Consider the following 43,948-nt stretch of genomic DNA (forward strand, 5'->3'; position numbering starts at 1 on the left):
CGGGATCGAGGTCATCGCAAAGCCGACCGACCGTCAGCCCACAACCGCCGCCGCCTGACCGGCCCCGGCCGTCACCAAAATTTGGCGATAGCTCTACTCCGGTCCTGATGCACTTGCGCGAGCAGCATTCGATTAGGCCAGTGCGTGTGTGTTGGCCGCAGGGCAGTGTTCAGGGCCCGCGTGCCGCCGTCTTTTGATCCGTCCGCCTTCTAGTACCGGTGAAGCAACGGAGGTAATCCGGAACATCGAATAGTCGTCAGCAGCATCGTCGGACTAAGCCGCACGCGATCACCGCACCGGTTGGCGCGCGGATGTCGGCAACTGCAATGCCGATCCCCCTCCATTGCCGAGGAGTGTTCGGCACTCCCAAGTCGATTTTGCGTCGATCGCTATAGCGCGACAATCTGGATGGGAATACGCACTTCCATCCTGATTGCCGCGCCGCAGATCGCTAAGCTTCTGTTCTCAAAGCTCGACCAGCCAAGCGCGCAGTCTCACGATTAACCGCATCTGCGAGCGCTGCCTCCCGCCGCCTTCGGAAGCGCAGCGGGTTGGGCGCCGGGACGCAGAGTGGTAGCCCAACGCCCTTTCGCGATCCTGCGCACCATTATAGGTCACCCAGGCTCCATCAAGAGGGCGCCCATGCCCGTGATTGTGGTGAGCAACTCCGTCGCACTCTGGATGATCTGGGGACCAGCAGAGTACCATCCCGCCGCCCGAATTAACACCTAAGCAGCGAGGCGGCTACATCGCACTCATCTGCGCAAACAGAATTGCCGCCTCAGACGGTTCGAGCCCGACGATGCCCACGAAGGCTGCCGGAGGCGTCGGAATGACCTCGCTGATCGGTCTGCAGAGATGCAGGCAATACCGGCTATTGTTGACATACTGCGAATGAGGAGGATGCAGCTGCATCACGCATTCCTCTTCATCCCAAAACAGATCCTTGACGAGGCACATCTCCTCCCAGTTTGGCGAACGCCGTGGCGTCGACACAGAGACATGCTCCCATCCTGGGCGGACGAAGCCGATGATCTTGAGTTGACAGCCACAAGGCCCCTGCACGAAGAAGACTCCGGAAGGACCAGATCCCGGTGCGGTGACGAATCGGCCATCGCGGACGCGTCCTGCCTCGAGCCTTTCTACAACTTGCTTCCTCACGCGTCCTCCTTCTTTTGGGCGATAGAGTCGAATCCGGCACCACTCGTGTCGCGCGACTCATGGATCGGACGGTTGCCACCCAGCCATCGGCGGTCCTGAACACTCCTGATCATTTGCACCTAATTTATCTTGAATGAGAACATCGAATTATCCACCCAAGAGGCCTTTCGACATCTAATTGTCAGTCGATTTTCTCGTCATGCGCGCCTTGGCTGCGAACTCGCCTCGTGCAGGCGATGCGCGCAGACATTTACGACGTTTGGCTTCGCAAGCCGCCCCAGAAGCGAGCTTGTGCTCACTTCTTCGGCGCAACGTTTCGGCTTGAGCTAACCGTGCTTGGCGCAAGATGCCAGGATCGACTAAAACGCCTCACAGCCAAAATGGCGGCGGAGGGCAATTTGCGTGGTATGATCTGGCGAACCGGCTACATTGTAACGCAAAGATACCTCGCAGACTTCAGCTCATGATCGAAAGCGACCACAGATTGTCGCCAGTTCGTCGAGCGAGAGGCTTGTAAATTCGCGTTCCGACGGTCTGACGGTGGGCTTGCATCTGGATCCATCTCATGTGTGGCGGTTAGCAGTTGCCGCCTGAGACACCGTCAATGCGTCATCTATGTGGCCGGTGAGGCCCGCCTCACGATGGATTCAGGGTCAGCGGCTCGGACGCGCAGACCGCAGAATCGAGCAGCCTCGTCCATTTGCCCTACCGCACGAGAGATTTTCGCAATTCAGCCCAGAGCCCCTTTGACGGTTCATGGAGACGCTTCAGCGCCGTGGTCGCAAGGCCTGCACCCTCGATGCAACGGTCCGCTCCGGTGGCAATCAGAACTGTCCGTCAACCTCATTTCTTTGCCGCTCCTCCGCGAGGCGAGCCAGCTTATCATATTCTTTAGCGATCTTGAAAAGCCTGCATCTGCACGCGTCGTCCTCGAGCGACTCCGCTTTTGTTCGCGTCGCTTCCGCACGGCCTCGCCAGTGTTTGGCGTCGGAGAATGGCTTCTTCTGCTTCATGCAGAGCAACATGCATTTTCTAGATCAAGAAAATGCGACACATGCCCTCCGTAAGATCCCGTAGGCTGCCTTCGCAATGCAACCCTATTTGCGGTTATCTGCGACTCGCATTGTCTGAGATCAGACAAGCTGCTCACAAACGGATGCAAGCGCGGCGAGCAAGCTTCACTGCGTCTCCTTCTCGGTTGAAACGCCGCTTTGGAAACCCCTTCACGCTAACGGAGCATGACCGGGGACATTGGGCTTCTCTGCTGGGTTCGCGTCCAATCCTGCGTGAACTGCACGACTCCCGACATAAGGGCTTGAATCGTACGTAGGGTAAGGTTGTAAGGTCTTCATGCCGCTGGCGACCTTGTCTGGCCGTACAACAGTTTCAGGAAAATTCGGAGTATGTGACCAGCTCAGATCCACCGCGACGCCTCCAAACGGCGCACTGGGGTCACGTCGGCGAATCACTGCAAGGTATCGCAAGCACGGAGCACCGAATCCTGGCGATTCGCCCAATTCAAGATGCTGCTCTCGGCGGCGTGGACGTCGGGAGGTCGGCCCCTCGCAGCTCAGAGAGGAATGACAATTGGAGCATAGACTCAACTTAGCTGGTCGTGATCAACCCGGTGAACCTGCAAATAGCCTACTCGCGCCGAAACGGGGCAGCTGTAGGCATACAAGCGGCCGTAGTGTTTGGGACGCATCCTCCCATCCCGAGGTTGTCGGCATGGAACGATGGAAAGCTAGTCGATCACGAGCTGCCTCACAGCTTGCTGAGCAATCCAGGAAGGTCGACGCCCTGAAAAATTACCAGCGCTTTCACAAGGTGCGGTTCGAGACTTCAAGGAGCCCGACTGCAAGTCCGCTTTGGCGCCGACGATCGGCTGTTGGAGCAGGTCACATGTCTTCAGCCAGCGTCTTACAAAAACAACAGGGCTTTGGGCGCCCGCTCCAAAGGACCGCAATGCAATGCGGGATCATCCCGAGCAAGCGCCGCAACAAACCGCCTTTGCAACCCGAGCGATCGTAGTGGGCGGCGGCTCGCAAGTTCGTTCAGCGAAACGGATTTGCGGTAGCGCCTTCAGCGGGCGGAGGAGAATGTCCGTAACACTTTCGTGCGGAGCGCCCGTGCTCGTGAGATCTTCGGCAGCCTGGCGGCGTATGACCATACGGATTGCCTGCGATCTGGATCCTCTGCAGGACGCCATTGCCGCTAGGTGGAGTGAGGACGGTCGGCTCTATGTCGAACGACAAATTGAGCCGCCAACCCTGTTCAGGTGCAGGTGCGCTAGAGACGACGTACCGCGCGAACTCTGAGGGAGTCACGATTGATGCTCTGTCCGAAATGTCACGCAGTTAATTGGTGCGAGGTCGTACTGCACGATCCTTGGACTGGGCGACCGGTGATCACCTGCAATTCTTGCGGTGAGTATGCCGAGTACGATTGCCTCCAGCGCAGAACTGCGCACGCGATCATCTCCGCTACTTTGGCCTGCGTGAGCCTAGAAGATCAGCGCGATCCGCGGGCGGTTGTTGATAGGATTTTGGATACGCTCGAGAATGCCGGCCTAACAATCGCCCGCACCTCAAGATGACTGGAAGACGCGCCCATGGGCGGCGCTACGAGATGCTGGCCGCTCGCCAGAGAGCATAGCTAAATGTGCGGTTCCCGCCCGATCTGTGTTGCACGCGACAGCAGCCACTCTTTTAGAGCGAACCAGAATTGGAGCAAGCACCGCAATCAGGACCCAAACCGCGATGCTGTCAACGGTACCCAGGGCGGAGCAACGGTTCGGCGCGGGATGCCTCCTTGTGGCACAGCGGCAGATGTTCCCGCAAGTACCGGACGCGCGATGATCGTCGACGTGTTCAATGTCGGGTGCCCTAACGCGACTTGGGCTCATTGACCAGAGTGACGCGCTGCCCATCGATCTCATTCCATATTCTGCCTGGCCACCACGGCACGAGGGAGCCACATCATATTGGTGACAACGGCGCGAGAACTCGGCCGATAGATCAAGGCAATCAGAGAGCGCATGCCAGAGACGGAGGATTGACTCCCGCGGCGAGGCATCTCCTATACAGTAGACGCCTCGAGTCGATTTGATGGCTCGCCTGCTCGCTTGGTACCAGCCACTGGGCAGCTTCACAACCGCGCGTAACTGTCCGCGCACACTCCTGCGGATCCACTTGCGCGCCGTTGCACAGACGACCAATACGACAGCAGCAGCTTCCGCGCCAGCTGCTCTGGAAAGGCCTGCCCTCCTCGCCTGCCTCCTAGGGAACAAGTGTAGTTTGGCATATTCACGTCAGGGCCCCACGGGGGTTGAACCGTACGTAGCGTCAGATTGTAGAGTGCAAGCTAGCTGGGCCAATCTTCGCGCGCTTCAGAATTCCCGTGGAGGAGAAGCGGGACACACCGATTGCGTCAGACGAGAGGTGCTCTGCCAAGTGGCTGAGGATCGCGCTAAGTGCGACGGATGCTGCTTATGTTCCGTTCACGCCGATAGCCGAGCCGCATGTCGACACCTCGCCTTCATGTACGAACGACAAATCCAACCTTAGAAGCTATCGAACAAGCTTGCAGCCACCTAGGGCCCAACGAGCCGCCGCGAGATCGACGCGGTCCGGAGCAATAACGTGAGAAGACCTGATGACTCCATTAGAGTTTTGCTGATCGATCAAAGTGAGGGCCAATGCCGGGCCTTGTTGCATTCAAGAATGGCGCTAGAACCGCGTTGATGTGCGGTGAACTTGTTGTGACGGGACCGCGGCAAGAGCTGTCATCATGGTGCGCTTGTCGTCGTTTCCGAATGCATGTCGTGCCATGGTCGGACGGACACAGCGCTGTTGAAGGACGGCAGACTAGATGAGACGAACGCGCGCGATCGGGTGGCGGTCATCGGGTAGCAAGAGAGAAGCTGGTACGTTCGTTGTGATTTGGCAGGTATCGCTTAGCTTGTGCACATGAGCACATCGGCCGCTCAGCTCCGGGCAGCCGTTCCTGCCTGATCACCAACATGATTGGACAGCAATCGGTTGATCACGATAAGCGCGCGCGACAGAACACGAATTTCAAGGCTTTGTTTGCGGCGCTGTTCGCGGGTTATACAGGATGAGACGCACCCGAACGATGGACACGGCAAACGCCTTCGCTCGGGATAAGCCCAACAATTCCGCCGGATTACAAACGTTCGTATACTTCTTCAAAACCCTTCGATGTGGAAGGTTTACCTGCTTACAGTTGTGCGTTCGATGCAATGCCTGTACACGGTCGATACTTCGGTGCTTCGAAAGCGAGAGCCTTCCGCATTCGAACAGGCCAGACGCGATTGAAGGTCATCGATCGCGGAAAGACATTCACCTGCCCAGAGAACTAATTTGTCAAACCAAAAGAGAAGAGGGCGGGTCGCTCTCATCACCGGCGTGACCGGCCAGGACGGCGCCTATCTCGCCGAATACCTGCTGTCGCTCGGCTATGTCGTGCACGGCATCAAGCGGCGCTCGTCCTCGTTCAACACCGCGCGGGTCGACCATCTGTACCAGGATCCGCATGTGGGGGACGTGCCGTTCCTGATGCACTACGGCGACATGACGGACTCGACCAATCTGATCCGTCTGGTGCAGCAGATTCGGCCGACCGAGATCTACAATCTCGCGGCGCAAAGCCATGTCGCCGTCAGCTTCGAGAGCCCCGAATACACCGCCAACGCGGACGCAATCGGTGTGCTGCGTCTCCTGGAAGCCATCCGCATCCTCGGCATGGAGAAGGAGACGCGGTTCTACCAGGCCTCGACCTCCGAACTCTATGGTCTGGTGCAGGAGATTCCGCAGAAGGAGACCACACCATTCTATCCGCGCTCGCCTTATGGCGTGGCAAAACTCTACGGCTACTGGATCACGGTGAACTATCGCGAAGCCTATGGCATGTTCGCGGCCAACGGCATCCTGTTCAACCATGAGAGCCCGATCCGCGGTGAGACGTTCGTCACCCGCAAGATCACCCGCGGGGTCGCCCGCATCGAGCTCGGTCTGGAGCAGACGCTCTATCTCGGCAATCTCTCGGCCAAGCGCGACTGGGGCCATGCCCGGGATTATGTCGAAGGCATGCACAAGATCCTGCAAGCGGACAAGCCCGACGACTTCGTGCTCGCCACCGGCGAGACGCGGTCGGTGCGCGAGATGGTCGAACTGTCGTTCGCGCAAGTGGGCCGCCGCATCGAATGGCGCGGCGGGGGGGTCGACGAGACCGGCGTCGACGCGAACAGCGGCAAGACCGTGGTGAAGATCGATCCCGCTTACTTCCGCCCGACCGAGGTCGATCTCCTGGTCGGTGATGCCAGCAAGGCGCGCGACGTGCTCGGCTGGAAGCCGAAGCGAACGTTTGCGGAACTCGTCGCGGAGATGATGGCGAGCGATCTGGCCGAAGCCAAACGGGACATCGCAAATGGCAAGCGCACCGTTTGAGCTGAAGGGCAAGAGCGTCTACGTCGCCGGCCATCGCGGTATGGTCGGTGCGGCGCTGGCGCGCCGGCTGGCGCGGGAGGACGTGAAGCTTGTCACGGTGGAGCGGCGCGAGGTCGATCTCTGCAACCAGGCTGCCGTGTTCGACTGGTTCGCGCGGGTGCGGCCGCAGGTGGTCTTCCTCGCCGCGGCAAAAGTCGGCGGCATCTTCGCCAACAACACGCTGCGCGCCGAGTTCATCTACGATAACATCGCGATCGCAGCCAATGTGATCCAGGCCGCGCATCAAAACGGGGCCGAGAAGCTGATGTTTCTGGGCTCGTCCTGCATCTATCCGAAGCTGGCGCCGCAGCCGCTGCGCGAGGACTCGGTCCTATCAGGCCCGCTGGAACCGACCAACGAGCCCTATGCGATCGCCAAGATCGCGGGCGTCAAGATGGCGGAGGCCTATCGCAGCCAATATGGCAGCGACTTCATCAACGTGATGCCGACCAATCTCTACGGTCCCGGCGACAATTATCACCCCGAACTGAGCCACGTCGTCGCGGCCCTGATCCGGCGCTTCCACGAGGCGAAGGTCGCGGGCGCCAACAGCGTCGTGGTGTGGGGCACCGGAACGCCCCGGCGCGAGTTCCTCTACGTTGACGACATGGCGGACGCCTGCGTGCACCTGATGAAGACTTATTCGAGCGCGGAGCTGGTCAACATCGGCACCGGCGAGGACATCACCATCGCCGAATTGGCCCGCGTCGTTGCCGGGGTCGTCGGTTACAGCGGCGAAATCAGTTTCGACACCTCCCGTCCCGACGGCACGCCGCGCAAGCTGCTCGACGTCAGCCGCCTGGCAAGGCTCGGCTGGCGTGCCACGACGTCATTTGCAGCTGGAATGCGGCTCAGTTACCGGGCCTTCTTGGCGGAATCAGCTACATCGGGCAAGAGGAGACAATCGGCGAGCTGACGACGCCTACTTGTCCGGTTTCCCGAAAGTTGTTCAAGATCGACGCTGTTTCGGGCAATCCGAAGGAGCTTTACTTGTAGTTGGAGCTCGAGCCGTGCCCCAGAAGAGAGCAAGCCGCTAGAATGGCGAATAGCTTTAGGTAGCGAATTCGCCGGGCGCGCCTTGCGGTCCAAAGATGGTCTGTTTTGAACTTCAGGTAAACCAATTAGCATGTGCGGAATTGTCGGTATCTTAGGGCGCGGTCCGGTCGCGGATCGCCTCATCGATTCACTTAAGCGACTGGAATATCGGGGCTATGACTCAGCAGGCATCGGAACGCTCAAAGGAAATCATATCGAGCTTCGGCGCGCGGAAGGCAAGCTGAAGAACCTTGAAACTCGCCTTCGCTGCTATCCGCTCGCTGGCGATATCGGGATTGGGCATACCCGCTGGGCTACTCATGGCAAGCCGACCGAGCACAATGCTCATCCGCATGCAACGGACAATGTTGCAGTGGTCCATAACGGCATCATCGAGAATTTCCGCGAGCTGCGTGCAGAGCTGAAACAGGGTGGCGCCCTTTTCGCCTCTGAAACAGATACGGAAGTGGTGGCGCATCTTCTCGACTTTTATCTGAAGAATGGCTGCTCCCCGGAGGACGCAGTAAAAGCGTCGCTGCCGCGGCTAGCGGGCGCGTTTTCGCTTGCAATCCTGTTCAAGGGCCAACACGACCTCATGATCGGGGCGCGCAAGGGCTCACCGCTTGCGATCGGGTATGGTGAAGGCGAAATGTATCTCGGATCGGATGCTATCGCGCTCGCCCCGCTTACCGATTTGATCACCTATCTCGAGGACGGCGATCTGGCTGTACTCAACCGCAACTTCAGCGTGGTCTACGACGTACAAGGCATCGTCGCTCACCGCGAGGTGGTGACATCCGGCGCGTCGTCACTTCTCGCTGACAAAGGAAACTACCGCCACTTCATGGCGAAGGAAATCCACGAACAACCAAATGTAATCGGGGAGACACTGGCGCATTACGTCGAGGTCGCCACCGCGAGCGTGGCACTGCCGCAGCAGGTTCCGTTCGATTTCAATGAGGTCGGGCATATCTCGATCACGGCTTGCGGTACGGCAGGCTATGCCGGCCATATCGCCAAATACTGGTTCGAGCGGCTGGCTCGTCTTCCGGTCGAGCTCGATGTTGCCTCCGAGTTTCGCTATCGTGAGGCACCGATGCGCAAGGGAGATCTTGGTATCTTCATTTCGCAATCAGGCGAGACGGCCGATACGCTGGCCGCGCTCCGCTACGCTAAATCGCAAGGCCTGCATACCCTCTCGATCGTGAACGTAATGGGTTCGACCATTGCGCGCGAAAGCGGGACAGTATTGAGGACACTCGCGGGACCCGAAATAGGCGTCGCCTCGACAAAGGCATTCACATGTCAGCTGGTCGTTCTGGCGGCACTTGCGGTCGCTGCGGGCAAGGCGCGCGGTGAATTATCCGAGAGGGACGAGGTCGAGCTCGTACGAGCGCTGATCGAAATCCCCCGGCTAGTTGCATCGGCGCTTGCCTGCGAGCCGCAGATCGAGAAGCTTGCACGCGACATCGCCAAATCGCGTGACGTGCTATATCTTGGTCGCGGCACGTCGTTTCCACTAGCGCTTGAAGGGGCATTGAAGCTGAAGGAGATCTCCTACATTCACGCAGCCGGCTATGCGGCCGGAGAGCTCAAGCACGGGCCCATCGCCTTGGTCGACGAGAGCGTTCCGGTAATCGTCATCGCTCCTTGGGACCGGGTGTTCGACAAAACCATGTCGAACATGCAGGAGGTCGCCGCACGCGGCGGCAAGATTATCTTGATCACGGACGCGAGGGGAGCTGCGGAGGTGTCCCTAGATTCACTCGCGACGATCGTGCTGCCGGAAATGGGAGCGACATTTACGCCCATTGTCTATGCCATTCCGGTGCAGCTCCTAGCCTACCACACGGCCACCCAGATGGGCACGGATGTCGACCAACCTCGAAATCTCGCGAAATCAGTTACCGTCGAATGAGCCAAGGCGACGGCACTTGGGATTGTGGTGGCTCAGAAACGGAAGCCGCACAAAGCCCCGGCCCTTCTCATCACGATCTGCCTCCCGGTTTCAGGCCCGACGCAATCGCATGGCGTGCTGGTTGTGCCGGTTCATGGTCTTCGTCTACGCAAGCTGGGACGGTGCGAAAACTCTAAGGCCAATCAGGTGGCAGCGCTGACGTAGCCTTGCCTCCGCCGAGCAAGGAGCTGACTGATGGCGGCGTTCCGATTGCTGGGACGGGCTCATAGTTCGTGACGAACTCCAAGTTTTTTGAGAGGGCGGCATATTGCAGCCAGATGGACCTGTTCGATTGACAACGAATGCCTGTCGTCGATGCACGGCGCATTTCTCTCTTCACTACTGGTTTCGACCGTATTTGGACCGTGGCGCCCTCGATGTCCAAGGCACATGCGCTTCGAACGGCGACGTGGCGCTTGCCGAGCACGGCGATCCCGCTGCGGACGGGCTTAAACAAGCAACACTCACCAAACCTCTCGTCAAACCTCGAGGCAACTCGGGGGGGTTGCCTTGCGAGCGAAACAACGTCGGAAAATCTGTACGACCTTGCTGCAATTGCCGAAAATATGCCGGAAACGTCAGGCGCTTACGGGTCGGTCGACAGTGCCGTGATGGCAGATTCGCGGCCATAACACTGCACTCGGCTGGCGTGAGAGTTTCTCCGGAGCCGGCCAATCCAAACCTGAGAGGAAACTCGCGATGTCACCAGCCTCCCTTGCGCAAGCGTCAAATGCCAAATCGCGCATTGGCGCCATCTTTCGTGCCACGAGCGGTAATTTCCTCGAACAGTTCGACTTCTTTTTGTTCGGGTTCTACGCCAGCGCCATCGGAAACGCATTCTTTCCAGCGGGAAGCGAAACCGCTTCTCTGCTCAACACCTTCGGTGTGTTCTGGCTGGGGGCGCTGATGCGACCTGTCGGCGCGATCGTGTTGGGAGCCTATATCGACCAGATTGGCCGTCGGCAAGGTCTGATCATCACGCTTTCGATCATGGCTATTGGCACAGTCATCATCGCGTTCTGTCCCGGTTATGCAACGATCGGCATCGCCGCACCCGTCATCGTGCTGTTCGGGCGACTTTTGCAGGGCTTTTCTGCCGGCGTTGAAGTTGGCGGCGTTTCCGTCTACCTCTCCGAAATTGCCACTGCGGGCAATCGCGGTTTTTACACGTCGTTTCAGTCATCGAGCCAGCAGGTCGCCATCTTTGTCGCGGCTCTTATCGGATATTTTTTAAGCGAAGCTCTTCCGGCCGAAATGGTTGCCGCCTGGGGCTGGCGGATCCCGTTCTTCCTTGGCTGCTTAATCGTTCCGCTTATCTTCTTCCTGCGCCGCACCCTGGAGGAAACTCCGGAGTTTCTCGTCATGAAGAGCCACCCAACGGCCCGCGAGGTGCTTGCCTCGACAGTTGCGAACTGGCGCATTGTCATTCTTGGCATGATGATCGCGATGCTGACGACGACGACCTTCTATTTCGCCACCGTGTACACGCCTACCTTCGGCAAGCACGTCTTGCAGCTCTCCTCGCAGAACACGCTCTTGGTGACGCTTTTGGTCGCCGTGACGAACTTCATCTGGAACCCAATCGGCGGCGCAATCTCTGACAGAATTGGCCGGAAGCCTGTCTTGCTGACCATTGCCGGCCTCGCCTTGGTGACTGTCTATCCGGCACTGTCTTGGCTTGTAACAAACCCAAGCTTCGGCAAGATGCTGGCAGTGGAGATGATGTTGTCGTTCTACTTTGGCACCTATAGCGGCGCCATGTTGGGCGCTCTGGTCGAGATCGTGCCGAAGCATGTTCGCACAACCTGCTTTTCTTTGGCCTTCGCACTTGCCGCGGCTCTGTTTGGTACGTTTACGCCGCTCGCGTCCACCTGGCTGATCGATCGGACCGATGACAAGGCCTCGCCCGGTTTCTGGCTGATGTTTGCAGCTTTCCTCGGCATCATCGCCGCACTCACGATCTATCCAGGAAACGCCAAGAGAGTTGCGAATACATCGCGGGCAGAGCGAACCAACCGGGCCGTAAAGGCGCAATTAAGCACGTATTAGCGGCGCTCGCACGGAGACGTTCACCGCGCAACCTGAACTGAGCCTGGCGCGTGACTGTCTTTGCGGTGATCTCACGGTGGTCCGCGTGCCGCTCTGCGGATCACTATCTCTGCGATTTGAGCAGTATCAGGGAGGTCCGGCGCCGATGTTGATGGCCGAGCATTGTCGCGACGCTCCACACCGTCCCGTGGCCGAACGGCGGGAGGGTCATCTTCGCACCTTCCAGTCACGCGAAAACGGCAGAACTCGCGCGGGGCGCATCCCTCGCGCGTGCTCCTGGATTGCGGCTGCCAAACAAGCTAAACGCCTTCTGACTTCAGGAATTCGCCAGCGAACTCGTCTATCACAAGTCAGCCTAACGAGATGTCTGTTATCTTGACTTGATACGAGCCTCTCGGTGCTCAACTACGCAAGTTGAAGGCATCCCCTTCCTTACCATATTTCGTAGTGATCAGCCGATAAGGTCGATGTTACCTGGTGCAACCGGGCGACGGGGCAATGCATGACCAAGGCCCAGTCCATCACTGGCTCTGCTCGATCAGCCGCGACTTCACCCGCCGCCAGCTTGCGCGGATGCCGTACCGCGCGCGAGCTGTGCGAGCTCCGCCTCGAGCGCAGGGTTGCGCTCGAACATGGCATTGATCAACGCTTGCGCCGGCTGCTCGGCCGCCTCCACCCACGTCGCCTTCTCCGCTCGCGCCGAGGGCGCGAAAACACGCTTGACGACGGTTGGCGACCCCCTCAGACCGCATTTGGCCATGTCATCCACGCCGGCATTTTGGGCGCTCCATTTTATGATTGAGGCACGGGCGGCACGCAAGGCATCAATCATTGCACCACGGCGAATTTGATTGGTTGCCTCTAACATGCTGACGAGACACGGCAGCTTAGAACGCAGCACCTGGACTCCTCCTTCGCAGCGCCGTTCCGCCTCGATCGTGCGTATCTTGAAGTCTAACGCCTTGATTGTAGAAACATAAGTTAGCTGCTGGACCCCGAGCCTTTTTGCAATGCCGGGGCCCACCTGTGCCGTGTCGCCGTCAATAGTCTGCTTGCCAGTAAATATGACGTCCGGTGGGCCATATTCCCTCCCAATACTGCGAATCGCGGAGGCCAGCGCGTAACTCGTCGCCAGCGTATCGGAGCCCGCGAAACTACGATCAGTGAGCAGGACAGCACGATCGGCTCCAAATGTCAGTGCCTTTCGAAGAGATTCTTCGGCCGACGGCGGCCCCATTGTGAGGACAGTGATTTCGCCGCCGAACTTATCTCGTAGCTCGAGCGCAGCTTCCAGTGCGAAGAGATCGTATGGGTTGATGATTGTCGGCACGCCCTGACGCATGATCGTATTCGTGACAGGATGCACGCGGATTTGTGCGGAGTCGGGGACCTGTTTGATGCAGACGATGCTGTGCATATGCTTCTCCTAAGATGTTGCGCAGGCTGCCCATGACCAGCAAGTGTCATACCATCCCAGGCAGTTAGCCGATGAGGAACGAATGCAATGACGGACGACCGAGGATGAAACGGTTCTGGCGACCGCGACCGGTTACGCAAAGCGGACTTCTCCCGGTAATCTGCGTCACGGCAGAAACGTTGCCGCCGCGACCCTGCATTGACTCGAAACGTGGCCATCTCTCATAGGGCGAATTCATTGCAAACAGGCGATGACGAGATCGGCCGACGCGAAGAGGCGTTACGCTTTCCGACACGCGCCCCAAGCAAAGCCCACAAGTTTCACGTCCGGGTCTTGCACCGGAGTAAGTAGCCGGCTCTTGCAGACACTCTTCTCACCGCAGCCGAGAGAGAGAGAGAGAGAGAGAGAGAGAGAGAAGCCAGCCCGATTCCTATTCAGAAGCGCTTGATCTCGATGCCCTGCCTTCTCAATGCATACCCAATCTGGCGCGGCGTCAGTCCAAGCAGGCGCGCCGCCTTGGCCTGTACCCACCCGGACCTTTCCATCGCAGCGATAAGGCGCTCGCGATCGATGACCTTCGCCGCGCCTATTACAGGTCGGCCGGGGGGCTCAAGCGGGGTCAGTTCGCCACTGACCGGCTGAACATGTGGCACAGCTTGTGTTGGCGGCATGCTCAGCCTCGCGGGCAGTGAGATTGTCGGGCTCGGCTGTCGGTCCAATTCCTCTGGTCCGCACTTCCATAGCTTGGCCGACAGGCATTCCCCATGGCAGCACGCAAAATCGTCTCTTACGATGGACGATCCTTGCGCTAGGGTCGCGGTCCGCCGCATGCAGTTCTCGAGCTCGCGGACATTACCGGGAAATGCGCAATTCACAAGCACGTCAATCGCACCTGGATCCAAGGTCAGAGCACGGCCGTTCTCTTTGTTAAAGTTCTCCAAGAATCGAGCGGCGAGAAGCGGAATATCAGTACGTCTTTCGCGCAGGGGCGGCAGCAGCAGAGGAACCACGTTGATGCGATAATACAGATCGGCGCGAAACTCGTTTCTTGCCACCGCCTCTTCAAGATTCTTGTTCGTGGCTGCAATCACGCGGACGTCCACTTTGATCGTCTGATTGCCGCCCACGCGCTCGAATTCCTGCTCCTGAAGCACGCGCAACAGTTTCGCCTGGAATGAGGCCGAAATCTCTCCAATTTCGTCCAAAAACAACGTTCCCTTGTCGGCTAGCTCGAAGCGGCCCTTGCGCGAGTTGAATGCGCTCGTAAACGCCCCCTTCTCATGACCGAACAATTCGGATTCCAGCACCGTCTCGGTGAGAGCTGCGCAATTGAGCTTGATGAACGGGCGCTTGGCGCGCGCCGAACGCGCGTGAATAGCCTTCGCGACCAGCTCTTTGCCGGTACCCGATTCGCCACGCAGCAGAACCGTGCTGTTTGATTTTGCGATCACCTCGACCTTCTCAAGCAAGGCGCATAGCGCAGGGCTGTCGCCTATGATTCCGTCCACTTCAACCTTCTTACGCTCCCGCCCATCAGGCTTGGGCTCCGACAGCCGCTTCTGCAGCCGAAGCTCCTCGTCCGTGAGCCGCCCGCGATCGCGCGCTGACACAGAATGCAGCTTTGCCGTCCGGCCCAGCAAGCTAGCGACCATGATCAGCAGGCCGAGGTCATCTTGAAGCTGCGCACGCGACCTATCGTCCGCGATTCGGTCGACGCTCAGCGTGCCAACAACTTTGTCGTCAATGTCTATGGGAACGCCGATGAACGCGACACGGGTCGTGCCGGCCGCGTCTAGCATGCCGAGGTCCGAAGGAGTGAAGGCCGAATGCAGCGCTACATCCTCCACGATAAGCGGCCGCCGCGTCGTCAAGATCTGATCAATTGCTCCTCGCGGCAAGCGTAGCCCACTGCGCTCATCGTGCGCCTCGCTCCCGTCGCCACCTACGAAGATCTCCGGCGTTCCGTCGTGATCGAAGAGACATACGATGCCGCGCCGCATCTGTAAAAGCGACCGCAGACACTCGATGACGCTCGCCATCTTGGCTTCTAGCCGGCAGAGGCCGGTGAGGGTGTGCGCTATTTCAAAGATCGTGTTTAGCGATTTCTGTTGCGACGGCACAATATAGTCGGAAGGGTCCGCCTCGGGGGTTGGGTTTGGATTTTCGCGTGGGGAAACGCCATCCAGCATAACGACTTCTCCGTTCCTTTCTTGATCCTCCCCATCAGCGCGATCGGATTTGTTGCAATCGCGTTGCATGCCAATCCTCGATCCGACATCCAGTCCTCCGGTCGGGCCGAGAGGTCACGCTCTTGGCACCGCCGGCAGCTCTTACAGAGATTCGATTTCCTGCTCTCTTTGCAGCTCGCCGCACCGATTCGCCCCCGCTAAATGGCCTTCATTGCTTAAGTCCAGACCGACTCGGCAGGAGCGGCCTCGGTCACAAGCGTTGTCCGCCATTGATCGGTACTTCGGCGCCAGAAGTGGGATCTTTGGCACAAGATGCGCTTCGGTGTCAGGCGACAATGTGTCCCTCTTGATTTCGCCGGGCGCGATGCCATGTGAAGTATAGTCGTGCGCCATTTCGCGCGTGAGACAAGCGAGTGCGGCTTTCGAAATTGCATGTGCCGTGCCTGCAAAGCGATTGAGGTCACATTGACGATCGCCCCTGAAGCTGCTTTTAGTTCGTCGAATAGACCTTCAGCGAGCAGGATCGGCGCCACCAGATTCAGGTGAAACACCATCATCCTGGTATCGACTGAGGTCGCCAGCGACGTCAGCCGAGTACCGTTCGGCGTCTTTGGTGAGTTTACGGCGTTGTTGATCAGTCCGTGCAACCGTGCCCCGGCAAGGCGCTCCTTGAACGGCAAGCACCCGCGGCAGGCTGCGATGCTCGCTCAGGTCGACGTTGATACAGCTGTCGCCGTCTGTGTCCCCATGGGCAGCGCACCGCATTGAATGGTTGGCGCGCGCAGGAAATGACGCGCCAACCGGCCTCCGAAAGCAATTTTCCGGTGGCGCGACCTATACCGCGCGATGCCCCCGTCAATACCAGCGTCTTCCGCTCACGCAGCGAACGGCCCGCTCGATCGGCGTGAACTGGACGGCCAGGGCCCGTTTCCGACGATTGAGCTGGGATCGCTTTGTCATCTGGTGGATCTAGACTCACGCGCGGCTCCCTCCCCCTCCCCTCGGCTGTGCACTTGGCGCAGGATACGGGCCAGAGCGATGCAGGGCACAAGGGGAGCACTTTACGACCCAAATGGCAGGTTCCGAACAGCTGGTGTTTGCTTTTCGACAGCAGCAACGCCGCAGAAACTTGTGTCGTCTAGCTGCCGGACGCGCCGCCCAATGCGTGCGCTACGTCTCGGAGCCGAGAGACTTAGTCCCAGGCAAGATGGCTGCGCCTCACTCCGCGGGTGGTACCGACCGGCCGCCGGCCGCGCTGTTCATCATGCCTCGGTCCGATAGAACTCTGCGAACGGCTCATGAATGACGCGGTCATCAAGCAAACGAGCTGACCGCAAAAGGATTGCCCAGCAAAGGCGAACCATTTACCGGACGCGCCTCCTTGCTGCTGAGACATTCTGACGCGACTGTCGGCTCCGTCAGATTTCCTTGGCGGCCCGGACGCTCCATGGCCCTGCTCTTCACCGTCTGGCCAGCTATGGCGATTTAGGCCCGATGATGACACGACCATGGCCTTTCCGCGCGGCCCGACTGACACATGACGGCCCGGAGCATTGCGAGGCAGGGCCGCCGGCGCTCTCCGGCATTGGCCTACGTTTCGCAAGCGTCCGCCCCGCCACCCGCACCGGATCCGTGATAGTGCGCCGGTCACCCGATAAAATCGATTCGTTACTTATTGCCGACCTGCTGCTCGCCATCCTTCCGGCGCTTAAATCGAGCTCGGCGAGAGGTCGATGCCGATAAGGTCCCCCTTGAGCAGCGCGACGCCGGCACTCTCCATCGCCACGTCGGTACCGTCGCCTGCGGAGGGAAGGTCCTGTCCGCCGCTTCTGTGAGCGCGAAACTCGATATTCGAGACCATCCGTATGCGGCTGATGATCTGGCCGACCATTGCTTAGGCTCGAGACGATTTGTGGCACGTCATGAAGCGGCGAAATGCTCGTATGGGTTATCGATCATCGTCAGGTGCTCCGGATTGCTCAAATCGAATTCAATTATGCGTGGCACGAGCAGACGGGCATAGCGCGTGAAGGCGCTGGTGGGCGGGAAGCGGATCACGGTCGCGCATCGCGCAAGAAGATACATGTCGATAAGAGCGGAAGCTCCGCCTTCAATTCCCATTTCCGCACTATGCAACGGCCCAGCCCGATCGGCCTGGAACCGTTTTGGCACGGCGAAGACATCGGGAAACAGACCCGACACGTGATCGAGCACCTGTGCACTATCCGTGCACAGGAAGACCTTTACCGGCTTTGGATATGGCAAGGCCTTGGCTTTGCGGATCGCCATACAGACCTGACGAAGCGCGAGCTCTGAATCGGCCCAGTACGGCGCATGCCCCATGATATCTTCGCCGTTGCCGTGCCGAACATGAACGCCGATGACGCTGTGGCCGCTAAAGTGGTCCTCATACAAAACCTCGATCCGCGTTTGAATCTCGGACCTGAGCTTGATGTTCCGAAAAATCAGTCGTTCAGCTTCCTCGCCACAACGCCACATCAGGCAAGCGTCACAGACAATTGTGTTGGCTTCGTTATCTTCTCGTGCCTGGAACAGCTCGGTCAGTTCGTCACGTTCTCGGAAGATCTGCTCGTCCGGACGATTGATGCAGTCGATTGATGGCCTATTCCACCAACTCGGGTAGAACGGTCCGGGGAACGAGAGCTGGTTGATCCGATCATCGCAAATCACCGGCACGCCAGCGATCTCCTCAACCGGCTCAAAGAACACCGGAAAGGCGTTGCTGAACGGCTGGTCGACATAGCACGAACCGCGCCAATCGATGACGAGCGTCCGCCCGGTCCGCTGCGCATACGACCAGGCTGACGCCAACGACCAGAGGCAATCACCAAATCCAGTACGCCTCCGAGAAATAACAAAGCGTTCGTTCGTCAAGTTGAGACACCCTTCTCGTTGCGCAACATCACTTTATGTGCCGCACCTACTCATCTGGGATTCCGATCGACGCCAATGGACGGCTGGTTCCCCAGACGCAAGGCGATCAACTCGCACGCCGACCCTCGCTAGCATCGCGATTGGCAGATCATGCAAGACGCGCTCATTGAGCCCTCCGTATGCTGATCTTTTTACAAACGCGCATTCCGTGATGGATGCAGCCGAATGCGGCGCTGATCCCAGAGCCCGCGCAGCTCCATCACGAGAGCCTCCCTCTTGGCCCCATCAGAGGTGACGCTGTCGAGAAGATCGCCTACAACAGCTTCCTTCTCAATTTGCATCAGCATTTCGAACAGATCACGCGAAACGCGCACGCTGTCACGCTTGGAGTGACCCATGCGGATCTCACACACTGTCTCCTGGCGTTCTCGATCCGCATGAGCGCGAACGCGGTAAAGAGATACGTGGGGCGGCAGTGACACAGCGAGCGCAGTCCAGCTTTCGAGCGTTGCCGCCCGCTTCTTGACGAGGAATGACCCGATGACAAGGCCATCCAGCTCAGTCGACAAAAACGCTGTAATCGCATCGGCAACGGAATCGACGATCGGCTCGGCATTGTTGTTGAAGGACGTATTAAGCAGAATCGGGACGCCTGTCCGGCTCTTGAACGCATTGATGAGTTCCCAATAGGCGGCATTGTTCGTGCGGGAAACCGTTTGCAGCCGAGCCGTACCATCGACATGCGTGATCGCCCCCAGCAATGGACGCATGGATTCTCGCACGCGAACGACGAAGTTCATGAAGGGGTATTCTGCGCGACTATCCGGCAGCTCGAAGAAGGCGCCCGCATCCTCCTCCAGAACTGACGGTGCAAATGGTCGATAGCTTTCGCGCTTCTTGACCATCGCGTTGATCCGATCCTTGTTTGCGGCGGGCCTCGGGTCCGCCAGAATGCTGCGGTTGCCGAGCGCACGCGGGCCGAACTCGGACCGGCCCTGTACCCACCCGATCACGGCGCCATCCGCGATCCACTCGGCCGCTCTGGCTGCAACGTCAGCGGCCCGGTCAATCTCCAGGTGTCCGGCCCATCCCTTCAGTTCCTGTTCAATGCTATCATCGCTGCCGACATCCGGCCCCCAATATACCGCTTGCAGTCGCTCGCGGGGCGCCGGCTGGCCGGCTTCGTTAGATACCATCAGTGCCGCGCCCAATGCGCATCCGGCATCGTGCGCGGCGGGCTGCACGAAGATGTCCTCGAACAGACCTGAATACAAAAGTTTTCCGTTGAGAGTGCAGTTGTGGGCCACCCCGCCGGCCAGGCACAACCGTTTCATTCCAGTCGACTCACGATAATGCCGAAGAATGTGAAACACGATCCGCTCCAGCGCCTCCTGCAACGATGCGCTCACATCTCGATGCTGTTGCGTGAACGGCATTCCTTTTCGCCGGACCTCGATATTGCGCAACAATGCCGGGCCGATCCGGTCGAGGTGAACGCGGTAGCCACCGTTTGCGGAGAGCTCATAGAATTTGGCAAACAGCTCGCGATAGCGAGCGGGATCTCCGTAGGGAGCCAGTCCCATGACCTTATACTCGTCGAACAGGCCGTAACCGAGGAGGTATCGGATCGTCTCCAGATAGAACAGTCCGAGAGAGTTATTCTCTGGAAATGTCGCAAGCTCGGTCATTTCGGTGCCCGACCCGACCGCCAAGAGACCCGACAGAAAGTCGCCACAGCCGTCGACCGCGAGAACCAGGCTTTCTTCAAAACCCGACATCGCCAGAGCGCTCACGGCATGGGCCTGATGGTGGCCCACGAATGACACCCGCGAGGGATCAATTTCGGTACCGAATTCCGCCGCTAAAAGGTGCCGCAACAGCAGATTGGCATCTGTGGGAATTGAAGTTTCCGGCTGTGATATCAAGAGCCGTTCAAGCATCGCGTTGCAATAGGCTTCACTGGCGTAGAACGCAATACGATCGACGTCGCGAAGCTCAACGCCCGCGGCTGCAAGACAGTATTCGATCGCACTGCTCGGGAGCTTGTTTGAGTGCTTGATCCGATTGAGCCGCTCCTCTTCGACGGCGGCGATCACGCGTCCGTCTTTGACAAGTACCGCAGCGCCGTCGTGCAGAAACGTATTCGGTAGCTCAAGCGGGTTTTCATAGACCCTGTCGAGCCCACCACTCAGTCCTAGACACAGCATCTTGTTCTCCATCATCCTGAGAGGCCTTCCGGCCTATTACTTATCGCTTCGTTTGCGAGTAGGCCGCACCTCGCCGCGGATAAAATTAGGCATCACCAGCACAAAGACGCGCACGAAACGCGTGGCGCGCGACCGAAACCTTTCGTTGCGTCCGACATCTGCTGTCGCGCACGCGGTGCTTCGCTTTTGGTCCTCGTGCCCATCACCGCATCAAGCGCCGCCGAAGCAGCACGGCCGCGACGACAAAGGGAACTGCCGCGTAAAGACACAGTGCGCCCATATGCATGCCGACGCTGTCGACCGACCGACCGAGCATTGCTGGACGAATGAGATCGACCGAATGCGTCAGCGGCAGGAAGGCCGCTATGCGTTGAAATGAACCTGGCAACTGGCTCACTGGGAAGATCGTTCCGCTCAAATACATCATGGGCGTGAGAATGAGTGATTGGTAGAAGATGAAATAGTCATGGCTCGGTGCAAGTGCTGCAACGACCATTGCGAGGCTCGCGAAAGTGAGGCCGGTCAGTGCGATGGCTGGTAACGCATAGGGAATGGATGACCACTCCGCATAACCGAGTGCGACGACAACAATCGTAATGGCCGTCCCGGCCAGCAAGGCCTTGCTCGCTGCCCATGCCAGTTCACCGAGAACAATGTCGCCGAGCGTAAGCGGTGTACAGAGCACGGCCTCCCACATGCAGTTCGTCTGCATGCGGGCGTAAGCTGCATAGATCGTTTCAAAGGTTGCGGCGACCATCGCGCTTATGGCGATCATGCCAGCCGCAAGGAATGAGATGTATGAGGTCCCGTCGACCCCACCTATGATCATTCCAAGGCCAAAACCAAGACCGAACAGAGAGCTCATCGGCTCGGCCAGATTGCCAAGAATCGACGCCAAGGCTACCTTCCGCCAAACCAGAAAATTTCTGCGCCATACGGCGATCCAGTTCCATGGATTAGCAGGGAGTGCAGGCGCAAAACGTTGCCGCATCGTTCAGTCCTTCATCTCTCGTCCGGTTAGCCGCAGGAAAACATCCTCCAGATTTGGGGGACGCTGCAGAAGGCGGAGATCGGTGCGGTTGGCGAGCCGGAGGCGCACCTGCTCTGGATTCGTGACATAGCAAAACAGAGTCTCACCGCTCACCTCAGCGCGCTGCACATGCGGGCTGACCAGCGGCAGCAGTTCATGCGGATCGCCACCGTAAATCTCGATCACCTGACAGCCGATCTGCTCCTGGATGAGCGCGTGAGGCTGGCCTTCGGCGATCTTACGGCCGTGCTCAAGCACGCACAGACGGTCGCACAGTCGCTCGGCCTCTTCCATGAAGTGGGTCGTGAGAAGAATCGTTTTTCCGAGCCCCAATAGCGAGCGCAAGCGTTCCCAAATCAGGTGCCGGCCGTGCGGATCGAGGCCGGTCGTCGGCTCGTCAAGCACCAAAAGCTGCGGGTCGTTAATCAGGGCACGGGCTAGCGTCAACCGCCGCTTCATGCCCCCGGACAGTTCGCCGACGCGAGCATCCGCCTTGTTTTCCAGGCGGGCGAATTCGAGCAGTGCCGGCGTGACCGCTTTGACCTCGGTCGCGCTCATAGCGAAGTAGCGCCCGAAAACGAGCAAGTTCTCGCGAACCGTGAGCTGAAGATCAAGGTTATCGAACTGTGGGACGACCCCGATGCCCCGGCGCGCTAAGCGCGCACGTGCAGGCACCGGCTCGCCGAGGACGCAGATCTTACCTGCGTCGGGCGATGCGACACCCAGGATCAGACGCGCAAGCGTGCTCTTGCCCGCGCCGTTCGGCCCGAGTAGACCGAAGCACTCTCCGGGCGAGACCGTAAACGAAAGATCGTCAACAACGATCTTGCCGTTGTAGGACTTGCTCACCTCGAAAAGATCGATTGCCGCGGTAGACATTTGCTTAGGCCATCGCGACGGACGTTGCTCGCGCCGATTCCTCGTCCGCGCGCTTTTTTGTCCAAAGCAAGCCGTCACACCAGACGTGATCGACGCGTCCCCACTGACACGCCGCTGCAGCATCTGGGAAAAAGCCGCGTCCATGTAGATTGGCGCTGGTATTGCACAGCAGCGGAATGGCTGTGAGCTTCTCGTATTCGATGAGAAGCTCTGCCACCTTGTGCTCAGAGGCTCTGGAAACCGTCTGCAGCCGAGCAGATCCATCGAGGTGTACGACGGCGGGAATTTTGTCCCGCCATTCCGGTCTCGTCTGGTGATCGAACAGCATGTATGGATCGGGTGTTCCTGGGCTAAAAATCTCTGGGGCACGATCCTCCAAGCATATCGGCGCTACCGGCCTGAAATGCTCACGGAGTTTGATGTCGTTGAGATGATTCTTCATTCCCTCCCAGCTGGCAGCTGCAAGAATACTTCTCCCACCTAAAGCTCGTGGTCCGAGCTCGGCGCGCCCGGTAAGGAAGACCACGGGCTTGTCGCTCGCGAGGATCGCCGCAAGTTCGCCCATAGTGCAGGGCGTGCCCTCCCACCCGGGCGGGACTTCGCTCCGACGAATGGCCGGTCCACTGTAGACCGACCATTCCAGGGCTTTAAAGCCTTGTTGTGCCGCAAGTGCGGCGCATGCAGCACCGATGGCTGAGCCGCTGTCGTTTGGAAAGGGCGGTACCCACACCGCATCAAACAGCCCGGTCGCTCGAAAAGCACTATTCCACTTAATGTTCAGGCCACAGCCGCCGGCAATGCAGAGGTTGCGCGCCCCCGCAAGATCCGAATGCCGCTCCACAACATCAGAAATCGTGCGAACCAGCAGACGCTCTAGAAAGACGTGAAATGACGCAAGGATGTCTTCGGCTTGCTTGGGCTTCAATCGCATTGCGCACGCATCGAAGAAGTCGTGCAGAGCTTCGAGTGGCGGTTGTGAGCTGTTGCCCTCTGCAAGCTCACGGCAAGCGCCCTCAGCATCCGCGGCAAAGTGCGCCTCGTAAAGTTGCTGAAACGTCTTAATAATGTCCTCGTCGGGCGATCCCAGCGCGATATATGCCATCAGCTTGCCGGCAATGCCGAGATCCCAGCTGGTCCGGTCTGCCCGGCTGTAAGGTCCAAAGTGATGTCCTGCCGTCGCATAGGCGTGACCTATCATCGGAAACAGGCACTCGATGAACCTGATGCCGTGGGGCTCGACATAGTAGAGGCGTGGAAACATGCAGCCGTCCCACACCAAGCAGAAAGCAGAATGTGCTGATTTGGCAAACGAGCTGGCGCAGTATGCGGATGCTACGTGCCCGGTGACATGGGGATAGCTTTGATAGGGATATAGCTTCCCAGCAAGCATGAGGCCGATGCGATCGCGGGACGTCAGGGGGCTATCGCCTTGCCGCTCGACATACGGCGCGCCCTTGAGCTTGATGGTCGTCGTTCCACTAAGGACTTCAAACTGCGATTCGGACTCTCCATCCCAGCCATCAATGACGAACTGATCGACATCGCTCGGATCCAGCCCGTGCTCCGCCAAGGCGCTAACAACGGCATCCAGGTTATCAATGGTTTGATAACGCGGATTGTTGTTCAGCTTCTCCTGTTCGACACAAAACACCACTCGGCCGTCCTCGATCAGAGCGACTGCCCCGTCATGCGTCAACTTGATACCGCAGATACGCATAGTGGCTCCTTTCAAACTCGGCCGTTGGGACGGACCGAAGATTGCTCCGGATTGTGAAAGCGGACCAACAAGCAGTCTTCGTCAGCTGACTGCCCCTGGCACTGCACGCGTTCGACCTCAATGAGCGCTTCAGTCAAAATCGTGATGACTGTTTCGGCGCCGGCGACATGCCCCCATCGCCTACAGGTGGCATCACGCGCAGATCCGAAGATCAGATGCCCACCTGGAGCAAGCATCTTCACCATCTTGTCGATTGCGGTACGCATCTGCGTCACGTCTTCGAGATAGTAGAGAACTTCGGCGACCACGATCAGATCGAACAGCTCTTCGGTCGAGAACTGCAGAATATCGGTCGCCGCCCAGCTGATATGCGACCACCTCTTGGTGCGCTGGACCGCTCGACCGATCGCTCGCGGCATAACATCGATGACCGTGAGCCGGTTGCAGTGAGGAGCAAGCTTCTCCGTGAATGCACCGGCCGCGCACCCGATCTCGAGGCCGGTTGAGACGGCACCGCTCGACAGCGATAGCCGCAGCAATTGGGTGTGACGCTCACGTTCAAACGGATTGTCGTCAAGCCGCCACGGATCGTCGTTAGCCAGCTCCCGTTCCAACGACTGATATGTGTTGTCTACGCTCACGAGTTAATACCCCTACAAAACTGCTCAGTCAGTCTCTGCCGCAATGCCATCCGGCGCGATCAGCTGCGAGGAAGAGCGCGAAAGGCCTGCCCTGCGAATTGAGCCAGGCCTTTCCGATGCCGGGTTAAGACTTGGTCCAGTTGTCGCGTCTTCGATCGAGACCTTCGATTCATCAACGTCTGATGATTTCGCCACTTTGCGCGAGAGCCAGTCGCTATTGCTCAAGGTACAGAGCGCATAGGCTTTCATCGGCAACAACAGGAAAATGTTGATCGGGGTGTGCAGCGAGAAGCTGAGAAATCGAAGCTCGCCGGCGCGAAGGGCCGCCACGCTGCATCGAACCATGGTCATCGCGACGATGGTCAGACCGGTCCACCAGGGCACGCTGCCCGTGAGCGCGAGCTGAGCGAGCGCGGCAATCGACGAGATGGCGAGCAGCAGCGGCCCGAGGTTCTGTCCGAGCACATCGAGCGTGAGATACCGATCGAGGCCGGGCAGCAGGTGCAAACCGAGCAGCGTGTCGCGGTAAGTGCTCCGCGCCCAGCGGAGCTGTTGGCGCAGATATGGCAAGAGCTTGTCCGGGACCACCGTGGCGGCGATGGCGTCCGGAACGTACTCGGTTCGAAATCCTGCCTTGAGCATGAGGATCGTCAGATGGCGGTCCTCACCGAAGTCGCTCGGCTTTCCCCGGAAAAATTGGGTCTCGTACTGGTCCAGCAGCAACATGAGCGCGGAACGGCGGTACATGGCACACGGCCCGCAGCAGCACATGACGGCACCAAAGCGCGTTTGCGCCGCGCGCTCCTCGTTGCAAGCCAACCAGTACTCCATGTCGATCAATCCGGTCAGCCAGCTGTCATTGCGGTTGCTGGCCGTCAATTGACCCATGGCCGCGCCGACGGCTGGATCCTGCATCTTGCGTACGAGCTTGCTGACCACGTCGGGCGCGATTTCCGTGTCGGAATCGACGTTGAGCACGAGATCGCCGAATGACCGGCGTATCGCGGCGATCTGCGCCTTGCGCTTTCCAACGTTACTTGGCAGCAGAATGACACTGACCCTCGGGTCATATGCGTAGCTCGCGTGCACGGGGGCCACTGCACCGACATTTGCAGAGCCGTCATCGACCACATAGACCTGCAATCGCCCTGGGTAGTCCTGGCTTGCGATGGACTTCAGGCAGGCCGCCAGCGTGCGCGGGTCCTCGTTGAAGCAGGGCACGATGACATCCACGCTGGGCAAAACACCGCTGTCCACCGGATCGTACGGCGGCAGCGAGGCGTCGGTTCGCAGCGCATAAAGCGCCTGCGCGCTCTTATGGACGCTGGAGAGCAACGCGTAGGAGGCAACAGCAACGGTGCTGATGGTGGCAAGCAGGGTCATGGGAATTGATCTATTCAGTGAGGTTGAGGAAGCGACCGGATTGCAAGTCCACGGTCATGCAGTGCTGGAATGAGCTGGGCGAGCGCCATCACAGTCTGGTCGCGCCGACCAGCATGAGGGCGGCGTCCCAACTCGTCGGGAGGGCATCCGTCGTGCAGGAGCACGATTGCCCCCGGCTGGACCGAGGCCAGCACTGCGGCAACAATCGCCTCGACGCCGGGACGAGACCAGTCTTGCGGGTCGACTGACCAGTGCAGGGCTGCCAGTTCGGCCTTCGCCGACGCGGCAAGGGCCTCCTTGGTCCATATCCCATACGGCGCGCGCATGTGCCGCACAGAGTATTGCGGGCAGGCCATTCCGATGACCTTGTTCGTCGTGAGGATCTCGTAGTCCACCTCATCCGGCATGCATTTGGATAATTCCGGGTGCGTCATTGTGTGGTTTGCGATCTCGTGTCCTTCTGCAACGATCCGCTGAATCAGCTGTGGCTGGCCCGCTGCATATGCGCCGATCACGCAGAAGGTCGCGGGGGCCCGATGCTGCGCCAGCACGTCCAGGATAGCCGGCGTGCAATGCGGGTTTGGACCATCATCAAAGGTCAGATAGACGCAGTTCTCTTCGCCGGCCTCGGCGCAGTCGCTCCGCGCTTCAGTCGCGTTGTTTGTTGACGTCACAGTTCTGGCCCGTTCCGTTCAATCATCTCACCGGCCGGCCATTCGCTCATTGGCCTGGCAATCGGCAGAACCAGGCCGACCACGTCCTCCACGCGCGTCGGAGGCACAGTGAGATAGATATCCGGCCGAGCGGACCGGACACGAAGCCCTGGCAGAACGGTCGCCAATCCCTGTCGCCCGAGAAGTCTCGTAATATGTTTCTGCAGGGCAGCCCGGACCGTGCCGAAGCCGAACGGTACGCCAAGATCTCGCAACACGGGATACATCACGCGGATGGAGTGGCTGATTCCGAGCCCCTCGAGGTCCGGGCGTACCCCGTACAGTCCGAGTTCAGCCACGAGCAGATCCACCTCACCAACTTTGATGAAGCGGCGCAGTGCGCCGATGTGAATCGCGACGCCTCGATCATCGTAGCCGATCGCCCGAATCTCAGGCCTTGCGCCGGCCCAGCTTCGATGACCTTCAAAGGGCTTTGCGTTGAATGCCCCGGTCGGACCATAGGTCTTGCGGAAGAAGTCGGACAATTCAATATGGTCAGCAAGCTGAAGCTCGTTCTCCCAGCACAGCCTCCAACGAACTGGAGGGCGCGCCGAAGCACCTCGTGTGGATTCGGGCGCGATCACGTTCATAGAGAGTAATTCCTATTCATTATCTGGCTCCTGATGCAGGCCAGCAGTTGGCTACGTTCGAAAGGCTTGCTCAAGAACTGGAGTCCAGCTTGCAGGACTCGCGTCACGTCATCTTCAAAATGGTCGGTGAGCAGAATCGTAGGAATCGCGCCTCCGGAGGCAACCAGATGATGGACAAGATCGAGTCCACTCATCGCGCTCGACTGCATCTCCGCGATCAGGCAGGACGTGATCAAACGGCGGCCCGATTTTAAGAACCCGTCGGCGCTCTCGAACGGTTCGGGCACGTAACCAGCAGAAAACACCATATTTGTCAGAGCTTCACGCACTGAGCGATCTGGATTGACAATCGCGACCACATCGAGCGTGTGCGCGACTCGCATTAGATTTCCCAAAGACGACTTCGCTTGCATGATCCGCTCGACTTCACCGCAGCAAGGAGACAATCCAATCGGAGGCGCCAACACTACGTTCTGCACTTGCAACCGACAGGGTCCGACTGGACGGATATCTACGACCAAGCTGAGCGTTCGCTCAATTCTACGGCAGTAGACCGCCGATATAGAATGGGTTGGCAACGGCATACGAACGTTTGTTCGCCGTATCCGCCCACGCAAGTTTGCGGAGCGCCATCGTCCTAGATATGGATATGGCTTGCGCAACGCGCGCGAAACTGCGAGCGCACGGTCCAGACGCGTTGATTGATCCTTGGCCCTGAGCTGAGAGGCCATCTCGAAGCCAGCGCAACGCTTCATAACCATTCTGATAGATCTGACTTCTCGCTAAACTATCGTTTGCTATCCTCATTCGGTACAAATGGTAAAATCGATTGTATCGATAGAACACATTCACAGCGTGGATCACTCAGCATTATGCGTTTCAAGGGCCTCGATCTGAATCTTCTCGTCGCGTTCGACGCCCTGGTGACGCAAGGCAACCTCACTGCGGCGGCAAGAAGCATCAACCTCAGTCAACCTGCAATGAGTGCCGCCGTCGCGCGGCTTCGCTCTTACTTTCGCGATGAGCTATTCACGATGAGGGGCCGAAAACTTGTTCCGACGCCGCGGGCTGAAGCACTCGCAGCCCCGGTTCGCGAGGCTCTCGCTCACATTCAGCTGTCCATCATCTCTCCGGACGACTTCAATCCGTCGCAATCGACTCGGCGATTCAAGATCATCCTGTCCGACTTCATGACTGTCGTGTTTTTTCGAAGAATCGTGGACCGCGTCGCGCTGGAAGCTCCAACAATCAATTTCGAGTTGCTGCCACCCGCTGAGGAACCCGACGAGCTTCTCCGGCGCGGTGAAGTTGATTTTCTCATGTATCCGGAGATGTTCATGTCGAGTGAGCATCCCAAGGCGGCACTGTTCGAGGACACCTTCGTCTGCGTGGGCTGCCCCATGAATAAGCAGCTAGCACCGCGACTCACCTTCGAGAAATACATGTCAATCGGGCACGTCGAAGCTCGGTTTGGGCGTTTCTTGAGGCCCTCCTTCCACGAATGGCTCTTGCTCGAGCATGGTTTCAAGATACGAACCGAGGTCGCCGTCCAGGGTTTTGGTATGATTCCGCCTATGTTATTGGGCACCAACCGTATCGCGAGCATGCCCTCAAGGCTCGTCAGCCATTTCGCAAAGACGATGCCCCTGCGGGTCATCGAACCTCCGCTGCGACTTCTCACATTCACTGAGGCCGTCCAATGGCCGGCGATTCATAACACTGATCCTGCAAGCATTTGGATGCGCAACATATTCTTGCAAGAAGCATCCATGATGCTCCCCCCGTCCGAGAGCGGCCAATATCACAGCTCGTTGTAGGATTGTTCGGGCCGGCTGCGACCTAACCAGATATACGCCAGGCTCGAAGCTCCGGTGTCCTCTGACTGACGTTGAGCATGGTCGAAATTGCCACGCTTGAGCGCAGTTTCATCGAGCCGCAGGCGCTATTGATCTCGCGCAGGCATGACGTCGTCATACAGCTCGTTCGGCGGCGTTCTCCCCACGATTTTTCGCTGATCCGGACCGGCTGCATCGCACCGGTCCATGTGAAGCCGAGTTAGAGCTCGCGGAATGATCCGGCGGGTGGGGTAAACAATATCCGGCCTCAGCACTAAAATTCCCTTGAATCGCACGCCGCGTCAGGTTGTAGACCAGCACCTGCGATCGAGGCTGCAACGTGGAGGTTCGTAGCGCACCCGCACCGCCCTTCGCCTGACGGTGGACATTCTCCTTACCGTCAACTGTCCCGACGATCGGAGTAATGCCAAAGGACTCCAGTAGCTAGACGTCTATGTGGCGGGCGACCTACAAGGGCGATGCCCGCTCGTTCGCGTCGAACCAACTTGTTCTGCCGAACGCCAACGCCGTCCACCGTCGCGCCCGCAAAGTCCAACGCGAGCTGACGTAAACTCGGGAGAACGGAACCTGCAAGTGAGAGGTATTGCGCAAGGCTGGAATGGAGGTTGGGACACGTCATCTCAACGGTGCTTATCTTACTCTTATTGTACTCGATCCGGCATGATCGAGCGCAACCGCAAAGTCGCTTGCCGCAGGCTCACCTGGATTCCGGGCCATGATCTCGCGGCATTGTCGCGCTGCGCGCGTGTTTAGGTGATGAGTGTTTATGATGAGAGGACGGCAACTGTGCCAATGTCCGCATACGGAACAGAATGGCTCGCCGCTCCCATTCGCCGAGCCCTGCTCCACCTCCAGCTCTTGATTATTTTGGCCGACATGTTCACCCAAGCCAGATCGGATCATGCGTGCGGAGGCCCTTCTTTCGGATCTCGCGACAGTCATGTTCTTTCGGAAGTGTCGTGGCGCGACGCGCGACGCCACCGCCGCCGGTCTCGAGTTGCTGCCCCTCAGCGCTGAGCCCCGATGGGCTCATTCGGCGCGGTAACATGATCTGCCTATCTTACCAGAAGTATCTATGTCCAGCGCGCACACGCCAAAGCGATACTGCGCGAGGATGGAATTGAGTGAGTGAGCAGCCGGACGAGCAAGCCAATACCGCGACGGGGGAACTTCGGTCCTTATGCTCGATAGGATACTTGCGGCGAATTCGCCAGACACTGGCCCCCTAGATTTGAGGGGTGGCGTCGGCTTGAGCATGGTCTTAAGAGCCGCATTAAGATCCTCGTGCAAGCTATAGCATCATCATCTTTTGCTAATGCGGAGCCGTATAGCGCGGCTGCCAGCAAGGCTCGCCAAGTTTTGTGCAAAGACAATACCGCTACGGATCCCTGCACTTGTAGTGCAATGCATCTGGCGAGGCCGTCCGATGTACTGCGCTCCGCGGCACTGATCGGCACAGGTCTGGATATGCGAGTTATTGCGTTAGGAGCCAAGGCACGTCGTCGTTTCGCCGCGCGTGGCCGCGCTGCGCCGGCGGCACCCATAGACCCGTTTCGAGCGCCTCTACGTCCACGGATGCCGGAGCGTTCCTTCGAGACTCGTTCCTCGATCGCGAGCAACGTTTCGCCAGCCGCGCGAGATGCGCTTGCGTTGAAATGCATGCCGGGAATGGTTTTGAGGCGCGCTTTCGCTCATCCTCCCGACGCTTCGCGGCCGCGGAGTTGCGCCAATAATGAGCAGCCATCATCTTGTGGCATTCCAACAACAGATGCATGCGCGAGCAACGCCTTCGCGCCCACAATGCCATCTCAACAGGACTAGCAGAGTGTTGAAAACGCTCTTAGGTGCCGAGCCGGCGGTCGCGCCACGACGTGGTGGTAGAACTGATCTGCGATGACTGACCAATCAACGCCCGGCTCAACGATAGACACCACAGCGAGGATTGCGATCGAAAGAGGCCCATCAGATCAGGACTGTGTCTGGGTCCGCTATTTCGTGACGCAGTATCTTAAGATCAAGCGGAGCTGCATGCACCTGCGCTCGCTTTTCGTGCCGATCAGACACCAGATGGCTACCGCGGCGGCAGCATCCAGGAGACATTGCACAGTTTCCGGTTAGCGCAGTCTTGGACAAAAGTAAGCACACGCCGTGTTGCACAACGGCATCACGCGGCCCCTCCCTGTCGCATTCTTTTCCGCACGTCGCCAGTCCGTCTCGTTTCTGCCCCACCACGGCCAAACGGCTTCGTCACGTGCGGCGCGAGTGCGACAATGAAAGGAGCCTACTCTTGGATGAGTCGAGTGGAGTCTACGATCCGGAGGATCTCGCGATGTTGGGACACCTTTTTGATCAAGCAATCACATGTTTACCGACATGCATGCGAACCAGCGAGAACCGAGCGGCGATCGCGAGACTCGTTCTGCAACGCGCAGCGAGGGATGAATTGGGGTCGCTGGCGAACTTGATGCTTGCACTTGTCTCGGCCGCTTGATCAACAGCAGCTCTCAGTCCTTCTGCGGTTCGCAGCAAGAGACGCATCATCTAGATCATTGAAATAACTTGATTCTCACGTGACGTCAGGTTGTAGGCTTGAAAATTGAGGACCATGACAAACGCCACACCACGACGGCGCCGATGGCGCATTGGAGAACTTGCAGAGGCGACCGGCGTAACGGTACGCACTCTGCATCACTACGAACAAATCGGGTTGTTGGCGGTCTCGGAACGTACCGATGGCGGTCACCGCATGTACGATCGTGAAAGCCTACAACGCGTCTCCCAGATTCGCGCGCTGCGTGAGCTCGGCTTCTCGCTTCCTGAGATCCGCAAAGCAATCGAGGGGCGGACGTCTCTCACGGACCTGTTGCGCAACCATCTGGAACGGATTGAACTTCAAGTCGCGCGGGCGACATTATTAAGGGACCGATTGCGCAATATGACGACGCAGGGTGAGACACAAGTCAGTGTCGACGAACTGCCGGCCACGCTGGACGCAATGTCGCGGATTGAAAAGCGTACCCGCTCGGCGATCTGCACATGCGCCTCTAATGCTAGCCGCGAAGATCGGTGGCGCACGATTCGCGACGAGCTACGAAGCTGCATGGATCAGGGCGAGCCTCCATGCAGTGAGCGGGCAATTGCGGTCGCGCGTCAGGCCCGTTCGCTGCTGACTGAGATCGCAGGAGTTGATTCGACTGTCTCAATGATACTCAAGGTGCTGACGCGATTGACCGAACCACATAATCTCGCCGGCTGGGATGCGAGCCTTATGCGATACCTCGATCTCGCCCTCGCCGCGCTGGAGGACCAGCTGGGACAGAATTGATGCGGTTGCGCACTGCTTGTCGGAATGTCTGTAACCAACGAGTTGATGGTGACCGTTCAATTCTGACAAGGTCGTTGGCCTGTAGCAGTTCCTCTCCGACTCTCCATTGTCGGCACTCATTGGGTCCTTCGCTCCGTGATCTTTGGCAAACAACCTCGACGTGCACGCTTCGAAGCACTTGATTCGCACGTAGCGTCATCTTGTACCGTCTAATGCGTCGTCACAGCGACGGGGCGGACAGACCGTCGGCTAAACCGAGGGAGACTCCAATGATCGGCATCACTTTCGGAACTTCCCGGCGAGAGGCCTCGGCGAGAACAAGTCGGTGGATGATCCTCCGGGTCCTTCAAGCGCCTCGTCGACACACATCTGCCGCGCACAGGAAATTGGCGAGTGTACCGGATACCGGCAGGATGTTCGATATGGGTCCTGTCAACGCCTGGAGGACGCTCTCCTGACCACGCCCGTAACGTCCATCCGTCCGTGCCCGCCCGACACCTATGGATGAACCTGGCAACAACTTGAGCCTGTTCGTACCACTCTAAGTTCGATTCAAACATCATTGCGCCGGACTGCTGGTCGCCGCGTCATACCAACGGCGAAGCAGATCAACACGTGGCGCGATATCGGGAGCCCCACATGTCGATTCTTCGCGTTCATAGGCTTGCCATTGCTGCGCTCCTTTCCTTGATCCTGAGTCCGAGCGCCTGGGCAAAAGATGTTTACATTGCACTAGCGGGCCCAATGACGGGAAGTACTGCGGCGTTGGGCGCGCAGATACGCCACGGAGCGAGCGCGGCTTTGGATTCGATAAATGCATCGGGTCTACTGCCTGACACAAAGCTCATATTGAGGATTGCCGAGGACGCATGCGATCCCAAGCGGGCCGTCGCTATTGCCAATCGCTTGACAACTGACGGGATCAAGCTTGTCGTTGGGCACTTCCGTTCATCTTCGTCGATCCCGGCTTCAGATATACACACCGAAGCGGAGGTGATTCAGATTTCACCTGGCTCGACGAATCCCCGCCTGACAGAGCGTGGCCTAACCACGCTGTTTCTGATTTGCGGCCGCGATGACCAACAAGGCAAGGTTGCGGCCGACTACATCGTGCGGCACCACCAAGGCGCAAAGCTCGCGGTCCTCGACGATAAGGGTACAGCAGAAGGCATCGCGGATATCGTTGAATCGCGGCTTCGAGCAGCTGGCGAGCACACTGTTCGACAAAGCGATGTTGCCGGCGAGAAGGAGTACACCGCTCGGGTTTCGAGACTGAAGAGAGAGGGACTCCAGATCGTCCATATCGGCGGCTATTATAACGAGATCGGCCTCATCGTGCGACAAGCTGCGGAGGCGGGCGCACGCCTGACCGTCATCGCCAACGATCCGCTGATGACAAGCGGCTTTTTGGCTATTGCCGGCGAGGCCACCGACGGCACGCTCATCACCTTTATGCCGGACCGGACGAAGAATGCTGCAGTGGCAGCCGCTGTCGCCAGGCTCAAGGATTCGAGCCTATCGGCCGCAGGTTACACGCTCTACGCTTATGCCGCGGTTCAAGCATGGGCAGACTCCGTCAAACGGGCCGGGAGCTTCGATGCCACCCCGCTCGCTGCGGCCCTACGCTCGGGCTTAATCGAAACGGCCACTGGCACAGTTCAGTTCGACTCCAAGGGAGACAATGCCGCTCCTGGCTTCATCGTTTACCGCTGGCGCGACAATACCGTCGAAGCGGTCGAGCAGAACTGATCGCCCGTCCCAACAGCGCACGGAGCGTTCGAATGATGAACCATCCTCGACATAGCGATTACGCGCTGCTCACGTGCCTCGCAGTCGCAGCAGTCGCAGCATTTCTCGCCCTCACAGCAGTGCTATCCCAGCTGTCGTGCGCGCCCGAACGGCCGCCCGAAGAGTACGTTCCCATTCGCCTGGTGCCACTGCAGTGAGCACCACTTCCAGATTCGTAAGGCCGACGAACATCGGCACCTTCGTCCCGCTCGTCAAACTGATGCGCGCCTCGCTCTCGGGAGTGGAAACTGTCATGGCCTCTTCAGAAGGAACGTACCTTATGGGCAAGATGTCGGTCGCGCACAGTCGCTCTGCGATTTGCGCGAATTCGAGCCAATCGTTAGAGCGCTGTTCGGCGGAGTGGGCGTGGCGTCCCTTCCCTCCGTGGAAACAAAGATCCGCTTGGATAACGCCATGCGGCGCCTGATCCGTGCTGATCGCTGCCGGACTTTGAGACGGGCTCTGATCCGGTGCGGCGCTTAGATCTAAGCCCGCCTATTGAACCCCCAACATTCAGTCATGCACGCTTTGCGCTTCCCGGCTCCGAATATAGCACGCGCCACGTAGGCTCGATGAACGCCGTCAACTGCTCGCGTCGACAAAAGGGAGAACACCAAATTGGATACCAAACTGGAAGCTATGCTTTCCTCGCTCTCGCCGGTCGCACGCGAACTGGATGCCCTGCCCTCCGGGCGGCCCACCCCGGACAATGGTTGCGTGAAACTGAACACGAATGAGAACCCATTTCCTTTGCCAGGCATCGTGATGCGAAGCGCAATTGCAGCTCTTGAGTTGCAATACCTCTATCCAGAAGACGACAATGTCAGCTTGAGACAAGCGGCCGCAGGTGCCTATGGCATTGCAACTGATCGCGTGATGGCTGGCAATGGATCGTCTGAACTCCTCAGTCTCATTTACAGAGCCTTTCTTGCCCCGGGTGACGGTATCGCAATGATGTCGCCCGGCTTCTCGTTCAATCGCAAGCTTGCCATGTTGCAAGGGGCCCGCTTCATTGAAATTCCCTGGTCTGAACCTGACTGCTTGCCGATGGACGAGCTGCTTTTCGGTGCGGCTAAAGATGCCAAATTCATTCTGCTGGCCAATCCGAACAATCCGACCGGAACCTTTGTTCCGCTCGCTGAGATCGAACGCCTCGTTATACGATCTGACCGATTGATCGTATTGGACGAAGCTTATGTCGATTTCGCACCTGAGGACGGCCTGCGCCTTGTTGAGCACCATTCGAATCTTTTGGTCCTGCGCACGTTTTCCAAGAGTTATTCCGCCGCTGGCATTCGCGTCGGCTTCGGTTTCGGCGATCCCGAGCTAATTGGGCGGCTTCGCAACATCCAGAATGTTTTCAACATGAATGTGGTTGCTCATGCGGTGGGCATGAGCGTCCTTGCGCATCGCGACGCCTACGCGGAGAACCATCGCCACGTCAGGCTTGAGCGGCAGCGCGTAGCGGCCGCCCTTTCAGAATTTGGGTTCTCTGTAACGCCTTCCCACGCGAATTTCCTCCTCGCCCGTGTGCCCGCAGGCCAGAGTGGCAGATGGTGGCAAGCGGCGTTGGAAGACCAGAAAGTCCTTGTTGCCTTCTTTCCGGATGCCGGCCTGGAAGAGTGCATTCGGGTTAGCATCGGTACAAAGCGCCAGATGGATGCTTTTCTTGCGGCTGTCGGCAGCATTCTTAAGAAAGTGGGATGCCGTGGCTAGTGGCCCCTTCCACTCATGTCACGCATCCCCGTTCTTGATCGATCCGGACGAACACCTGATGCAGCTTCGCGATGCAGCCGGAGTCAGTTTTCATCCAGTCAGCACATTACGAGCTATTGAGAACGGCTTCGCCGCATATGCAGCGCATTGCCAGCGAGCACCTCTTGCACCCCCGAAACCCGGCGGACTCCGGTCCTCGCTATATAGGAGATAACTGAGTGAGAAACGTTCTTCCCTCAAACCTGACCTGCGGCATCTTTGATCACCTTGACGAGGACGGCCGCGATATCGCCCGGCAATACGCGGACCGCCTCGCGCTCGCTGAGGCCTACGACCGGCTCGGTTTCTATGCCTATCATCTGGCGGAGCATCATTGCACCCCCCATGGACGGGGTCCGTCGCCGAACTTGTTTCTGTCGAGCGTCATACAACGCACACGGCGACTTCGCGTTGGTCCATTGGTCATGCTGCTCAACCTTTATCACCCGCTGCGTGCATTCGAGGAGATCTGCATGTTGGATCACCTGAGCGGCGGCAGGGTCGAGGTCGGGCTTGGTCGCGGCTCCTTGCCGATCGAACTGAGCTATTTTGGGGTTGGAGCCGATGTTGCCTCAAGCCGTTACGAGGAAGCTTCCGAAATCTTCGTCAGCGCGATGAATGGCGGCCCCCTCTCATACCAAGGGCAACATTTTGCGCTGAACGACGTTCCTTTGACGCTGTCACCTCACCAGCGTCCTTGTCCCCCGACATGGATTGCCACAAATCGGCCAGAGTCCGCCCACTGGGCGGCGGTAAATGGCGCAAATCTGGCGTGCATGGGGCCTTCTTCTGCCGTACGCAAGGTCACCGATCGCTATCACGCTCATCGAAACGCGGAGCGTGACGCCAGCGGATCAGCACCATTTCTCGCATTGCTCCGCATGGTCGTAATCGCGAGCTCTGAAGCAGCGGCCCGTTCCCTCGCCGCCCCAGCTTACGAAACATGGCTCAAAAGCTTTAAGTTCCTGTACGAGCTCAATGACATCCCGCCTCCATCCAACCTACCCCTGACCTTAGATGCCGCAATTGAGAGTGAACTGTGCATTGTCGGAACGCGCGCTTCGGTGCGCCAAACTCTTCTCGATCATGTGGAAGAGGCAGGCGCCAACTATCTCCTTTGCCAGCTCGCCTTCGGATCTCTGCCACTGGATGCCTGCCTCAATACTGCAACTGCGATTCACTCGGAGCTCATAGCGGCGGACCGCTGACGGGTGAGCCAACAGCAAATTCGAGTAAATTCGCCATTGATCCAGTAACAAATTGCAACGCCGGGGCCGATGAATACCGAATGCATCTATTAGGCCGCTCTTGCGGTCCAAACGGCTCTTGCGCGGATTCGACCCTTTCGACTACATCCAAACAGGAGCCTTAACGGCAATGAATGGCCTGTCCTTCATTTTGCGTGCTTTGACGCTACCTGAGCAGTGGTTTGCTTGGGCAGGTAAGTTGGCTCACGCTCGTTCCGCTTTGGCGCGCCGGTTCGTCGATCGCATTCCACACGAATCCAAGGTGTGGCTTATCGCCCGAGCGGGCCTGTCGTGACGCGGTCCCGGCAGCGCTCCGCTCAGACCGAAGAGATCGCGCGTAAGCTCGAAATCGTGCTGGCGGAGTTGGCTTCACTGCGCATTCTGCTGGCCGAGCACGGCATTAGCACCCCGCGACCTCTCGAGGAGGACTACCTCACTGTTCAGCGGTTCGCGGTGATGAACCACATAAGCCCCGAAGCCGTGCTCTCTCGGATCCGCCGCGGCAAGTTAGGCGCAGAGAAACGCGGTGGCCGGTGGTGGGTCAAATGCACGGTTTGCACAGCATAGCCGTGCAGCAATGAGAACAGTAAGACAGACGAAGTGAATCAATCCGAGATACGGACGCCGGCGCAAGGAAATGATATGTGCGTTTACTCTTCTGAGCTCGACCAGACGGCCGATGGAAAGTCGAGAGATCGATCGAGGTCAACGTGGCGCACGACCAACACACCTCCGCCAGATCGGGAGGCTCGATCTCGATGCACTCCTGCAATCACAAAACGCGTGGGCGCGCCCTCGGCACCGGGTATCGGATGACCGCCGTTGCGTGACCGGGATCACTCAATCAATTCCGCCTGAATAACAGAGCGATCCAGTGAAGAAGCGGAAAAGCATTGGACGCCTACCAGGAGAAGTCCAACTCCGATGCCGCTGGCGGTTTGTCGCAAACAGAACCACCCTCCATGTCGGTTTTCGACGTGAGCCACCGCACGCGCCCTAGTTACGGCCTGGAGCACGGGAAAGATAAATGCCTTCTCGCAAATCGCATGCTTTGCGAGCTTCCCTGAGCAACCTGCGTCTCACACCCCCTGGAGCGTAGCAGGGAAATTGCATCCCAGTTATTCGCCTGTTTCAGGGACGCAGCGCGCGCCGGTGTCAAACGGGAACAGATCTGATTTTGCTGGGATGGTCGCCAGAATCTGGCGGAGACGGAGATGGCAATGATATCACCAAGACTGATGTCAGTCCTCGGTTCGATGGTAGCAGTCGAGCGTATGTTTTGGAAACTTCGAGAATTGATCGATGGAGACGGCTCGATCTCACCCGACGTTCGAGAGACGCTTCATGTAATATTAGATGCAAAGCTTCTTTCCGCAAAAGATAAGATTATGATCGACGCGCGCGCTGCGATCGACGCGACTCCTGATTTGCCGCAGGCGGTCCGCGACCGAGCATTCAGGTCGCTCGATTTTGCAACGAAAATGTTCATGACCAGCGAACCGCGCCGCACTCAGGATTCTCTTAGCCGGGTCGGTATCTGCAGCGCTAATCGCAAGATGCATTGATCCATGCCCCGTTCCACCCATCGCCCGCCGCAACACTTGGCTGTGCAATGTTGATGATGTTACCTGAGCTTCGATTGAGCTCCTGAGGGGCCTTGAAGCTGGTGGAATCGAGCGAGAGCGACGTCGCTAGTTGATGCATCTAATACCTGATGGGCGCAGTACCCTTGGTTGGGACCTGTCGAAATGCAGGCTCGGGTTTGTCTCAAGCATCCGGAAGTAGGCTCTCTGGCCATCTTTAACGTCCTCTGCGTCGAGCCAATATGCGAGTCCCCTCAGCTCGGTAACTTAATCATCAAGAGGGCCGGCCACTCGTCGTCATCGCCCAGTGGCGTGGGCTCGACTCTGTTCGTGGGAAGCAGCGGTCGAGTTGATTCAGCTCAAGCATCATGGTTCGCGCTTTCGCCCTATGGCTGGGATGCTTGGCGATGAGCTTCACCGAAGGTGGCGTGTTGAGCCATTCTTCTGTATGCGCCTGATCAATTGGATTAAGAGGACCGGTACGCCCACCCGATGAATCCCTCTTGGCCCATCCGCAGCATGGATACCTCCCATCAAAACAATAGATTTTACCAATATTCTCCGAATCCACATAGCTAGCCGCCGGCTATAGCAAGGACGTTCAGGATCAGGCGCGTGACGACGTATTCGCGATTTTCAACGCAATGTGCGGATGACGAGCAAGCGCCAGCACATGATCACCACTTGCGTCCAGATAGAGGCAAGTCTTGGTCTCGCTATCGTGGCACGCGCGAGCTTCTTGCATGCATTAATCTGGCTCCAACACCAGCCACGAGACAGCATGGGCAGCTCGCCTTCAGATCTCTAGCAAGCCTTAGCAGGAGCGGCGCAGCGCAAGCCGATAGCGAAAAGGGCGATCTAGCGCCGTTGGGTGCAGTGCTCTGGCAGCCCGATCCCGGATGGCCGCACTTGACGCGCACCGGTCCGGCGTCGCGTCGATCGTGAGTGCTTTGCGAGTCAACAAGGAACTGGAGTGTCTTTGATGCGAGCTCGTGGCCACAGCACATGCGTGCGCCGTATGGGAATTGGACTAAGGAGGCTTTCGCCGCGTCGGCGAAGGCCGAACTGGCAGCCCTGCACTGGTCAGTCGATCCGCAAGACTGGTCTCGTCCCGGCGTCGAGGCGATTGTTGCCGCGGTGCTGGCCTCGGTCCGGCCAGGGGCAATCGTGCTCCTGCACGACGGATGCCCTCCCGACGAGTTGGGACGCCGCCCTCATGCTGGTCGGCGCGACCAGACTGTGACGGCGCTCGCCCGGCTCATTCCAGCACTGCATGACCGTGGATTTGCAATCCGGTCGCTTCCTCAACCTCGCTGAATAGATCAATTCCCATGACCTTGCTTGCCACCATCAGCACCGTTGCTGTTGCCTCCTACGCGTTGCTCTCCAGCGTCCATAAGAGCGCGCAGGCGCTTTATGCGCTGCGAACCGACGCCTCACTGCCGCCGTACGACCCGATCGACACCGATGCTCTGCCCAGCGTGGATGTCATCGTGCCCTGCTTTAATGAGGACCCCCGCACCCTGGCGGCTTGCCTGAAGTCTATCGTAAGCCAGGACTACCCAGGGCGATTGCAGGTCTATGTGGTCGATGACGGCTCTGCAAATGTCGGTGCGGTGGCACCCGTGCACGCGAGCTACGCATATGACCCGAGGGTCAGCGTCATTCTGCTGCCAAGCAACGTTGGAAAGCGCAAGGCGCAGATCGCCGCGATACGCCGGTCATTCGGCGATCTCGTGCTCAATGTCGATTCCGACACGGAAATCGCGCCCGACGTGGTCAGCAAGCTCGTACGCAAGATGCAGGATCCAGCCGTCGGCGCGGCCATGGGTCAATTGACGGCCAGCAACCGCAACGACAGCTGGCTGACCCGATTGATCGACATGGAGTACTGGTTGGCTTGCAACGAGGAGCGCGCGGCCCAGACGCGCTTTGGTGCGGTCATGTGCTGCTGCGGGCCGTGTGCCATGTACCGCCGTTCCGCGCTGCTGTTGCTGCTGGACCAGTACGAGACGCAGTTTTTCCGGGGAAAGCCGAGCGACTTCGGTGAGGACCGCCATCTGACGATCCTGATGCTCAAGGCAGGGTTTCGAACCGAGTACGTTCCGGACGCCATCGCCGCCACGGTGGTCCCGGACAAGCTCTTGCTATATTTGCGGCAACAGCTCCGCTGGGCGCGGAGCACTTACCGCGACACGCTGCTCGGTTTGCACCTTCTGCCCGGCCTCGATCGGTACCTCACGCTCGATGTGCTCGGACAGAACCTCGGGCCGCTGCTGCTCGCCATCTCATCGATTGCCGCGCTCGCTCAGCTCGCGCTCACGGACAGCGTGCCCTGGTGGACCGGTCTGACCATCGTCGCGATGACCATGGTTCGATGCAGCGTGGCGGCCCTTCGCGCCGGCGAGCTTCGATTTCTCGGCTTCTCGCTGCACACCCCGATCAACATCTTCTTGTTGCTGCCGATGAAAGCCTATGCGCTCTGTACCTTGAGCAATAGCGACTGGCTCTCGCGCAGACTGCCAGATTTACCCGACGAAAATGGAAGGCGTGGCAACTTTTTGTACGCGGCCCCCAGAACCGATAAATCGAAGGAGATTGTTTGCACGTCGCGCATTCAGCACCTTGAGCACCGCATTGCTTTCCAATTGGAGATCGTGGCTCAACTGATCTGCCAGGACAAAGTCGCGCTCGGAGCGGTCAAGCTGCTCGACGAACTCACAAGCGAACTGGTCGCGGCAAAACTGGAACTCGGCGCAATAGGCGAGGCGAGCGCCAGCAAGCGAACAGTCCCAGCGGAAAAACACGGTGACCTCTTCTATCCAGAAGACCTCCGCATCCTAGCTAAACTTTTCGACGCGGCAGTCGCAGCTTTACCGCCCGATCGCCGTACTATCGCCAATCGCACGCAAATCGCCAAACTTGTTCTAGCTCGTGGAACGACACATGAAGTCAAGTCCGACCCAAATCATGGCGCCCGCGTTCTTGGCGATTTGATTGATCACACGTTCAACTCTTCCTCTTCTAATCAAATCGAGGTTCCGCCTAGCACCTGGCGGAATTCTGCGTAAGGCGTAGGTTAAATCACTCGAACGGGTAATAAGAAGACATCACCCCAGTTTTGATAACCGGCGGTCCTTTCGAGCGCCGAGCGATGTGTATACAGGCAGCCTACTTTTCCTAACAGATTTGTCTCGTCAGCAGGCAGGCCGCGGGACAGCTGACAGGACCACTTCTTCGGCATCCTCAAGGCAAGAACCCTGTAATTCAGGCCCTCGGTCTCAGAGGATGAGTGCGGTACGCCTTGCACTGCAATGCGACCGCCTGCCGGCCGCCCCGACGCAAATAGTCCAGGCGTCGTAACACCACGCCGACTGCGCAGCGAGATGGCTCGCCTTGTCCACGTTTCACTGCCGCCGAACGTCTTCTCCGTTTCCCCTAGGGCGGGTGGGCAATGCCGCCGGGTGAAGCGCACCACTCTGACCAAACCGCAGGTATCAGCCCATAACGAATGTCGTTTCCTACAACGAGCATGGCGTCGGCCGTTCCACGCATCTGCAGACTATGCTCGCGCACATGCTGCAGGCCACATCGAGTTAGAATACATTTTGGCTCGGAGCAGCCGAAGGGACTTGAATCGTACGTAGCGTCACGTTGTAGGAATCCGGCATCCGCCGCCTCGCGCCGATCAACTAGTCAACCACCGATGGCGGGAGTGTGACGTAACACATCAAAGCAATCCTCCGGATTAGACATCGAGATGACAACAGCACTCCTTTTTCTCACTATGATCTTCTTCGGCGGCTTTGGATTAGGCTACGGTGTGCGCAGCTGGCGTTCCCGCAAGCGACGTGAGCGCGCTCGGCTCTATGGTGCTTTCCTTCATTCCGGCACTTCTGCTCAGCCTCCGCTCCGAGTTCCCGCACGCCGTAGTTCCTAACGCTGCATTCGGCCTCGCTCAAACAAGGAAATTGCCGATCGGCCACGCGAGGGCGCACGCCAACCGGCGGCAACTCGTCGAGCACAGATTCGCAAGGCAGAGTGGAGAGGCCACGCGCGTGTTCGCGTGGATTCAGTCCCAACAGCACAGTGTAACGTGACCGATCGCCGATTTGAGCCAAGACAATGAGCGGTGAAGACTGCGAGTCGGCCCTTCAGGATCATCGGGTCGGAGCGGTGGATTCGCAACCGGCCCCGGCCAGACAACGTACATCCGCGTGATCCTAGCATGTGCGGAAGCGATTGCCGGGCCGAATTCCAATCAGCGCCGGCGCGAACCGCGCGACGGCGTGCACGACTTCGGCAGCGTCGATAAGGATCACCTTTCACTCTCCTTTGTCATCTACAGCGCTTCGATGCCCGTCGCGATCTGCATTGGGCGAGAAGAGAGATCCAGAGCCCTCGCACGACTTCGAATTTCATCTCGCGTTAGGATCAACGCAGCGTTGGCCGTGACCAATGCTTCCTGGCCGAGTTCGATTCGCTGAACTAGCCCACCTAAACTGAGAGGTTTCGAAGGTGAGGCTTCCTTCGTAGAACTCGATCCGCGATAGTCAGTACAGCGGATGCATCATGAAGCCTGACGAACGCCTCGCCGAAGTCCTTGAGAATAGCGCGTGTTTTGATGATGAGGCATGGGAGGTGTGGGCACAGTGCCTCTCACCCACTGAGCGGCTGGCATATATTCGCAAGCATCGTTCTCACTTCCGGTTCACAGATTACGATGAAGTGTTAGCTGTTGTACGGGGTCGGCGTTTCACCGGTCGCTCATCGCAGCTCCTTCGATGGCGGCACAGGACAAGAGCAAGGACGTTACAAAGCGCTTTGCTCTTCTCGATTGCGGTGTGGCTTGGCTTCATCTGGCTTGCGGTGCGCTTAATCCGCTGAGATCAGCAGCCCGCTTTTCGTCAACACCTGAGCTACCTGTGTTCGCACCCGCAGGAGCCTTGCGAGGCAGTTGGAGATGATCTGCAACGCAACAACCTGACGCAGCGTTCGGTTCACGCATTTCTTTCGGCGCAAAT

General features: G+C 58.5%; 24 protein-coding genes and 3 pseudogenes. 12 read left to right on the forward strand and 15 right to left on the reverse strand.

Annotated features, from left to right (window positions below):
* Positions 1–744: 744 nt before the first annotated feature.
* On the reverse strand, positions 745–1,161 hold the full coding sequence (locus ABIC09_RS36070) for a DUF7694 domain-containing protein (protein ID WP_354112240.1): 417 nt from the start codon (positions 1,159–1,161) through the stop codon (positions 745–747).
* A gap of 4,382 nt (positions 1,162–5,543) precedes the next feature.
* On the opposite strand from ABIC09_RS36070, the gene gmd reads away from it, so the two are divergent.
* The 4 genes from gmd to ABIC09_RS36090 all read left to right on the forward strand — a co-directional run bounded on the left by gmd (position 5,544) and on the right by ABIC09_RS36090 (position 11,709).
* Positions 5,544–6,629, forward strand: a complete 1,086-nt coding sequence (gmd, locus tag ABIC09_RS36075) for a GDP-mannose 4,6-dehydratase (RefSeq protein ID WP_354112241.1) — start codon at positions 5,544–5,546, stop codon at positions 6,627–6,629.
* Positions 6,610–7,584, forward strand: a complete 975-nt coding sequence (gene fcl / locus ABIC09_RS36080; protein ID WP_354112242.1) for a GDP-L-fucose synthase — start codon at positions 6,610–6,612, stop codon at positions 7,582–7,584. The genes gmd and fcl overlap by 20 nt, the downstream gene beginning before the upstream one ends.
* 210 nt (positions 7,585–7,794) lie before the next feature.
* Positions 7,795–9,621: a glutamine--fructose-6-phosphate transaminase (isomerizing) gene (gene glmS / locus ABIC09_RS36085; protein ID WP_354112243.1), complete on the forward strand. Its 1,827-nt coding sequence runs from the start codon at positions 7,795–7,797 to the stop codon at positions 9,619–9,621.
* A gap of 738 nt (positions 9,622–10,359) precedes the next feature.
* Positions 10,360–11,709 carry an MFS transporter gene (locus ABIC09_RS36090; protein ID WP_354112244.1) on the forward strand — a complete coding sequence of 450 codons (1,350 nt, stop codon included), beginning with the start codon at positions 10,360–10,362 and terminating at the stop codon, positions 11,707–11,709.
* A 550-nt stretch (positions 11,710–12,259) separates the two neighbouring features.
* On the opposite strand, the gene ABIC09_RS36095 is transcribed toward ABIC09_RS36090, so the two are convergent.
* The 14 genes and pseudogenes from ABIC09_RS36095 to ABIC09_RS36160 form a co-directional block, all read right to left on the reverse strand.
* A complete protein-coding gene (locus tag ABIC09_RS36095) occupies positions 12,260–13,126 on the reverse strand; it encodes an electron transfer flavoprotein subunit beta/FixA family protein (protein ID WP_354112245.1) in 867 nt (288 codons plus the stop codon).
* A 434-nt stretch (positions 13,127–13,560) separates the two neighbouring features.
* Positions 13,561–15,315: a nif-specific transcriptional activator NifA gene (gene nifA, locus ABIC09_RS36100; RefSeq protein ID WP_354112246.1), complete on the reverse strand. Its 1,755-nt coding sequence runs from the start codon at positions 15,313–15,315 to the stop codon at positions 13,561–13,563.
* Between the two features lie 291 nt (positions 15,316–15,606).
* Positions 15,607–16,294, reverse strand: a pseudogene (locus tag ABIC09_RS36105) (SDR family NAD(P)-dependent oxidoreductase); the annotation flags it as partial.
* A gap of 729 nt (positions 16,295–17,023) precedes the next feature.
* Positions 17,024–17,206: a hypothetical protein gene (locus tag ABIC09_RS36110; RefSeq protein ID WP_354112247.1), complete on the reverse strand. Its 183-nt coding sequence runs from the start codon at positions 17,204–17,206 to the stop codon at positions 17,024–17,026.
* A gap of 29 nt (positions 17,207–17,235) precedes the next feature.
* Complete coding sequence (locus ABIC09_RS36115) at positions 17,236–18,210, reverse strand: nodulation protein NodZ (protein ID WP_354112248.1); 975 nt, start codon at positions 18,208–18,210, stop codon at positions 17,236–17,238.
* A gap of 191 nt (positions 18,211–18,401) precedes the next feature.
* A complete protein-coding gene (locus tag ABIC09_RS36120; RefSeq protein ID WP_354112261.1) occupies positions 18,402–20,417 on the reverse strand; it encodes a carbamoyltransferase family protein in 2,016 nt (671 codons plus the stop codon).
* 202 nt (positions 20,418–20,619) lie between these two features.
* Complete coding sequence (locus ABIC09_RS36125) at positions 20,620–21,408, reverse strand: ABC transporter permease (protein WP_354112249.1); 789 nt, start codon at positions 21,406–21,408, stop codon at positions 20,620–20,622.
* A gap of 3 nt (positions 21,409–21,411) precedes the next feature.
* A complete protein-coding gene (nodI, locus tag ABIC09_RS36130; protein ID WP_354112250.1) occupies positions 21,412–22,326 on the reverse strand; it encodes a nodulation factor ABC transporter ATP-binding protein NodI in 915 nt (304 codons plus the stop codon).
* Between the two features lie 4 nt (positions 22,327–22,330).
* Positions 22,331–24,043 (reverse strand): nodulation protein NodU, encoded by a 1,713-nt coding sequence (gene nodU, locus ABIC09_RS36135; RefSeq protein ID WP_354112251.1) that lies wholly within the window; start codon positions 24,041–24,043, stop codon positions 22,331–22,333.
* 11 nt (positions 24,044–24,054) lie between these two features.
* On the reverse strand, positions 24,055–24,684 hold the full coding sequence (nodS, locus tag ABIC09_RS36140; protein WP_354112252.1) for a nodulation methyltransferase NodS: 630 nt from the start codon (positions 24,682–24,684) through the stop codon (positions 24,055–24,057).
* Between the two features lie 24 nt (positions 24,685–24,708).
* Positions 24,709–26,067 carry a chitooligosaccharide synthase NodC gene (gene nodC / locus ABIC09_RS36145; protein WP_354112253.1) on the reverse strand — a complete coding sequence of 453 codons (1,359 nt, stop codon included), beginning with the start codon at positions 26,065–26,067 and terminating at the stop codon, positions 24,709–24,711.
* Positions 26,068–26,081: 14 nt separating this feature from the next.
* A complete protein-coding gene (gene nodB / locus ABIC09_RS36150) occupies positions 26,082–26,741 on the reverse strand; it encodes a chitooligosaccharide deacetylase NodB (protein ID WP_354112254.1) in 660 nt (219 codons plus the stop codon).
* A complete protein-coding gene (locus tag ABIC09_RS36155) occupies positions 26,738–27,370 on the reverse strand; it encodes a NodA family N-acyltransferase (RefSeq protein ID WP_354112255.1) in 633 nt (210 codons plus the stop codon). Before ABIC09_RS36155 ends, nodB begins: the two co-directional genes overlap by 4 nt.
* Positions 27,367–27,783: a response regulator transcription factor gene (locus ABIC09_RS36160; RefSeq protein WP_354112256.1), complete on the reverse strand. Its 417-nt coding sequence runs from the start codon at positions 27,781–27,783 to the stop codon at positions 27,367–27,369. The genes ABIC09_RS36155 and ABIC09_RS36160 overlap by 4 nt, the downstream gene beginning before the upstream one ends.
* A 459-nt stretch (positions 27,784–28,242) precedes the next feature.
* Here ABIC09_RS36160 and ABIC09_RS36165 point away from each other — a divergent pair, with 459 nt between their 5' ends.
* The 8 genes and pseudogenes from ABIC09_RS36165 to nodC (ABIC09_RS36200) form a co-directional block, all read left to right on the forward strand.
* Positions 28,243–29,187 carry a LysR family transcriptional regulator gene (locus tag ABIC09_RS36165; RefSeq protein WP_354112257.1) on the forward strand — a complete coding sequence of 315 codons (945 nt, stop codon included), beginning with the start codon at positions 28,243–28,245 and terminating at the stop codon, positions 29,185–29,187.
* Between the two features lie 2,644 nt (positions 29,188–31,831).
* Positions 31,832–32,551: a MerR family transcriptional regulator gene (locus ABIC09_RS36170; protein ID WP_027515897.1), complete on the forward strand. Its 720-nt coding sequence runs from the start codon at positions 31,832–31,834 to the stop codon at positions 32,549–32,551.
* Between the two features lie 639 nt (positions 32,552–33,190).
* Complete coding sequence (locus ABIC09_RS36175) at positions 33,191–34,300, forward strand: branched-chain amino acid ABC transporter substrate-binding protein (RefSeq protein ID WP_354112258.1); 1,110 nt, start codon at positions 33,191–33,193, stop codon at positions 34,298–34,300.
* A gap of 678 nt (positions 34,301–34,978) precedes the next feature.
* Entirely contained in the window at positions 34,979–36,055 is a 1,077-nt protein-coding gene (gene hisC / locus ABIC09_RS36180) for a histidinol-phosphate transaminase (protein ID WP_354112262.1), read from the forward strand.
* Between the two features lie 218 nt (positions 36,056–36,273).
* Complete coding sequence (locus ABIC09_RS36185) at positions 36,274–37,302, forward strand: LLM class flavin-dependent oxidoreductase (protein WP_354112259.1); 1,029 nt, start codon at positions 36,274–36,276, stop codon at positions 37,300–37,302.
* Between the two features lie 1,253 nt (positions 37,303–38,555).
* Positions 38,556–38,906, forward strand: a complete 351-nt coding sequence (locus tag ABIC09_RS36190) for a hypothetical protein (RefSeq protein WP_354112260.1) — start codon at positions 38,556–38,558, stop codon at positions 38,904–38,906.
* Between the two features lie 1,017 nt (positions 38,907–39,923).
* Positions 39,924–40,241, forward strand: a pseudogene (locus tag ABIC09_RS36195) (chitooligosaccharide deacetylase NodB); the annotation flags it as partial.
* Between the two features lie 14 nt (positions 40,242–40,255).
* Positions 40,256–41,476, forward strand: a pseudogene (gene nodC, locus ABIC09_RS36200) (chitooligosaccharide synthase NodC); the annotation flags it as partial.
* Positions 41,477–43,948 lie beyond the last annotated feature (2,472 nt).

The sequence above is a fragment of the Bradyrhizobium sp. S3.12.5 genome (genome assembly GCF_040548225.1).
GTDB classification, from domain to species: domain Bacteria; phylum Pseudomonadota; class Alphaproteobacteria; order Rhizobiales; family Xanthobacteraceae; genus Bradyrhizobium; species Bradyrhizobium cytisi.

Bases quoted from the DNA above. Each gene is read 5' to 3' on its own strand.
- ABIC09_RS36170 (WP_027515897.1), top strand. From the start codon at position 31,832: ATGACAAACGCCACACCACGACGGCGCCGATGGCGCATTGGAGAACTT.
- hisC (WP_354112262.1), top strand. From the start codon at position 34,979: ATGCTTTCCTCGCTCTCGCCGGTCGCACGCGAACTGGATGCCCTGCCC.
- ABIC09_RS36155 (WP_354112255.1), bottom strand. From the start codon at position 27,370: ATGAACGTGATCGCGCCCGAATCCACACGAGGTGCTTCGGCGCGCCCT.
- ABIC09_RS36190 (WP_354112260.1), top strand. From the start codon at position 38,556: ATGGCAATGATATCACCAAGACTGATGTCAGTCCTCGGTTCGATGGTA.
- ABIC09_RS36095 (WP_354112245.1), bottom strand. From the start codon at position 13,126: ATGCACAGCATCGTCTGCATCAAACAGGTCCCCGACTCCGCACAAATC.
- nodC (WP_354112253.1), bottom strand. From the start codon at position 26,067: ATGACCCTGCTTGCCACCATCAGCACCGTTGCTGTTGCCTCCTACGCG.
- glmS (WP_354112243.1), top strand. From the start codon at position 7,795: ATGTGCGGAATTGTCGGTATCTTAGGGCGCGGTCCGGTCGCGGATCGC.
- ABIC09_RS36120 (WP_354112261.1), bottom strand. From the start codon at position 20,417: ATGCTGTGTCTAGGACTGAGTGGTGGGCTCGACAGGGTCTATGAAAAC.
- ABIC09_RS36090 (WP_354112244.1), top strand. From the start codon at position 10,360: ATGTCACCAGCCTCCCTTGCGCAAGCGTCAAATGCCAAATCGCGCATT.
- ABIC09_RS36110 (WP_354112247.1), bottom strand. From the start codon at position 17,206: ATGGTCGGCCAGATCATCAGCCGCATACGGATGGTCTCGAATATCGAG.
- ABIC09_RS36175 (WP_354112258.1), top strand. From the start codon at position 33,191: ATGTCGATTCTTCGCGTTCATAGGCTTGCCATTGCTGCGCTCCTTTCC.
- ABIC09_RS36165 (WP_354112257.1), top strand. From the start codon at position 28,243: ATGCGTTTCAAGGGCCTCGATCTGAATCTTCTCGTCGCGTTCGACGCC.
- fcl (WP_354112242.1), top strand. From the start codon at position 6,610: ATGGCAAGCGCACCGTTTGAGCTGAAGGGCAAGAGCGTCTACGTCGCC.
- nodU (WP_354112251.1), bottom strand. From the start codon at position 24,043: ATGCGTATCTGCGGTATCAAGTTGACGCATGACGGGGCAGTCGCTCTG.
- ABIC09_RS36125 (WP_354112249.1), bottom strand. From the start codon at position 21,408: ATGCGGCAACGTTTTGCGCCTGCACTCCCTGCTAATCCATGGAACTGG.
- ABIC09_RS36160 (WP_354112256.1), bottom strand. From the start codon at position 27,783: ATGCAAGCGAAGTCGTCTTTGGGAAATCTAATGCGAGTCGCGCACACG.
- nodI (WP_354112250.1), bottom strand. From the start codon at position 22,326: ATGTCTACCGCGGCAATCGATCTTTTCGAGGTGAGCAAGTCCTACAAC.
- nifA (WP_354112246.1), bottom strand. From the start codon at position 15,315: ATGCTGGATGGCGTTTCCCCACGCGAAAATCCAAACCCAACCCCCGAG.